This is a genomic window from Flammeovirga sp. EKP202 (genome assembly GCF_014534745.1).
Classification (GTDB): domain Bacteria; phylum Bacteroidota; class Bacteroidia; order Cytophagales; family Flammeovirgaceae; genus Flammeovirga.
This window is the reverse complement of sequence record NZ_JACVVP010000044.1, coordinates 1-57671: the sequence shown is the minus strand read 5'-3', so window position 1 is coordinate 57671 and position 57671 is coordinate 1. Positions and strand designations below refer to the sequence as shown.

The 57671-nt window shown below is 35.1% G+C and carries 31 protein-coding genes (1 of these 31 running past the window's edge); 15 read left to right on the top strand and 16 right to left on the bottom strand.

The annotated features are described in order from the left end of the window. The 3 genes from IC221_RS21915 to IC221_RS21905 all read left to right on the top strand — a co-directional run. A protein-coding gene (locus tag IC221_RS21915) for a hypothetical protein (protein ID WP_188171008.1) crosses the window boundary here: on the top strand, nucleotides 1–32 show its final stretch. The gene continues 358 nt to the left of window position 1, outside the view; 32 of the gene's 390 nt are visible here — the last part of the coding sequence; its start codon lies beyond the left edge, outside the window; the stop codon is at nucleotides 30–32. Between the two features lie 51 nt (nucleotides 33–83). Continuing rightward, nucleotides 84–1178, top strand: a complete 1095-nt coding sequence (locus IC221_RS21910; protein ID WP_188171007.1) for a hypothetical protein — start codon at nucleotides 84–86, stop codon at nucleotides 1176–1178. Between the two features lie 1905 nt (nucleotides 1179–3083). Then, nucleotides 3084–5639 carry a carbohydrate-binding protein gene (locus IC221_RS21905; RefSeq protein WP_188171006.1) on the top strand — a complete coding sequence of 852 codons (2556 nt, stop codon included), beginning with the start codon at nucleotides 3084–3086 and terminating at the stop codon, nucleotides 5637–5639. A 550-nt stretch (nucleotides 5640–6189) separates the two neighbouring features. On the opposite strand, the gene IC221_RS21900 is transcribed toward IC221_RS21905, so the two are convergent. The 5 genes from IC221_RS21900 to IC221_RS21880 all read right to left on the bottom strand — a co-directional run bounded on the left by IC221_RS21900 (nucleotide 6190) and on the right by IC221_RS21880 (nucleotide 22605). Next, nucleotides 6190–6936: a DUF3592 domain-containing protein gene (locus tag IC221_RS21900; protein WP_188171005.1), complete on the bottom strand. Its 747-nt coding sequence runs from the start codon at nucleotides 6934–6936 to the stop codon at nucleotides 6190–6192. Between the two features lie 187 nt (nucleotides 6937–7123). Beyond that, nucleotides 7124–7537, bottom strand: a complete 414-nt coding sequence (locus IC221_RS21895; protein ID WP_188171004.1) for a DUF4382 domain-containing protein — start codon at nucleotides 7535–7537, stop codon at nucleotides 7124–7126. A 12-nt stretch (nucleotides 7538–7549) separates the two neighbouring features. After that, a complete protein-coding gene (locus IC221_RS21890; protein WP_188171003.1) occupies nucleotides 7550–7726 on the bottom strand; it encodes a hypothetical protein in 177 nt (58 codons plus the stop codon). A gap of 167 nt (nucleotides 7727–7893) precedes the next feature. Further along, nucleotides 7894–21534 carry a gliding motility-associated C-terminal domain-containing protein gene (locus IC221_RS21885; RefSeq protein WP_188171002.1) on the bottom strand — a complete coding sequence of 4547 codons (13641 nt, stop codon included), beginning with the start codon at nucleotides 21532–21534 and terminating at the stop codon, nucleotides 7894–7896. 21 nt (nucleotides 21535–21555) lie between these two features. Then, a complete protein-coding gene (locus tag IC221_RS21880) occupies nucleotides 21556–22605 on the bottom strand; it encodes a PorP/SprF family type IX secretion system membrane protein (RefSeq protein ID WP_188171001.1) in 1050 nt (349 codons plus the stop codon). A gap of 835 nt (nucleotides 22606–23440) precedes the next feature. On the opposite strand from IC221_RS21880, the gene IC221_RS21875 reads away from it, so the two are divergent. Both IC221_RS21875 and IC221_RS21870 read left to right on the top strand, forming a co-directional pair. Next, nucleotides 23441–26590: a TonB-dependent receptor gene (locus IC221_RS21875; RefSeq protein ID WP_188171000.1), complete on the top strand. Its 3150-nt coding sequence runs from the start codon at nucleotides 23441–23443 to the stop codon at nucleotides 26588–26590. An 18-nt stretch (nucleotides 26591–26608) separates the two neighbouring features. Next, nucleotides 26609–28288, top strand: a complete 1680-nt coding sequence (locus tag IC221_RS21870) for a RagB/SusD family nutrient uptake outer membrane protein (RefSeq protein WP_188170999.1) — start codon at nucleotides 26609–26611, stop codon at nucleotides 28286–28288. 488 nt (nucleotides 28289–28776) lie between these two features. Here the strand turns inward: IC221_RS21870 and IC221_RS21865 are convergent, their stop codons facing one another. Further along, on the bottom strand, nucleotides 28777–29589 hold the full coding sequence (locus IC221_RS21865) for an alpha/beta fold hydrolase (RefSeq protein ID WP_188170998.1): 813 nt from the start codon (nucleotides 29587–29589) through the stop codon (nucleotides 28777–28779). 413 nt (nucleotides 29590–30002) lie between these two features. Between IC221_RS21865 and IC221_RS21860 the strand changes: the two genes are divergently transcribed. The 4 genes from IC221_RS21860 (at nucleotide 30003) to IC221_RS21845 (ending at nucleotide 37223) form a co-directional block, all read left to right on the top strand. After that, the gene (locus tag IC221_RS21860; RefSeq protein ID WP_188170997.1) at nucleotides 30003–32165 is read left to right on the top strand and encodes a peptidase domain-containing ABC transporter; all 2163 of its coding nucleotides are present in this window, start codon (nucleotides 30003–30005) and stop codon (nucleotides 32163–32165) included. An 11-nt stretch (nucleotides 32166–32176) separates the two neighbouring features. After that, nucleotides 32177–33544: an HlyD family secretion protein gene (locus tag IC221_RS21855; RefSeq protein ID WP_188170996.1), complete on the top strand. Its 1368-nt coding sequence runs from the start codon at nucleotides 32177–32179 to the stop codon at nucleotides 33542–33544. Nucleotide 33545: 1 nt separating this feature from the next. Beyond that, complete coding sequence (locus IC221_RS21850) at nucleotides 33546–34955, top strand: TolC family protein (protein WP_188170995.1); 1410 nt, start codon at nucleotides 33546–33548, stop codon at nucleotides 34953–34955. 414 nt (nucleotides 34956–35369) lie between these two features. Further along, nucleotides 35370–37223, top strand: coding sequence for a transglutaminase domain-containing protein (locus IC221_RS21845; protein WP_188170994.1), 1854 nt, complete (start codon nucleotides 35370–35372; stop codon nucleotides 37221–37223). 227 nt (nucleotides 37224–37450) lie between these two features. Here the strand turns inward: IC221_RS21845 and IC221_RS21840 are convergent, their stop codons facing one another. From IC221_RS21840 to IC221_RS21820, 5 genes are all read right to left on the bottom strand, one after another. After that, nucleotides 37451–38077: a hypothetical protein gene (locus tag IC221_RS21840; protein WP_188170993.1), complete on the bottom strand. Its 627-nt coding sequence runs from the start codon at nucleotides 38075–38077 to the stop codon at nucleotides 37451–37453. A 13-nt stretch (nucleotides 38078–38090) separates the two neighbouring features. Continuing rightward, nucleotides 38091–39398 carry a tetratricopeptide repeat protein gene (locus IC221_RS21835; protein WP_188170992.1) on the bottom strand — a complete coding sequence of 436 codons (1308 nt, stop codon included), beginning with the start codon at nucleotides 39396–39398 and terminating at the stop codon, nucleotides 38091–38093. 303 nt (nucleotides 39399–39701) lie between these two features. Beyond that, on the bottom strand, nucleotides 39702–40820 hold the full coding sequence (locus IC221_RS21830; RefSeq protein ID WP_188170991.1) for an SMP-30/gluconolactonase/LRE family protein: 1119 nt from the start codon (nucleotides 40818–40820) through the stop codon (nucleotides 39702–39704). Between the two features lie 68 nt (nucleotides 40821–40888). Then, complete coding sequence (locus IC221_RS21825; protein WP_188170990.1) at nucleotides 40889–41464, bottom strand: Crp/Fnr family transcriptional regulator; 576 nt, start codon at nucleotides 41462–41464, stop codon at nucleotides 40889–40891. Between the two features lie 120 nt (nucleotides 41465–41584). Then, nucleotides 41585–42103: a hypothetical protein gene (locus tag IC221_RS21820; protein WP_188170989.1), complete on the bottom strand. Its 519-nt coding sequence runs from the start codon at nucleotides 42101–42103 to the stop codon at nucleotides 41585–41587. Between the two features lie 676 nt (nucleotides 42104–42779). Here IC221_RS21820 and IC221_RS21815 point away from each other — a divergent pair. From IC221_RS21815 to IC221_RS21795, 5 genes are read left to right on the top strand one after another with little or no spacing between them, the layout of a single operon-like run. Then, entirely contained in the window at nucleotides 42780–45521 is a 2742-nt protein-coding gene (locus IC221_RS21815; RefSeq protein WP_188170988.1) for a pitrilysin family protein, read from the top strand. Nucleotides 45522–45529: 8 nt separating this feature from the next. Then, nucleotides 45530–48535 carry a SusC/RagA family TonB-linked outer membrane protein gene (locus IC221_RS21810; RefSeq protein ID WP_188170987.1) on the top strand — a complete coding sequence of 1002 codons (3006 nt, stop codon included), beginning with the start codon at nucleotides 45530–45532 and terminating at the stop codon, nucleotides 48533–48535. Nucleotides 48536–48546: 11 nt separating this feature from the next. Next, nucleotides 48547–49899, top strand: a complete 1353-nt coding sequence (locus IC221_RS21805) for a RagB/SusD family nutrient uptake outer membrane protein (RefSeq protein ID WP_188170986.1) — start codon at nucleotides 48547–48549, stop codon at nucleotides 49897–49899. A gap of 4 nt (nucleotides 49900–49903) precedes the next feature. Then, nucleotides 49904–50380, top strand: coding sequence for a hypothetical protein (locus IC221_RS21800; protein WP_188170985.1), 477 nt, complete (start codon nucleotides 49904–49906; stop codon nucleotides 50378–50380). Nucleotides 50381–50404: 24 nt separating this feature from the next. Beyond that, nucleotides 50405–51148, top strand: a complete 744-nt coding sequence (locus IC221_RS21795) for a hypothetical protein (RefSeq protein ID WP_188170984.1) — start codon at nucleotides 50405–50407, stop codon at nucleotides 51146–51148. Between the two features lie 648 nt (nucleotides 51149–51796). On the opposite strand, the gene IC221_RS21790 is transcribed toward IC221_RS21795, so the two are convergent. Next, nucleotides 51797–52819, bottom strand: a complete 1023-nt coding sequence (locus IC221_RS21790; protein WP_188170983.1) for a hypothetical protein — start codon at nucleotides 52817–52819, stop codon at nucleotides 51797–51799. Between the two features lie 312 nt (nucleotides 52820–53131). Here IC221_RS21790 and nfsB point away from each other — a divergent pair, with 312 nt between their 5' ends. Further along, a complete protein-coding gene (gene nfsB / locus IC221_RS21785; protein WP_188170982.1) occupies nucleotides 53132–53785 on the top strand; it encodes an oxygen-insensitive NAD(P)H nitroreductase in 654 nt (217 codons plus the stop codon). A 260-nt stretch (nucleotides 53786–54045) separates the two neighbouring features. On the opposite strand, the gene IC221_RS21780 is transcribed toward nfsB, so the two are convergent. The 4 genes from IC221_RS21780 to IC221_RS21765 all read right to left on the bottom strand — a co-directional run bounded on the left by IC221_RS21780 (nucleotide 54046) and on the right by IC221_RS21765 (nucleotide 57497). Further along, nucleotides 54046–54291, bottom strand: coding sequence for a DUF2798 domain-containing protein (locus IC221_RS21780; protein ID WP_188170981.1), 246 nt, complete (start codon nucleotides 54289–54291; stop codon nucleotides 54046–54048). Between the two features lie 9 nt (nucleotides 54292–54300). Next, complete coding sequence (locus IC221_RS21775) at nucleotides 54301–55680, bottom strand: aldehyde dehydrogenase (protein WP_188170980.1); 1380 nt, start codon at nucleotides 55678–55680, stop codon at nucleotides 54301–54303. A gap of 52 nt (nucleotides 55681–55732) precedes the next feature. Beyond that, complete coding sequence (locus tag IC221_RS21770) at nucleotides 55733–56515, bottom strand: SDR family oxidoreductase (protein ID WP_188170979.1); 783 nt, start codon at nucleotides 56513–56515, stop codon at nucleotides 55733–55735. Between the two features lie 421 nt (nucleotides 56516–56936). Then, nucleotides 56937–57497, bottom strand: coding sequence for a Crp/Fnr family transcriptional regulator (locus tag IC221_RS21765; RefSeq protein ID WP_188170978.1), 561 nt, complete (start codon nucleotides 57495–57497; stop codon nucleotides 56937–56939). Nucleotides 57498–57671: the final 174 nt, after the last annotated feature.

The following is a 57671-nucleotide window of genomic DNA, read 5'->3' as shown; positions in this document are numbered from 1 at the left end:
TGAAGGCACATAAAGAATTGTTTAAAGATTAAAACAAAACTACAACATACCATTAGTAGATATAAACTTCAACTATTAATAAAGTGATTTCAATATTTAATAACTTCAAGAGGTATTATTTACCTTGGTTTATCTTATTTTTTATTTTTTTTGGATGTCTTTTAATTATATCATTTTTCAAAAATACTTTGGATAAAGGGGCAATTATATTTTGTCTTACTCTTATTTTAGTTTTTCCTGTGTTAATTGGCACTATGATTCTTTATATAGATAAAGTCTCAGGTCCCAAAAAAAGAGCAAAATTATATGAGGAACCATTATTCAAGGGTTTGTTGTCATTGGGATTTCATCAAGGGGAAGAATATTATACATTCAAAAACGCTGATTTTGATATTCATATTGGATATCACTGGTTAGATAGAGGCTTTAAACAAAATGTATTTATCCTGTTAGTTATTCATAATTCATCTATAGATGTTGAGAGTATCCTTAATAGATTACACACAAGGAATAAAAATTATTATGGATTTGAACAAACTATAATGCTCGATAATATTTTTAATATTAAATCAATTTCATTTGAAGAACTAGAAAGTGAAATAGAAAATATCCTAAAATGTTTCAATGTCAATCTAATAAGGCATAGAGTAGAAACAGAGGTAATTATTAAAAGTTCTAAGCCAAAATGGAAGAAATATTTTTTTAGAGCTAAAATCATTCTATTTCCTATATTTTTGTTTAACTCACTACGGTTATATTCTAAATGGTTAATGACAATATTCGATTTGGAGAAGCTTTTATTAATTGCCTTTCTTCTTTTCATTTCAGTCACTTTTATTCAATTCAAATATTTTAATAAGAACAAACTAGCATCTAAATTACTGAATATCATATATCTTACTTTTTATCCAATATTCTTTTGTATAACAATAAATCTTCGTTTTATTTCAAATGATTATTCCGTTGAAAAAGTGAAGGTTATCTCGGAATCATATAACGAAACAATTAGAAGGCATTTTTTGGTGGTGAAAAATGAGTCTTTGGAAAAGGAACTATTTTGTAATCAGGGTGAGTATTCAGAAATAAGCAACAAAACTTTATATTTAATTGTTCACGACGGTTTTTTTAAAGTTAAGACTATCCAATCTGTTTTTACTGATGAACCATTTTTAGAATAGATTTACTCAAATCACCTATTTAGAGTATTTGAATCTATTTTCAGGTTGACAATTACAAAAGAGATATAAAAAACAATTCCATTTTGCTTTTATCGTATCACGAATATTTTTTGATGTTAAAAGGCAGGATTTAGATAAAAAAATGAGGTTCCTCATTAAATAAATTAACTTTTATTAAAAACTACCCTTTTGGGTAGTTTCATTCTATGTATTGTTATCTATCTTTACTCCTGTTATAGAAGGATAGAGACTTTGTTTTTATTCATCTCATTGTTGAAATTTATTTAAAGTACACTAAGCATTTAAGCACTTTATTGATCGCTGAGATTCTTTACCTTCCAGCATTGTGATCGATAAAGTGCTCTTTTTTTGTCCAATTCTATTTCCTTTCCTTCGTTGATAGCCTTATTACATTGTAAACTAAATTTTCGAATATTTATGACATTTAGAAATCAGGAGATTTCTAATGATCTGAGAGACACGAATGACGCTATCGCTTAACATTCGCGCCAGTGGTCTTTCTACTCAATTCGTTAGGTAGTACTTCCTTCGGCCTTGAAGGGAAAAGCGTTAAGAATTTCATGTATTGAGCCGTTAAAAATGATTTTTCATGTTTGAGCAAAGCGACTTTAAAATTATTTAGGCGAGAGGAATGAAATTTAGCTTTTGACTTCAAAGCCTAGATTTTTTCTTTTTTATCAATCATAATTTCTCCTCAAAAGAGTTATCTATTATTTGATGCTAAACAGGTTTTTTTATCTCACTTTTAAGCCATTAGATACTCTAAAAAAATCTCCTAAAACCACATAACCAATCTAATTTGAGTGAGAGACTTACATTGAGGAAGGAAAATCTTAATGTTTGATACTTAACAATCATTACATTTTTATTATGTTTAAAGTGAAACAAAAATTAAAAAAAGGTAGTTTATATAATCAGAAGTTAGATGAATGCACTTAGTAAAAAAGTGATAAAAAAAATTGAGAGAGTTAAGTTCATAAACACCCTTGGGATGCTGTCCTTAGGGTGTTTTTTTATGCACAAATAGAAGAACAGCATAGACTTTTAAATTGCATTTTGCACTTCTCAAAGAATTTGAATGGAGAATAAAAACCTATTGGAATAAAAAAGAGGAAGAAAATAGATTTTTTTGAGGTAGTGATTTAAAGTATTTAGACTTTTACTTGTTCAGTTTTTGAATAGGGAGTTTAGTATCAAAATCATATAAAAGTAGCATTTGAGGAGTAAATTCAGTTCAAAATACAGTTTTTGTCTAGTTTTTTATTTGAAAGTCTAGTGATTTTTCCCGTTTTGCGAAATGCCTCTTGTTCAGTAATAAGATGAGGTATACAGTTTTTGTCTAGTCTGAAAAATTGATTCCAAAAACCGAAGTGTCCATATTTGTTGACGTAGATACTACACTTGTGGTGCCCACTTAAAAATCAAGTGAACGCGAAACCAAACACCACAAGTGTTTATTTACAATTCTGATAAGCATTAAAAAAAAAGAGCCTACCAACTTAGACGGCAATCTTAAATTGTGGTAGACTCATGAAATGAAATTATGTTCAACTTCTAACTGCAATATGAATGAAATATTATTAAATCTCTAATCTAGCTTAGATTATTTATAGTAAGGAAAACGATGTTTCGAAATCAGTTAATGATAACATTGAGTAAACTAATTTGATCGATTCATTACTGATTGAGAATTTATACCATTTTTCGTAATACTATAAATAACTATCCATCTTACTTTTAAAGTAATGACCCTTTTATTCAAAGAGGTTTTTTAATATTTCATCCCTATTGCTTTTATTATAAAGAGATAAATAACACACCCACTTTCTATCCTATTGCTTGTTGTTATTAAAATAATTTACGATCTATTTTCAGTTTATTGATATGAGAAAAGTACTCTTAGTGGCAGCGGCCATAATGATGTATCTTAATGTTTCAGCACAAGACTGGAGCGGAATAGCAGTACCTGCCAATGCAGGTGCAGGAAATATTTGGGAATTACAGGATAATGTATCGGATGATTTTAACTATACTTTTAACCCTGTCAACGCTAAAACAAACTTTGGTGATGGAAAGTGGTATAATTTCTATCATAACGCTTGGGATGGTCCGGGTACAACGTATTGGAAATACCAGAATGTATCCGTACGAGATGGTAGTTTGTTTATTAACTCTTCAAGATGGGATCAAAACAATCAAGCGAATCCTTGGAATGGAAATTCTCCCAAAATGGAAAAACCCGATAATGGCGTCAATGCAGGTTGTGTAACTTCCAATGGTAGAGTACAATACCCTGTTTATGTTGAATCAGCGATCAGTGTGGCAAACATCAGTTTAGCTTCTTGCTTCTGGTTATTAAGCCCTGATGATACACAAGAAATTGATATCATTGAAAATTATGGAGGAGTAAATGGGTTCAAACATCTTACGCATATTTCTCATCACTCTTTCATCAGAAATCCGTTTCATGACTATCAGCCAAGAGATTGGAACAGTTGGTGGCCCGACAGTAGAGTAAGTGCTTCTTACGGCTGGGGTGATTGGGCTTGGAATGATGGTGATAGAAGGTATTTGAGGTTAGGTGTATATTGGAAAACACCAAATCATTTTGAATACTACATAGATGGAGAATTAGTAAGGGTAATGTACCATAATGCGATAGCAACGTTGATGAATGGAACTTGGGAATATACTTATTATGATGATCAACATCCTGCAAATACGGAGGATTCATGGGGAAATAATGTTGGTGGAATGCCAAAAAATGGTTCAAATGGCTATTCAAAAGTGACTGTATATGCTACAAGTGCTAATTTCTCGATGAATACTTTACAAGAAGCAAGTGATAATTCAAATGGTATTAATGTGATTGATCCAGGTGAATACCAAAATGGAAATGGTTTTACGAAAGAAATGGACATTATTATTAATGTAGAATCTCAAAGTTGGTTAGTCAGTAGGGGAGAAACACCACCGGATGCAGACTTAGCAGACCCTGCCAAAAATACAATGGAAGTAGATTGGGTTAGGGTTTACAAGCCAATACCTTCTGAAAATGCAGTTGCTGTTGAGAGTGTTTCTATCACTCCTTCGACAATGACATTAGAAATAGGAGCAAAAGGTAACCTTCAAGGACAAGTGATACCTGAAAATGCTACAGATAAATCAATAACATTTACTTCAAGTGATGAAAATGTAGCTAGGGTAGACCAATCTGGACGAGTAACCGCAGTAAGTAAGGGAACGGCTGTCATCACGGTAACTACAACAGATGGTGGTCATACAGCGACATCAACAATCACTGTAAATGCTTTATCAGCACCACCTATTCAAGGAGAAACTTTTGAAATAGAAGCAGAATCATTCGAAGAAACGGGAGGTACTTTCAACGATGGACACGTTCCATTAGGAATGAATAGAGGAACAGGAGGCGTTAATTATGTCAATTCTGGAGACTGGGCAGAGTACACAATCAATGTTTCAGGAACTTATACCGTAGAATATATGATTTCTACGCCATCGACTTCAGATACAGAGGTCAGCTTGGTGTTGGATGGAACGACGGTTTGCACAACGGCAGTTCCAAATAATGGAAGTTGGGATGATTATACCGCACTTTCGGGTAGTGAACCGATCACATTTTCTGGTTTTCATACTTTAAGACTTGTGGCTTCTGGTGGAAATGATTGGCAATGGAATTTAGATAAACTCATATTTATTCCTGTCCATACAGTGACACCTCCACCTACAACAACTCCATTTGACTTTACAATTGAGGCAGAAGATTTTACTTCTACAGGGGGAACTTATGATGATTCATTTGTTCCTTTTGGAGTAGGAAAAATAGAAAGTGTAGGTATTAACTACGTCAATGCAGGAGACTGGGCGGAGTATAATGTCAATGTAGAACGTTCGGGAGAATATTCAGTCGAGTATTTTATTACAACACCAATGTTGACAGGAACTGAGATTCAATTGCTAGTAGATGGAACTGAAGTCACAAAGGATGAAGTTCCTTCGAATGAAAGCTGGACGAATTATCAGTCATTAAAGGCAAGTTCTTCATTTAATCTTACAGCAGGAGATCATACGTTTAGGGTGGTAGCCTCTGGAGATAATGATTGGCAATGGAACTTAGATAAAATGAATTTTGCAGCGAGTAGTAAAGATCGTGAAATCATTTCTTCAGTAGATGACAATTTTCAGAAAATAAAATCATATCCTAATCCATCAACTGGTGGCCTATTTGTGGAAGGGTTAACAGCAGGGAAGTATACTGTTGCGATCTATAACTTGAATGGTGCAAATGTTTACCAATCAGAAATAGATTTTAACTACAAACATCAATTTGATTTAAGTGTACTTCCAAAAGGTATTTACTTCATTACTTTCACGGGAAAAAATCAAACGAATAAGATTAAGGTGGCACTTACGAACTAAGTAGTACCCAGGCAACATAGGGACAGATTCAGTTGGCCAAGGTATATACGTACTTAAATTATATAAAGTAACTTCAAAAACGGAGCTGAATTTTTCAGCTTCGTTTTTTTATAAGCAATGGAAATTATACTGTAAACTAAATTATCGTCAACTTTCAATCAGTCTTTCTGCCAGCATTTATAGGATCAACTTTCAAACCTCCTTCTTCTTCATTTTGTCTTGAAACAAAAACGAAGCAAAAAATTCAAGGCTTTGAAGTCAAAAGCTAAATTCCATTCCTCTCGCCTAAATGATTTTAAACTCGCTAAAGCTCAAACAAGAAAATCATTTTTAACGGCTCAATTCACGAAATTCTTAACGCTTTTCCCTTCAAGGCCGAGGGAAGTACTACTAAATGATTGTCTCGTTACATGTCAAAAGACAAAGGTTTTATAATAATCTTCTAAAATGCAGTTCTGTAGGGGCGTTGCATTGCAACGTCCTCGCGAACCACAATACACTACCATTAATTCTTCATAAAAGGAGTTGTATTAATTAACGAAATTGTAGTTTATAATGCAGTAAACCTATTGTAAATCCCTCTTACCTCTTTTTGAATAAACCAAGGTAAGTGTTCTACTATGATTGTTTTTTTAGGATTACTTTTATGATAAATCAAGGTGTATTCAGTGTTTTGAGGAGGATGAAAAATAAATCTAGAGGTTTCAAGAATACATCCATTTTTAGTGATATAAGACAAGGTCATGCGATTTGTTAGTAGTTTTTGATGGAGTAATGAATAATCATCCTTTTTGAGAATAGCCCTTGTAATTTCGCCATTACTTAGAATATTAATTCTGTTATTCCCAATCCAAAAATTTAAGAATAGGAATATGGCTACTACAAATAACAAGGCGATGGAGAAAAGGTCTCTATCAGAATGACTCATTCCGATGATCCGATTAATATGAGGCTTCGATTTTTGGTACTCTACCACTACTTGATCTCCTTCTGCATAATGGTCACCCCCCTGAAAAGAAGTCCAATTAAAATCTCCCGTTTTAGAGTGAAAAACATAGTTATATTGGTAAACAGGCTCGCCATTTATTTTTATGTTGGTATAAAGTACATTGATAATTTCACCATTGCTTCTTTCTAAATTATGATCCTTCATGTGAGCCAAAGTTTTAATATCAAAGGATTGTAACGTAAAGAAAGAGGTAAAGAAAGCTGCCAGAAATGATACTATTGCTATTACACCATACATACCATTGAGGGATAACACCATCTTGGTACTGATAGGTATTCGAGAGTCCATTATTAGTTTAATTAGTCATTTTGATACGTTTGTAACACACAAATCTATAGACTTTTCTACACTTTCACAAGCTAATATGTACAGGCTCCACTTTCATTTTATAAAGTGTTATTATAACAAAGTCCCTCAGTCATTGATTAAAATGAAAGAGGGACTTCAAAAATATTTTTATTTTAAAAAAGTGAGCTTACTGCACTTTTTCGATATATAAAACACCTTCCTTTGGCTGACCACCAGTACCTTGTTGTAGTACGTAGTCGCCGTTTCCGTTAGACACTAATCTTAAGCTACCATCCATATCCAACTTAAGGATATATTTAGTGTTAGTAGCTAATGCAGAATCATATTCTACATCAAAAGATAACTCTTTGTGTGCTACTTTTAAATTAGCAGGAGTGTCCGAACCTGTTTCGATCACATAGCTGTCCTCGTTTTTATCTAATCCAAGAATAGCACTTTCTACTTCACCAATAGGAAGTGTTTCATCTGACCAGATAAGTGTGTCTTTACTTTCAAAATGAAGCAAGTCTACATAGCCTTTTCCTTCTTCTTTGTTGAAAGTCACCGTTTGACCACCTACTTGTACTGTAAGTGTAGCCACTGATACCACTACTCAGTCAACGCCGGGGATATCCCTTGCAGTAGTTCTTGTGTTAGAATCTGAAATACCTCCAGATCTTAAGCTTACATCAGCTTTTGATGAGGCAGTAGAATTATCATCATCATTGTTACATCCGCCAAAGCAAAGTGCTCCAGCTAGTAGTGAGTAAAGTAAAAATTTTGTTTTCATAATCGTAATTTATCGTTTTTACAGTCCTGCAAATATGACAGTTTTCTAAGCATTTCAGACAAACTGTTGTATTAAATTAAATCAAAAAAATCTAACGGAGGTGTTAATTATGCCGTTTTCCTCACATCATCAGCCCATGAATTAATTCATGAGCTGATGATGAGGGATTAATAAATCACCGAAATACCGCTATCCTTTCTAAACTTCTCACCAGGATACAATTCACTTTCATAAGTTAATGTATACACATAATCACCAATCGATACCTTACGACCTCTATACGTACCATCCCAACCTTTTTTAGGATCTTTGAGTTCATATTCATCCGCATATTCTCTGTAGAAAATAATTTCTCCCCAACGGTTATAAATCGTCAAAGTGATATTGAATAAATCGGAGGCTTCAATGTAGAAAGTGTCGTTCAAGCCATCACCGTTTGGCGTAAAGCCTGTTGGCGCTGAAATTCTTGGAGGACATAATTCTACGACATTGATTTCGTATTCTTCAAAACATGCTGTTTCTCTAGAAGTATCCATGATTTTTACAGCATAAACGCCTTCTTCACCTCTTGTTACTGTTGGCGTTGTTTCTTCTGTATCTTCCCATACCACAACAACATTTGGATCATTAGTGGCTACTAATTCAATTCTTGCATCATCTTCAAAACAGAATGTGGTATCTGATGGAAGAAGCGTACCTGGAATTGGATCTCTATTGACTGTAATACTATGCGTATAGGTACATGGATCAGCATTCGGATCACTTTGTACAAGTAAGGTATAAGAGAATGTACCTGCTTCAGTGACTACAATAGAAGAGGTAGTTTCACCCGTACTCCACTCAATACCTTTTACTACAGCAGGATCATCTATGATGGTTGAAAGGGTCACTTCTGCAAAATCACAAGCTTCTATAATAGAGCTTCCTGATCCGTTTGGAAGAACGACCACTTCAATAGAATCTGTTTTGAAACAGCCTAATTGATTGAAACACTTCACTCCGTATTTCTGTGATTCAGTAGGAGTAACATTGATCGTTGAAGTTGTTTCTCCTGTAGACCATTCCCATGATTCACCCCCTGAGATACTAAGTGTGGCAGTTTCTCCTTCACATATGTAGACTAATGGATCAAATGTAGTTTCAGGAAGACCTATAACATCGATTTCCTTGATCATTACGTCTTGACAACCTGAACTGTTGGTGATTACTAAGGCAATTTGATAATTACCTGTTTGAGGATAACTGTAATTGATCGATGAATTACTTCCTTGAGAGATCGTATTGTTTCCACCATAATCCATATACCATTCCCAAGTGATTTCTCCATCAGGATTTCCTGCTGTTGAACCATTATTGTTCGCTTCAAATTCTTGATCCAAACAGATCAGATCAGGAATGTTGAAATTAGCGACAGGGCTTGGGTAAATAGTGATTGATTCAGAATAAATATTACTTGTACACCCAAGTGCTGATGTGATTCTCAATGCGATGGTATACGTGCCTTCTCCTTCATAAACTTTATCCATTGTTGAAAGGGTAGAAGAAGAATCAGCTGAGAAAGTACCATTGTAATTGAAATCCCATTCGTAAGTATTTTCTCCGTTTGGAATACCAGAAGTTGAAGCATCCAATGTCAATACTTGTTGAGCACAACCCACCGGATTTTGAATAGTAAAATTCGAAGTTGGTGTTCTTTGGAAATGTACTTTTGCGGTATCAATACCCGGACAAACATCTGGAACCAATTTGTTGACTGTCGTTAAAACAACGTCTGCGTAAATATCATATACATCGCTATCAAATACAGGAGAGTGAACGTTAATGCTGTATTGATTCACACCATCATTGGACAGTTGACCACCTACAACATTTAAAAATTCCCAACTGTATTCAATGTTACTTTGCTCGTCATACGATGATTGAATTGAAATCGTTTCTGCTTCACACACTGCCAAAGTATCTGTAGGAAGACCTACTATAGGTGAACGGTGAATGGTAAAACTGAAAGTCTTTGTACTTCCTGCATTGCTACAAGTTTCATTTACTTTATTGGTTACCGTAAGTGTCACATCAAAATTGATCTGCTGAGTATTGACATTATTATAATCCGTATCCTCAAGCGTGATCGATAAATTTTGACCAGTAAAGCTTTGCACTAAACCTTGAATTCTTATCGATCCATCCGCTGAAGTTCCCACCAATGAAGCAACATCCAAATTCCACTCATAATTATAATCTTCTGAGAAATCATCATCTCCGAAAGGCATAAGAACGACAGGAACCGCCGAACAGCCCTCTGCTTCTGCATCAGGAATCGTGATTTCAGGTATACGAGTAAATTGAACTACAACCTCTTGAGTACTTTCACAACTGCTGTAAAGTGAATTACTTGTGATAAGGTTGAAAGTCACCGTGATCAAGCCAGATGAAGCTTCAAAATCATCTTTCGTCATCTGTAGATTGGTCAGTGTATTTGAAGTCGAATTGTTGTAGGCATTGATTTTATTGATACCCGATGCACTTGCCCCATCAATAGAAGCAACTTCCCATCGGATATTAAATACGCCTGCATCAGAAGAAATTCCTTCAATTGTATTGATTTCATCTTGACAGAATACCAACGTATCACTATTGGTAAATACAGGAGCTCTATAAAGATTGATATTGACGGTTTGACTTCTTTCGTCACAAGAACCTGTTTGATTGATAGTCAACGTACCTGTAATAGCATAACTGTTATTATCAAAAGTGATGTCTTGTAAAGTAAGTCCAGCGTTATTATTTCCTGTTGGAACTAATGTAAATGAACCGCCAGTGACAGATGAAGTCCAAGTATGATCGATAGACGCTAGTTCTTCATCGTTGGAAGTATAAAGTTCAAGATCTTCTAAACCATCCACACAATTTTCATAATCCCTGATGTTTGAAAGGTCTATACTTCTTCTAATTGTTATGGTGAAGGTCTGAATGATATTATTACAACTTCCGGTCGTATTTAATGTCACCGAACCTGTAATGACATCACTTCCTTCATCAAAATTAATTGCAGAAACATCCAACCCACTTCCTTGATTTCCTTTTGTTGATAAATCAAAAGAACCTCCTGTTGTTCCATCCAAAAGAATCCAAGTGTAAGTCCAAGATGGAAGGTTTTCACTATTCCCTGCCCATAATTCTAAGGTGCTACCGTCTTCATCAAAAGCACACAACTCATTCAAATCAATAGAAGCTACATCTACAGATCTATTAATTGTCAGAGGAATGGTGTCAGGAGTCGCATCACATGAGTTGTTGACTGTGAGTACAATGTCAGCTGTGATATTAGTTTGATCCATATCAAAAATAACTTGATCTAATACCAACTGAGAATTATTGTTGCCACTTTGTGTAAAGGATGGAATCTGTCCGCCATTGATATTGATGATTTGATAGTTGAAAACCATATTGTCAATCGCAAATTCATTCTCTTCAATTGCTTCAACATTAGTAGCATTGTTGGTCAAACATAAATCTACTCCTGTCAATGTCGTTTGATCGGCTACTCTTTGAATTGTCACTGCGATGATCTTCTCATCCAGTGAACAACCTGATTCATTAAATACCCTTACATTGGCTTGAATCTCATCAGATGTGTCATCAAACTGAATAGCATTCAAGATCAGTCCTGAATCATCAGCACCACTTGTTTCTAAGGTAAAACTACCACCATTTAGTGAACCTGTAACGATTTCATAATCAAAAGTGATATTGTTGATTTGTTCTGTTTGAGGATCGATTACCGTAATGCCAGTGCTATTGTCTACCAAACATTCATCAATTGTATCAGGGAATAATGAGAAATCGATCTGTCTATTGATCGTCACATCAAATGAAGTGTTGCTTCCTTGACAAGCATTGCTTAATGTGACATTGACAGTGAATGTAATTACATCAGATCCCTCATCAAAAGTGACTGTTTGAAGATTTACACCTGAATTATTATTTCCATAAGCTTCCAAAGTTGCTGTACCACCCGTCAAGGTTGATGCATCAATCGTCCAAGAATAATCGATCGTGCCCCAAGTTTCTGTAGAGGCTGTAATCAATGTTTCGTCTGTCGAATTTTGAATTAAACAACGTACTTGATTACTGATCACCGACAAGTCAGGAATTCTATTGATGGTAATCGGAATTACTCTTGAGGCAGTATTACAACTTCCTGTAACGTCCAATGTGATTTCAGCATTGATCACTAAAGAGTTGGCATCAAATGTAATGTTATTCGCCAGCAATCTAGAATTATTGTTGCCATCAGAAGAAACTGTAAAGCTACCTCCGTTGGTGATCGTAAGGTTTGTCCAATTATAAGTATAACCGGTAATAGTCTCCGTTGATTCTGGATTTAAGATTTGTGCAGTGCTTCCTTGGATCACACAAAGTTCATTGAGTGTGATACTTTGGAGGTCTACATTTCTTCTAATCGTAATCGGAAGGGTTTGAGTAGCATCATTACAGCTTCCTGTTAATGTCAAGTTTACTGAAGCCGTGATTTCGTTGCTTCCTTCATCAAAGTTGATTGCCGATGCATCAAGACTGCTATTTTGATTTCCTTTTGGAGCGATAGTAAATGAACCACCTGTCATGGTACTCGGTAGCAAAGTCCAAGTATATGACCATGAAGGAAGGTTTTCTGTGCTTTCCGCGTATAACTCCATTGTGCTTCCATCTTCATCAGTAGCACAAAGTTCATTGAGTGTGATCGACGATAAATCTACCGTTCTTTCAATGTTCAATGGAATAGTATAAGGAGTCGCATCACAAGAGTTGTTGACTGTGAGTACGATGTCAGCAGTGATGTTTGTTTGATCTGCATTAAAAATCACTTGATCTAATACTAACTGAGAATTGTTGTTGCCATTTTGAGTAAATGAAGGAATCTGTCCACCGATTACATTGATAATCTGATAACTGTAAACCATGTTGTCAATCGCAAACTCATTTTCAGCAATAGCTTCAGTATTTGTTGCATTATTTTCTACGCATAAATTCACTTCTGTTAATGTCGTTTGATCAGCCATTCTTCGGATCGTCACCGCAATAGTTTTATCATCCAATGAACAACCTGCTTCATTAAATACTCTTACATTGGCTTGAATCTGATCAGAAGTATTGTCAAACTGAATGTCATTCAAGATCAATCCTGAGTTGTCAGTACCGCTCGTTTCTAAAGTAAAGCTACCGCCATTTAATGATGCAGTGACGATTTCATAATCAAAAGTGATGTTATTGATTTGTTCCGTTTGAGGATCGATTACCGTAATGCCTGTACTATTATCAACTAAACATTCTTCTATGGTATCAGGGAATAGTGAGAAGTCAACTTGTCTGTTGATCGTCACATCAAATGAAGTAGTGCTCCCTTGACAAGCATTGCTTAATGAAACATCAACAGTGAAGGTGATTTCATCAGAATTGGTATCAAAAGTGACTGTTTGAAGTCTTACACCTGAATTATTATTTCCATAGGCTTGTAAAGTCGCCGAACCTCCTGTTAAAGTCGAAGCATCAATCGTCCAAGTATAATCGATTGTTCCTAAGGTCTCTGTTGATGCAGTCACCAAAATCTCGTCAGTGGTATTTTGAACCAAACAAAGGAATTGATTACTGATGCTCGAAAGGTCAGGAATTCTATTAATAGTAATCGGAATTGTTCTTGAAGCAGTATTACAGCTACCTGTAACATCCAATGTGATTTCTGCATTAATGACTAAAGAGTTGGCATCAAATGTAATATCATTAGCCAATAATCTTGAATTATTATTTCCATCAGATGATACTGTAAAACTTCCTCCACTTATGATATTAAGGTTAGTCCAATTGTAAGCATAACCATCAAGTGTTTCAGTAGATTCAGCATTCAAGATCTGCAATGTACTTCCTTGTACCACACAAAGTTCGTTGAGCGTGATCGCATCTAAATCGATTTCTCTGTTGATGGTAAATGGAAGTGTGATCGATTGATCATTACATGATGTCGATGTAATAATTAAAGTAACATTACCTGTGATGGTTTTTTGGTTGGCATCGAAATTAATATTCTCAGCCATTAATGCTTCGTTACTCTGAGTAGTAGTTGCACTTAATGTCAATGAACCACCACTAACTGAACCTTCAATTAAAGCCCATTCAAAAGTCCAATCTGCAAGTGTTTCTGAAAGTCCATTGAATAAAGTTGCTGTACCATTACCTGATGTTGCACAAGCTGTATTTAAAGTGATTGAGGCGGTATTAGGAATACGATGTAAAGTAAATGGAATGTCTTTGTCACCAATCCCACAAGAGTTGGAAATATTGACTGTAACGATTCCTGAAACTGTAGCACTATTGTCATCAAATGTAATCGATGTCAGTTCCAGACCTGAGCCATCCGTATTGGCTCCTGCAAAGTCTGCAGAACCTCCCGTAAATGTCGTGTTATCATACGACCATGAATATACATAACCATCGATCTCTTCAAAAGCTTGGTTGATTAATTCAACGCCTGTTGCATTTTCATCCACACAAGTTTCTATTGAAACCACATCATTGATAGAAGGAAGTCGGTTAATGGTCACCGGAATATCTTTTGAATCAATTGCACAACCGTTAGTATTTTGTACCCTAATGACCGCATTAATTGTCGCTGAACTAGGAGTCGTTGAATCATTAAATTGAATGGCATCCAATTGTAACCCTGAAGCGTCCGTTCCTTGAGGATCTAAGCTGAATGTACCTCCACTGATAGAAACGATACTCCATGTGTAATTAAAGTTATCAACCGTTTCTGTGGCTACAGCGATTACTTCTACATCAGTGGCTTCATCCAATTGACATTCTGTGATAGAGGCAGGGAAAATACTCATGTCCACTGCACGGTCAATCTGAACGGTGAAGGACTGATTCAAGGTTTGACAAAGTCCTGTGACTTCTAAATCTACCGTAAAGGAAATGGAAGAGGAAGAAGGATCAATGCTATCATCAAAGTGAATGTCATCAAGCACCAAACCAGAATTGTTGTTGGTTGTACTTGGTACTAAAGTGACCGTTCCACCTGATAGCGTTCCAGTAGCAATACTCCAGTTGTAAGTGACACCACTTCCAAAATCTTCTGTATTTTCAATAACAATCGTTTCTCCATCGGTGTCTTGCAAGGCACAAATCACAACATCTGTCAAAGTTGTAAGATCAGGAATACGTTGGATTCTAATTTGTTTTGTCACTGTGCTGTTATCACAAGAACTGTTTACACTTAAAGTAATATCGGCTGTGATTTCTATCGAATTATTATCAAATACAACGTTGTTGACCGTCAATAAGGAGTTATTATTACCTGAAATATCCAAATCAAAAGTACCGCCATTTACAGTTGCCGTCACTACATTCCAATCGTAGCTGAATCCTGCAATATTTTCTAAAACCTCATCATGTAAAATATGTCCTGAGGAGTTTTCCGTTACGCAAAGATCATTTAATGTAACATCTGCCAATTCTACTTTTCTAGTGACATTGACAGGGATATCTTGAGTGATCACACCACAATCAGGAGTCGTAACCGTAAGAGTAACCGAACCTGTGATGATTGATTTTCCATCGTCAAACTGAATATTTTGAATTGAAAGTCCAGTGTTATTGGCTGAAGGTACTAATTCGAAATCACCATCTGTAAAGGTTCCATTTTTCGCCCAAGCGTAAGTGATTGTTGGGAAGTTATCACTAATCGGAGCAAAAATCTGAGTGGTGTTTGTATCATTATCCGTCGTACAAAGTTCAATAGAAGTATAGCTTCCTAGGTCGAAGGTTCTATTGATGGTGAAATCAATGGTTTCCGTTTTATCTGTACAGTTTGGTGTCATCTGTACTAATGTCAATTCACCAGTGATTTGTTCAGAATCAGCATCGAAGTTGACTTGATCAAATAACACTCCCGAATTAAGATTACCGTATTGTGTAATGCCTGAAATAGTACCACCCGACACATTTGAAATCGTCCATGTAGAAGTCACACCTGCAAATAGATTAAGATCTTCAGCATAACCCATTACATTAGTTTCACCCTCTTCAGCACAAACTACTTGATCTACTAGATTAGGGTCATCGGCTTCCAAGTCAATGACTACAGGAATCAATTTCTCCGTAATACCACAAGTTGTCGATAGGCCTGTGACCGTCAAACGGATTACGGCATTGATGACAGTACTACTTGCATCAAAATTGATATTGTAAAAATTAAGGTCTGACTGATCTGCTTTGGTATGATCAGTAGCAGTTGGCAATTCGAATGTACCTCCTGAAGGAGCCGTTTGGAAACTCCAATTATAAGTATATCCATTGAGTGCAGTATCATTTCCAGTATCAATCAATTGATTCATATTTACCGCATAAGAACAAAGGGAAATACTGTAGCCAGTTAGTTTTAATACATCAGGAAGAAGGTGAATAGAGAAAGGTACCGTTTGTGAAATAGTACCACATGAAGCATCTACATTATTCACTTCCAACAATAAATCTCCACTAATCAATACCTCACCGGCATCAAAAGTGATATCATCAAACTCCAACTGACTGTTATTATTTCCGCTAGGATCTAAAACAATAGTACCGTTACTGATATTATCAATACTCCAATTGAAATCATAACCGTTGATTGCTTGAGCAATTTCATTTAAAACCAATTGATCTGTATCGCCTTGATAGGCACAAAACTCAATAGGTCCTGTATGTCCTGTCAGATCAAGAACTCTATGTATTTCTACCGTAGTGTAAATCGGAGTAGGAGTACAAGAAGCATCTACATTATTTACGGTCGTTTTTAAAGTACCTTGAATGATATTTGAACTTCCTGAGAAAGTAATATTGTCGAATTCTAAACCTGAATTATTATTACCGTAACCACTTAATGTCACTGTACCTCCTGAGATAGATTCCCACTCCCATACATAAGCAAAAGTACCTACTGCAACAGCATTTGGATTGAAAACATTCACATCAGTGTCTCCATCCAATTGACATAGATTGACGGCTGTAGTACTAAGGTTATCCGGTAAACGGTTGATTGTAATAGTGAAAGAATGAGAATTTGTACCACAATTCGCATCAATACCTGCTACTGTTAAAGTAACTGTACCTATAATCTGAGTCGCTGAAGGATCAAAAGCAACATTGGTAAGGTCTAAGCCTGAATTATTCGTCCCCGTAGTTGACGTAGTAATTGTACCACCTGTAACACTGTGTGTCCAAGTATACGTATAACCTGCAATCACATCGGTTTCTGGAGAAGCTAATGTCTCTGTCACTGCACCATTTTGCAAACAGAACGATTGGTCTGTTAATCTGAAGGCATCTGGAATACGATGAACAGTGACTGTAATATCTTTTGTTGCTCCTGTACAACTATTGTCCATTCCAATTACAGTACCTCTAATTGTTGCAGTAAGCGTTGATGAACCTGTATTGAAATTAATATCATTGAGGTATAAATCAGACCCATCTGATCCTACACCAACTGCAGTAGAAGAAACCGTAGCGGTACCGCCTGTAAAATTACTGATACTCCATTGGTAAGAGTAATTGTCTACAATCTCTGTATTTAAGCCCTGTAACTGAATATTGGTGTCACCATTCAATGCACAAAGTAATTGATCGCTAATCTGCAAACCGTCAGGAAGACGGTGGATGATGTAATTAAAATCTTTGGTAGTAGCACAACCTCCTGCTGGATTATTAACCGTTAGTGTGATTGTTCCTGTGATTTCTGACTCTCCATTACCGAAGTCAACATTAATAAAGCGTAAAGCTTCACCGTCCGTTCCATAAGGATCTAAAGTAATAGTACTTCCGTTACTTGGAGCTACTTTTTCTGTCCAAGTGAAGGTCATATTTGGATAATCTTCCGTTGATGTACCCACGACATCTACACTAGTAGTTCCTTTCAGAATACAAGTTTCAAAGTCCGTAAGGTTGGCAAATATATCAGGGATTCTATAGACGTTGACCGGAATACTCACTGTGTTTCCACAACTTGCGTCCAAACCAACAACCTCCAAATCTAATGTGGCTGTAATGACTTCTGAATTGGCATTAAAAGTAATAGAAGTGAAATCTACTCCGCTATCATTATTGCCGTTAGTCGTCATTCCCATTGTACCACCTGAATTCACGGTAAGTGTCCAATCAAAAGTATAGCCTGCAAAGAAATCCGTATTGGCAGTGACTGCTGTAATTGAAGCTAAACCATTTTCAGCACATAAATCAATGGCTGACAGTGCGAGTTGATCTGGTTTTCTATAGATCACAAATGGAATACTATTCGTTACCCTACCACATTGCGGTAAAGTCACTTCCACATCAATAGTACCACTGATCGTTGTATTATTTCCATTAAAATCGATAGAAGTAAATACTAAACCTGAATTATCACTACCATTTTGAGAAGTAGTAATTACACCGTCAGTGGTATTGACTGTATAGCTGTAAGTTGCTCCTGTGATCACATCAGTTGCAGCATTTGCAGTAATGGCTTGAACATTGGTTTCTAAGTCAAAAGCACAAAGTGCAATATTGCTTTGGTTGATGATATCTGGAATTCTATTGATCGTAACAGGGATAGTATGCGTCACTAATCCACAAGAAGCCGTTTGTACTTCTACATCAACGTCGGCAGTGACAGTTTCTTGATTATCATTGAATGTCACATTCGTCAACTTAAAACCAGTGTCTTGATTACCGAAAGCTGTTCCTGTCAGTGTACCGTTTGTAATGTTGTTAATAGACCACGTATAAGTATATCCAGTCAGTACATCCAGGATTTCAGGTGATACTTCTTGATCAATTGCTCCTTCTACAAAACAATACGTTTGAGCACCTATAGTTGTGACTTGAGGTGTTCTATCTAAGGTTACTGTAAAATCTACCGAAGAGGCATTACAACTTCCGTCTACATTTGTTACAGATGCTCTAATTGTAGCTGTGATCTGAGATTGATTGGTATTGAATGCAATATTGCTTACTGATAAACCTGAATTGTCAGTCGCATTAATTCCACTAAAATCAGCGGTACCGTTGTTGATACTTAAGAGTTGCCAAGTGTAATTGAAATCTGAAACGATTTCCGTATTGGCAGGGATAAGCACCACATTATTTTGACCATTGGTCACACAAGCTTGAGGAGTCGTAAATTGTAAACCATCCGGAATTCTATAGATCGTATAGTTTAAAGTCTGAGTAGTTGCCGTACAACCTGCCCCAGCTCCGGTCACTGTTACTTCTATACTACCATTGATCACTGAAGATCCGTTATCAAAATCAACGTCATCTAAACGTAATCCACTAAAGTCGTTTCCTGTTTTCGTTAGGGTAGTCGTACCACCTGTTTCTGTTTTATTGATCCAATCGTATTCGATAGTTGGGAAATCCTCAGTGTAAGGTGTCACGACAAAAATACCAGGAGTCGCAAGGTCCAATTGACAAGTGGTGAAATCCGTAAGATTCGCTAAAACATCAGGGTTTCTATCAATTGTTACTGGAATCGACATTGTGTTGCCACAATCAGATGCTAGTCCATTAATGACTAAATCGAGGGTCGTAGTGATTTGCTGTGAATTCGGATCAAAAACGACATCTTGGAAACGAACTCCACTATCATTATTTCCATAAATGATTGGCGTAGTATTTCCACCGTTAATTGTACCAATAGTCCAATTGAAATCATATCCACTAAAATTATCATTATGTGCAGTGATGATTTCTATTAAAGATTCATTTTGAGTCGCACACAATTCAACTGAAGTAATATCCAACACACTCGGTCTTCTATAAATCGTAAAAGGAATATCAGTTGTTGTCGCTCCACAAATCGATCCTGTGACTTGAAGGTGGACAAAACCAGTAAGTGATGTATTGGAACCGTTGAAAGTGACATTATTAAAATCAAGCCCTGATTGATCTAAGTTGGTGGTTGGAGATAAAGTAAGTGAACCTAATGAAGGATCATCTAAAGTATAGCTCCAATTATACGTTTGCCCATTGACCACATCTTGAGGATCATTGGCAGGGATCACATTATAACTTCCATTCTGATCCGCACAAAGGACAATTGAAGTCAAACCTTGTGCAGAAGGTAAGCTATTGATTGTAATATTAATTTCTACAAATGAGTCTCCACATGTAGGATCCAAGCCCGTAATATCCAATCGGGCAACACCTGTAATTGTCTCTTCTTTATTATTAAAAGCAACATTGTCAATCGTGAATCCTGTACCATTCGCACTTGGAACAATATCATAATCACCATTTGAAGGAGTACCTACCTTACTCCATGTATAAGTATATCCATTAATAGGAGAAGTGTCTTCTGCTACACCCGCATTTCCAGAACTGCCATCCAATGCACAAAAAGTGATGTCTGCTTGTGATAATTGAGGAGGAGTTCTGTTGATGACTACATTATAGGATTGAGTATTACATGTAGTATTTAAACCACTAACAGTAAGGTCTAAAGTAAGGTTGATGACTGATTCATCACCATTGAAAACGATATTATCTAAACGTAAACCTGAATTATCATTCCCAAAAGCCACAAGATCCACATTGGCACCTGACGTAATCGAATTGATGGACCATTGGTAATCATAACCGTAAGCGGCTGTGTTTTCATTTGCTACTGTAAAGTTTCCACCATTTTGAAGTGAACAAAAAGGAGAAGTAACGGTTTTTAAAGCACTATTGATAAAAGTAACGACTATTTGATCTGTGTCTCCACCACAACCTCCTAATGCCCCGCTGGCTGAAATATCAAAAGTGGCTGACATTTGTAAAACATCAGTATCAAATTGTACATCCGTGACTACTAAACCACTGTTGTTCGTGCCAGAAGTATTGAAAGTAAATGAACCTCCTGTCAAATTCACTGTTCCTGAACTCGCACCACCAATATCCCAAGCGTAGGTAAATGGATCAGTCGTTTCTGCAATTACTTGTCCTAAGTTTTGACCATTGGTGGCGCAGACTTCTGTTAAAGCACCAACAGCAATTTCTGGAGTTCTGTAAAAAGTCAAGACAATAGGATCTGATGTAGCAGAAGTACCACCACAAGCAGAAGTAGCTGTAAGAGTTATCGTTGCAGTATTTGCAGTGGGTTCAAAATCTATATTTTCTACCGTGATAGGTAGATCTGTTTCTTTGTTGGTAGTAGCTTGATTGATTTGGTTGGTAAGGTCAGTAACTTTAGTAGCGGTCAACCCTGTAGTGCTTTCTAAATTCCATTGTGGATCAAAGGAAACATCAATTGGTAGATCATCAAAACCTGCATTAATGGTTTGGGTAGCAGGTGCACATTGGTCAATTGGATCCTCTAATACACTTAACCCAAAGGCTTGTGCAACATAAAATCCAACATAAATTTCTTTTACATTATAACAACCTGTAGGTACTCCAGAGTTACTTCCAGAGTTTTCACTACAGCCATCTTCCCACACTTCAATTTTTAGCTTTCCAATGGCAAAACCTCCTATCTGTTTTTTGAATTGAATCTTAACAGAGGAAGTAGTTTCTCCATTTTTAACTTCTATTTCTCCTTCAACGACCGTCATCGTCCATAAGAAATTGTAAGACTTTCCATCATTATTATAGCCATTGCCATTATACCCTGGAAGTTCATAATCCACGTTGCCGTTATTTGTTTTACCACACAGTAAAATGTCATCTAACTCGATGGGAGGTTGAGCCTTAGCATCATTAATGAACAGTAAGCTAGTAACAAAAATGACAAATATGCTTAGTAAGTATCTTTTCATAATTTTCATTAGTTCAAAAAATTAGTTTACCCATGGGGTAGAACATGGTAGTAGTTCAGCCTTACGTTTTTTCTTTTTACGATAGTCTTTATATATATCTAAATCATAGCCTAAGGATATTTCATGCGACATTGCACCCACTTGGGGAAGGCGGGTTAATGTCCAATCCATACTGTAGCCAAATTTGAATCCTTTGATTTTAGTACCAATCATCAGTATGATAGCATCATGATTGATAGATTGTGCCTCATTGTTTTTAATAAGGGGTAAGCCTCTGTACCAAAAACCAACTAATAAAGGTTCTAAATTGGCATATACTCCAAGACTTAATTGGGAATAGCCTCCCTGTTGCATAAATAAGGCCACTGGAGAAATGGACTTTCCATCATAACCTTTTACTGTTTTTCTTCTGTTGACATATTCTAACGGAATAACGTATCCACCCATCAATGAAAATTTCAGTGGATAATTCTGTTTCCCATTCATAAATGTGACGTTAGGAGAATTAATATGATGAAATGACATACCACCCCAAAAGCCTCTACCATATACAAGAACACCTGCTGAAATATCAGGAACAAAAGCATTTTCATTTAATAGTCTTTCTGCAGTTGGTCCACTAATTCCTCCTCCAGGACCAATTTGATCACTGAAGATAATGTCGTTAAAAGCTAAAGAGGACTGCATCACACCAAGTTGAAGCCCAAAATTGATTTTAAGATTTTTATTGATGCTCAAGAAATAACTGCCAATAGCTTCAACACTAGTATTGGTAAAGCTTCTATTGCCATTAATACTTGATTTATCTTGTCGGATAGTACCACCCAAAGCAATATTCTTGCTTGGAATGAATTGGTCATAGCCAACCATATAAGTTTCAAAATTGGCAGGTAAGCCCACCCATTGATTTCTATAATTTAATGTTGCCCTACCATCGTAAGTGTTCCCAGCCATAGCAGGATTCAGATAGAGGGGTGCAGCATAAAATTGAGAAAATTGAGGGTCTTGAGCTAGTGTTACCAATGGAGAAAGGGAAATTATTAATAGGATTAATAAAGTCCTAAGCTGCATGGGGTATTGCATTATTCTAATTTAAAATTATCGTCAGTACAAAAAGTCTAATGAGGTATACGATAAATTCATGCCAATAAAACATTAGAAAAATACCATTTACAAAAAAGTTCTAACAGATGTAAGTTTTACACTGAAAATGTAATAGTTATATTTTTTATTTAAATAGTAATATTATTAACTAACTATAAAGCGCTAAACATAATAAAGCATACAATGTATTAACTTTTATTAAAATGTGTGTATTGTTTATCGAATACTAAATTTACAGTTCATTACATGAACTGTAAAAATTGAATTTTACGAATAGAAAGGAATTTATAGAACTCAATACTATTTTTCTTAAAAAAACATTCGCATTGATAACTCTTGTTAAAAGAGTATTTTTATTTATTTGATAAAATAGAAAATCAACAAAAAACACATTGAAAATAAACTTCTGAAAATTAATAAACTACTTATTTTATTAAACAGTATAAACAAATATTGAGGAATATTTGAGAAGGTTTCAATTGACACTTAATCCTGTTAGTATTGCACTATGAAATGAAGCTAAAACCTAATTTTTTTCTGCAGAAACTTTTTAATGATTAGCACTGATTACACTGTAAACTAAGATTTCGATTATTTATGGTAGTTAGAAGTCGGGAGATTTCTGATGATCTACAAGACACAAATTATACTATCGCTAATATTCGTGTAAGTGGTCTTTCTATATGACTTATGTGGTCATAATGCCTTGAATGTTTATAGAAATATCAATGGATAGTTGACGGTAAATCAGTTTACAATGAAATGAAAACTTAAATCTAAATTTTTATCTAAACTTACATTTATGCTAACAAAACCAATACAATTATCAAAAGTACTGGGATTGTTTTTCTTGATGGGACTATTCTTCACGTCGAATGTTTATGCCCAAGAAAGAACAATTACAGGTATTGTCACAGATGCAAAAGATGGTAGTGTATTACCCGGAGTAAATGTCGCTATAGAAGGTACCACAATCGGTAGCATTACTGATTTTGATGGTAAATTTTCATTAATGATTGACGAATCAGATGGTCCAAAAGTACTATCATTCTCCTTTATTGGTTATATCACTCAAAGTATCAATGTAGGCTCAAAAAGTAACATTACGGTACAACTAGCAGAAGACATTGAACAGCTGGAAGAAGTTGTGGTGGTAGGTTATGGCGTCCAAAAGAAAAGTGTGGTAACGGGTGCAATTGCTTCAGTAAAATCGGAGGAAATCACTGAAACGCCAGTAGGTAACGCCGCGCAATCCTTACAAGGCCGTACACCGGGTGTCTTAGTTACGAATGTATCAGGTCAACCTGGTGCAGGGGTAGATATCCGTATTCGTGGTACAGGTTCAAATGGTCATAATAGCCCATTATTTGTAGTGGATGGAATGCAAATGGATGACATCAACTTCCTTAACCCTAATGACATTGAGTCAATGGAAGTACTAAAAGATGCTGCTTCGTCTGCGATTTACGGTTCTAGAGGTGCCAACGGTGTGGTAATGATCACCACTAAAAAAGGAAAGGCAGGGAAGTCAACTGTCACGTATGATGGTTATTATGGAGTTCAAAATGCTTGGAGAGAGTCGCCGTTATTGAATGCCCAACAATACATGACATTGCATAACCAAGGTGCGGTAAACGCAGGGCAAAGCCCTATCTTTAGTGATGCACAAATCGCTAACCCTGCACATGATACCAACTGGCAGAATGAATTATTCCAAAGTGCACCTATTCAAAACCATAGTATTTCATCTTCAGGTGGAAATGAAAATTCAAACTACTTAGCAAGTTTTGGGTATTTTGGTCAAGATGGTATTGTAGCACCTGAAAAATCACAATTTGAGCGTTATACTTTCCGTTTAAATACATCTCACAAAGTTTCCGAATCAGTAAAAGTAGGCGTAAATGCTACTTTTGTAAGAGAAGAAAGAAGAGGTATCAACGAGCACGAACAATTTGGTGGAGCTATCCAAAATGCATTATTACACGATCCTTTAACGCCAGTGTATGAGTATGACAAGAACAATGAATATAGTAGTTTCCCTGTTCGTCCTGCATACAACCCCAACCAATTCAATCCTGTAACAGGTGAAAATGGTGCTTATTATGGTATTTCAGAGAGACAATTAAGAGAGATTGTGAACCCAATGGCCAAAATTCATAATACGTATGAAAGTAACTTGTCTAATAAGTTTATTGGTAATGCATTCGTAGAAGTAAAGCCTGTAAGCATTAAAGGTTTGACCATGAAAACGGACTTCGGTGTAGATGTAGGTTCATGGGCCAACAGAGGATATAGTCCTGAGGTATATTATAACTCTGTAAATCAAGTAGCCAATAGTTCTGTCAATCAAAGTATGAACGAATACAGTACTTGGCAATGGGAAAATACTGCAATGTATGAGAAGACGATCAATGCAGATCATAAGATCTCCGTTCTTGGTGGTATGACAATGCGTCAAAGTACAGGAACTGACATGTGGGGAATGAGAAATGGTTTACAGCTTCCTGGATGGGATTATGGTTACATCGGTAATGGTGCTGATGACAATACTCAAAAAACAAATGGAGGTTTTTATGATCACCGCCTGATGTCTTTCTTTGGTAGAGTTGGTTATGATTACAAAGAGAAGTATTTATTCAGTGCTACAATGCGTTATGATGGTTCATCTAATTTTAGCCCAGCACATCAATTTGGTTTCTTCCCTTCATTACAAGCAGGATGGGTGGTATCAAACGAAGACTTCTTGAAGCATAATGAGACTGTCAACTTCTTAAAAGTAAGAGGTTCATGGGGTAAAGTAGGTAACGAAAATATTCCTCCATTTGGTTATATGTCTGCTTTTGTATCTACTCCATCATTCCCATTGGGACCTGCAGGAGTACCTCAACCAGGTTACGGAAATGTAAGAATGGGTAATCCTGATTTACGTTGGGAAGCGGCAGCAGAATTTAACTTGGGTATTGACGTGGGATTATTCAATGACATGTTACAGGCCAATATTGATTTGTATTCAAGAGAAAGACAAGACCTGTTGGGTAACAAGCCAGTGCCGGATTATACAGGTCAGGAAGATCCAATCACCAACTTAGGAACGGTAAGAAACCAAGGTATTGAATTGGCATTGACTTACCAGAATAATGAAGGAGAGTTCAAATACTCTATCACGGGTAATGTCGCTTACAATGACAACAAAGTAACAGCAGTAAACAATACAGACGGTTTTATCTTCGGTGACGGTTTACACAACACGGTTGGTAATATGGCAATGGCTACGGGGCATTCACTTCCTTTCTTTTACGGTTTCAAAACAGATGGTGTAATTCAAAACCAACAAGAAGCGGACCGCTACAATGAGATGTTTGGTACCAATGCAAAACCTGGTGATATTCGTTTTGTAGATACAAACGGTGATGGTGTAATTGATGAAAACGACCGTACTGATATCGGTACTCCAGTACACAACTGGACCTATGGTTTAACCATCCGTGCGGAGTATAAAGGGTTTGATTTCTCAATGTTCTGGCAAGGACAAGCAGGTGGTAAGATGATGAATGCATCTACACGTAGAGACTTATTAGGTGATCAAAACTATGACACGCGTTACTTGAATAGCTGGACGCCTGAAAATGGATCGAACACAATGCCAAGATTCACCCATGATGACACGAACAACAACTACTTGTGGATGAATGATATGGTTCATATTGAAGATGCTTCTTATTTAAGATTGAAAAACGTTCAAGTAGGTTATACTATACCAAGTCATATTGCAAAGAAAATTGGAACACAACGCTTGAGAGTGTATGTGTCAGGTAACAACTTACTAACATTTACTGAATACTCAGGTTTAGATCCGGAAATGGGTCACGGTGGTGCTATGGGTTCTGGATTTGATATGGGATCTTATCCACAAGCACGTTCTTATTTAGTGGGTTTAAACGTCACATTCTAATTTTAAAAAGAGCTGAAAATGAAACAATATAAATTATATATAGGAGCACTATTGATGTTGGTAATAACAGCATCATCATGTTCGAAGTTTTTAGATATTACACCTAAAGATGCACAAGATCAGGATACTATTTTCGGTAACTCTACTGGAGCAAGACAATCTTTGATGGGGATCTATGAATTACTTCGTAATGATAACCTTGATTGGCAGGCAATGCCTCAAGCCCTTACGGCAGATGTAATGTCAGATGATGTTTATACAGGAGGTGCCAATAGTACAGATATGTTAGGTTGGCAACAAATGCAACGATTTGATGCGAGAGCTGTAAGCCAACAAGGTGAAAAAACTTGGAAGAAATGTTATGTAGGTATTCAGAGAGCCAATATCTTACTTTCAAATTATGATAAAATTGAGTTTAAATCTAATGAAGAAGATATTAAATCGTTTTACGAAGGTGAAGCAATTTTTCTAAGAGCACATTACTATTTTGAGGTATTAAGACTTTTTGAAAATATTCCTTTGATCAAAGAAACTTTAGGTATTGATGATTGGGAAGATGTTGTTCAAGCTTCTCCAGAAGAAAGTTATGCTTTTGTGGCCAAAGAGATCCTAGAGGCGATTCCATTAATGTCTAATGAGCTTCCTGAAAACGAATTAGGAAGGTTGACAAAGTATGCAGCAAAAGCGGAATTATTGAAAATCTTTATGTTCTATACAGGTGTTTATAACAAGTCGACTTTACCTGTAGAAGATGGTGCTGATTTCACAATCCAAGATGCAATTAAAATGGCTGATGAGATTATCACAAATTCAGGTGCTTATCTATCTCCTTCCTATGCGGATTTATTTAATGAAAATGGAAACTACAACCCGGAAGTATTGTTCGAAATCCCATTCGCGAATACAGGAACAGGTGATTGGTCACATCACAAATTGGGGAACTACCAATGTACAATGGCTGGGCCAAGAGGCCATAACAGTGATATCCTTGCTCAAGGTTGGGGCTTTGGTGGCCCTTCAAGAGAACTAGAGGCTTTATTTACTGCTGATGATGTCAGAAAAGCATCAACAATCATGTATGCTAAAGATTTAGTAGACGAAGAGTATAGAGTTTTCACAAGCAATCCTGATAATGACCCTGCTGATTTTTCACCATCGTTAGAAGCACATTATACATTTACAGGTATGTTTACTTATAAGTATACAACACATGCTTACAGAAGAACGGATAATGGTACGCCTGAATTGAACTACGATCAAAACTACCACTATATTCGTTTGGCAGATATTTACTTAATCGGAGCAGAGCTTTACCTACAAGCTGGAAATCAAGGTAAAGCAGATGAATATGTGAATATGATTAGAAACAGAGCAGGTTTGGCTTCAAAGTCAGGTGTTACATTAGACGATATCTACCTTGAAAGAAGATTGGAGTTAGCAATGGAAGGCCACCGTTACTTTGATGTGATCCGAAGAGGAAGCGGATATGCTGATCAAGAATTAACAGTCACTAATTATGAATTGGCACCTCCAACGCATGACGATCCTATCTACATCAGAAATAATCAAAACTTAACAGGTGACGTAGGTGTCCCTTCGGATTACGAAGTACCTTTTAATTGGACACGTAAATTTTTACCCATCCCTCAAAGAGAGTTAGATCTCAATGCAGGTTTTAAACAAAACGATGGCTATTAATTTGAAAAATTGACCTTATGAAATAAAAATGAAAAGGTAATTTGATAAAGAATTGTAAAGTAGTGTGTTATACAATTCACTATTAAGACAAACATTAATTTTTAGCGATCAGTTTAGTTTTTCAAGGCTGGCTCTGTGATGGGGTCAGTCTTTTTTTAGATGGATATAAGAGGCGATCAATAAAAAAACAGGGATTGACTTATTTTGTGCTATAAAAATCACGTTAACCAGTGGAAAGTAAAACAGTAACGTGATTTTTGTTAGAAATTATTCCAAATTTTGTGATGAATTGAAAATAATTTTAATTTTTTCTTAATAAAAATCTTGGCTAACGTTCTTGAATCGCAGATTCTGAAAAATTCTGTGCTTTGTCGTCAAAAAAGACAGCATAAATGTCATGAAAATTTCTTAATTTTGAATATAATTTCTATCCAGAATTAAGTGGCCCGAATAGTATTCTTAATATATTATTCGGGTTTTTTTATTTCTTAGTCAAGGAATGTAACTATTTGATCTACAATGCTTTTAGTTCTTAAAATACGGAAGTGACCTGTATTTTCAATACGTCTTAATTCACATGTATTTCCCCAAGCTTTTTGTACACTTTCTGATTGTTCAATGTTGACAACTTTATCATTAATATCATGTAAAATCAAAGCTTCTTTTACATTGGATTTTTTGACGAAATCAGAAACATTTTGATCTTTAACTTTCAAATTAAATTCAGTTTCCAATTTATTCACTAGCCTTGTTTTTACTTTGTTTGTGATTCCTACAAAAGCAGCAACATCATCTAATCGTTGTTCAAAGCGATCAGGAGTTGTAAGCATAACATATTTAGAAATTTGTATATTTCCATGATTGGCTAAACAATGTGTAGTACCAACACTGCCAAATGAATGGGAGATAATTTTATCCATCTGATGCTGATCCAACATGTATTTGACGATATTACTAAAATCAAACATTGTAGTTCTTCCTTGCTCACTAAAGCCATGAGAAGGAGCATCAAAAGCATATACAGTATAATCGTTGTCTACTAAACTTGGGATAATGTCAGAAAAGTTACCTGCTTGACCTTCCCAACCATGTACAAGTAATACTTTTTTAGAACCATTTCCCCATTTATAAGTTTGAATGCCAATGGCGTTGATTTCCACCTTTTTTTGTTCAGCCTTATCTAATATTTCAATCTCATGCGGTCGAAGTTTGAACACTTGAGGCTTTAATATTTTTTTATAGGCTATGTTGACTACTACATTGGGTGCGGTAGTTGAAAGTAATTTGATGAGTGGTTTCATAGTTTATATTCTTTTTTACAAAATTATCTTATTTTAAATTGAATAACAACTCATTCATTTATAAAAAAATAAGGGATCAACTTGATCCCTTATTTACATTCTATTGCTAGAATGCCTGTCTTACAAACAGTTTTTCAAAATAGTTGGTGGATTAAAATGTATATTTTTAAATACCGCTATTAGTAACGGTGTTATAATTTCTTTTTCTTGAAAAATATGATTAATAAACACATAACATAGTTTACCCTTCCTGTTTAAGTTAGGTTACTCAACTTTACATTTATTAGGAGTTTAATATGAAAGTTTTTATAAATCTTAAATTTTGAAATATTTACTTCGACCTCATTAAATCATGAAACATTTAATGTAATTTTGTGTTCAAGACTTAACACTACGAAACAACTTCTGTTTTTATGACAAATAAAGGATATAAGAAACTTAGTCAACTACTATCTAAACATATACAGCATCAAATAGAAGGAGATGTAATCGAGCCATTAATTGACCCCAACCAAGATGAGGATTTTTGGGGAAATTTGGTGAGATATTCAGATGGTATGAACCTGGCTATAATAAAAAATAAAGGGACAATAACGTCATTGGCCCAACACCTAGAGAAAAGTATTACTCCTTTTGTAGCGCTTTGTAAGCTTGAAGGGTCTACTTTACCGGTAATTTTTTATGTAAACGAAAGTGGTAAAACCCTTGCTGCTGTCGTGGATGTGTTAGGGCAAGAAACAGAAGTCAATCTTACGATTGCCTTAGAGAATTTAATCAGATTGGAATCAGGGGAAATTGAATATGCTATTCCAATTTCCAATAACCCAATGATATCTGATGCTACCACTAAAGAAAAAAGTGGTTCTATCTCTCGTCTCTATCGATTACTTTCAGTAGAGAAAAAAGACATTGCTTACATTTATATTTATGCATTACTGATTTCATTGTTCGGTTTGGTATTACCACTTGGTGTTCAAACGGTCATTGAATTGATAGCAGGTGGTGTGGTGATTGATTCGATTACAGTGATGATCGGTTTGGTCATTGTGGTGACGATGTTTACCGGAGGTTTACAAATCATGCAGTTAAAACTGGTGGAGACCTTGCAACGAAGGGTTTTTGTAAAAGCTGCCTTTGAATTTGCATTTCGTCTGCCAAAAATAAAATTAGAGTCGTTGATGGGAAGCTACGCACCAGAGTTGATGAACCGCTTCTTTGACGTGTTGACCATCCAGAAAAGTTTACCAAAATTCTTGATTGATTTATCGGGTGCGATCCTACAGATTTTGTTCGGTATGGTACTACTTTCTTTCTATCACCCACTTTTCATCGTATTTGGTATTGTACTGATCTCATTATTGATCATTCTATTTTACTATACAGGTCCAAAAGCATTGGAGGCCAATATGGTAGAATCAAAATACAAGTATAAAGTAGTACATTGGTTGGAAGAAATGGCAAGAACATTACTTTCATTCAAAATAGCCGGTAGTACAACGCTTCCATTAGAAAGAACTGAAAACCTTACGAACCATTATTTACACTACAGAGAGAAACAATTCAATGTAGTGATTAATCAATTCCTTTACGTTTACATTTTCAAAACATTGGTAACGGGTGGTTTATTGATTATTGGTTCTTGGTTAGTGATCAACAGAGAAATCAACCTTGGTCAATTCGTAGCCTCAGAGATTGTGATTGTATTAGTACTTTCTGCTTCTGAAAAGCTAGTATTATCAATGGAAGTGGCTTACGACATGCTTACAGCGGTAGATAAAATTGCTCATGTAACAGATCTTCCATTAGAGAAAAAGAACGGTGTCACAATGCCTGTCACTGAAAGTAAAGGTTTTGAGGTGAAAGTTGCTGATTTACATTTCTCTTATCCAAATGGTAGAAAGGCGTTGAATGGTGTCAACTTACACATCAAAGAAGGAGAGAGATTATGTTTGCTAGGGTATAACTTCTCAGGAAAAGACGCAATGATGCTGGCTTTGTCGAGTATGCTTAACGACTATACAGGTGCGATCACTTATGACGATTATTCTTTGAAAGATGTCGATTTGAATAGCATAAGGAATCAAATTTCGAAAAACCTTTCTGAAGAAGAGTTGTTTGACGGAACAATCCTTGAAAACATCACAATGGGTAAGGAAATTGTTTCTTACGATGATGTGCTATGGGCATTAAAAAGTGTAGAGTTATTAGACTTTGTCAATAAACAACCTCAAGGATTAAATACATTGATTACTGCTGGTGGAAAAGTATTCCCAGAAAGTGTAACCATGCGTTTCCTATTGGCAAGATGTATTGTGGATCGTCCAAAACTATTGATTTTGAATAAGACTTTCCGTGAGTTGGATAGTCAGATCAGATTGAAGGTGCTTTCATTCTTAATCGATAAAAACAACCCTTGGACTTTAGTTTTTGTGGGTAACGACCCGATACTTTCAAACCTATGTGATCGTGTGGCAATCATGTCACAAGGAAAGGTGGAGACAGTAGGAACGTTAGACGAAGTGAAGCAACATCCAAGTTTCCAACATTGTTTTTTACCACCATCAAATAACGCTTAAATCAGAAAGAAATGTTAAATATCACTCCAAAAAACTCTTCTGATCAGCAGGAATTTGACAGAAGATTTGGTTCTCTAAATACATTAAATACACCTTCTGAAGGAAAGAAAATTGCTCAATGGATCATGGCTATCATTGCCATCTTCTTTGTTGTAATGTTTTTGCCATGGCAACAAAACATCAGAGCAAGAGGAGAAATGACGGCGTTAATGCCACAAGATAGACCTCAAAAAATTCAATGTCCGATCGATGGTACTATTGCAAAATGGAACGTTGCAGAAGGGCAACACGTTGACTCAGGACAAGTGCTATTGACCATTGCCGAGGTAAAAGACAAATACATTGACCCAGACATGATTTTACGTTTGGAAGAAGGTATTATGGCAAAAGGTGAAGCAATTGCAGCCAAAAGAGATAAAGTATTGGCAAAGGAACGTCAGCTTGCAGCTTTGGAAGACGGTTTGAAAATCAAATTGAAACAGTTTGATAATAAAATTGAGCAAACGCTACTAAAAGTTGAAAGCGACAGTATTTCTTGGGAAGCTGCTAAAGTGGACCTAAAGAACGCCGACAGACAGTACAAAGCCAATCAAGAACTTTACAATAAAGGTTTGATTTCTTTGACGAAGTTGGAAGGTGTAAGAAGTAAGTACCAACAATCTGTCTCGAAAGAAGTGGGTGCTAGAACGAAATTTGAAATGGCCATCAACGAATACCAAAATGCAATTCTTGGTAAAAACGTGACAAGAAACGAGATGTTGGATAAGATTGCCAAAACGGATTCGGAATTAAGTACAACACTTTCGGAAATTGCAGATAGCGAAGGTTCATTAGCAAAAGCTAGAAATGAACTTTCAAGTATGGAAGTACGTGCCGGAATGAGAGTAATTCGTGCTCCTCAAAAAGGTATTGTAGTACAAGCATTAAGTAGCGGTATTGGCGAAAACGTGAAGAGTGGTCAAGTATTGATGACACTGATGCCTGAAAACCCTCATCTAGCTGCAGCGATTTACGTGAAAACAATGGATGTACCTTTGATTGAAGAAGGAAGACATGTTCGTTTAAGATTTGATGGATGGCCATCGATTCAGTTCTCAGGTTGGCCAAGTGTATCAGTTGGTACTTTCGGTGGTAAAGTAGAAGTTGTAGACTTTGTGAACCAAGCAGACGGAACATTTAGAATCTTAATCACTCAGGACCTTAAAGAGAAGGATGATGAGTGGCCAATGGAATTAAGAATGGGTACAGGCGTATTTGGATGGGTAATGTTGGAAGAGGTGCCAATATGGTATGAACTTTGGCGTCAGATCAACGGTTTCCCTCCAAGTTTGAATAATTATGATGCGTCTTCTAAATCTTCAAAATCAAAAAAGAAATAATATGAGAGTAGCTGTGATAGCACTACTATTGAGTCTCAGTTTCTGGAATGTGGGATATACACAAGACATTACAGAAAATGATTCAACAGAAAGTATTCTTTCTTTGGATGATTTATATGAGATTGTAATGGTATATCATCCAGTAGCACAACAAATTGCTTTACTCTCTGAACAGGGACAAATGCAGGTGCGATTGGGTAAAGGATATTCAGATCCAAAGTTGTATTCGAAGTATGATCAAAAGGTATTTAAGACCAAGGATTATTATACCAAATGGAATACTTATGCAAAGATTCCAGTTTGGGCCGCTTCGATCAACGTAGGGTATGAAAGAAACGATGGTATTAATCTTAACCCTGAAAATGATACAAACAGTGGTAAAGGACTAATGTACATCGGTCTTGAACTTCCAGTATTAAAAGGTTTGCTCATGGATGAACGTAGAGCCATGCTAAGAAAAGGTTATGCGATGCAACAAATGACAGAGGCAGATCAGATCAAGCAAATCAACAAATTAATCTTACAGGTCGCCAAAGACTATTGGACTTGGTATTTTGCTTATCATCAGTACCGTTTAGCCGAAGAGGGATATGATTTAGCCATCTTCAGAAAAGAAGCGGTTGATGAAAGAGTCCGTCAGGGTGATTTAGCAAATATTGATGGTACGGAAGCTTTAATCACAATTCAGGATAGAGAAATCAATTTGAAATTATCGAAACTTGAATTACAAAAGGCCAAGCTTGTTCTTTCTAATCATTTATGGAATGAGGAAGGGAAGCCATTAGAACTTTTGGATAATATCTTACCAGAAGAATTAGGAGTGGAGGTATTACCTACTCTTGAAACGTTATTGAGTGAGGCCTCTATGAAGCATCCTGATATCGTTAAGGTACAAACGAAGGGAACCATCTTAAGTGTGGATCAAAGATTAGCAAAAGAGGCTGTAAAGCCTGAGTTAAACTTGAAATACAACTACCTTGGTACAACACCAATTGGTGGATGGGAATATGGCTTGGATGAAAATTATAAATTTGGTGCGTCTTTCTCAATGCCTATCTTTTTGAGAAAAGAAAGAGCCAAATTACAAATGACAAAGTTAAAGATCCAAGACAATGATCTTAAACTGATTATGACAAAGAGAAAGGTAGAAAACAACATTAAAAAAGCCTTCTTGGCAGTTCAGAATTACGTTGAACTTACAGATATGCAAAGTGAAATGTCTCAGAATTATGAGATTTTATTGCAGGGTGAAACGGAAAAATTTGATGCCGGCGAAAGTTCAGTTTTTTATATGAATGTTCGTGAAGGGAAGTTGTTGGAAGCTCAAACAAAGCTTTTTAAAATGAAGGCTGAATATGCAAAGTCAGTGGCAGAATTAAATTGGACAACAGGCTTGTCGCCAACACTTTAGGAGTTGATATGCCTTGTTATTAGCAATAAAACAAAAAGGATTGAAGTTTTTTCAATCCTTTTTTTTGTAAAAGTTAACGATAAATAAAATTTTTTACCATATTTACCGTTAAGTAAATGAAATGAATATTACCCTGACTTTGATGAAAGATATTTTAACAGTTTTGATCTGAATTTTATGTAAAAATCAGACGAATCTGCTATTTGCATTACTTCCTGTAAGGAGTGTTTTTCATTGACCTCAGGTTTAAGTTGTACTCTCTATTAATCTATAGTTATTAATTTTTTGATCTATTTTATTAATTAACAAAAAGGTACCTCGTTGTAAGTGCAAACAATGAGATGTCTATTATTAACTTCTATGATGTATTCTCGATCTTTCTATACATTTTTATTGCTCCTAACAATTTTAACATTGAGCTGTGCTTCAGTATACTCACAAAATCAAACTGAAACTAAGATTTTTGTGCCAAAATATGCTGAGCAATCCCTATCACAATTAAGTCGATATTTAACTTCCAACGAGCCATCTGATTACAAAAAGGCCAAGAATATTTACGATTGGATCACGGGAAATTTTATCCTTGAAGAAAGGTATAAAATTAAAAGTTACACAATACAGCAGATCCTCAAACGAAAAAGGGGTACTGCACAAGAATTCTCTAACCTATTCGATTCTTTATGTCATCGGTCGGGTCTAGTGAGTAAACAAATTGTAGGTTATACCTTCACCGAAAATAAGCCGATCATCAAAGTACTGTATCAACCCAATCACTATTGGAACGCAGTCTTGATTGATAGAAATTGGTATCAAGTAGATTGCTTGTGGGGAAGTAATTACGGCAGGCTGAAGAAGTTAACGTTCGATATTGACGGTAATTCCGTGAACTATGAAGTGAAAAATGGAAAAGAAGCTGAAACTTATTTCTGTCCATTGCCTCAAGATTTGATCAAAACCCACTTTCCAGCAGATCCTAATTGGCAGTTACTGGAAACGACAATTACTTCAAAGGAGTTTATCCAAAATGACTTTTCAAGGGTAACCAATTCAAAATTAAGGAATGAGACATTGGATCGTTATATATCGTTGCATTGTTCAGATTACCTTTATGAAAGCTCAAAAAATGCCTTTGCTGATAATTCCAAAAACCATCGTCAATTGGCAGTGTCGAGTTTAGAGAAAGGAAAAAACTTAATCTTTGATCCTAAAGCAACACAAAAAGAAAAAGATTTATTCTTCCAAAAAAAGCAAATTTACTATCATGAGGCAGCTTCATCGGCGTTGTCTTACAGTAGTAACGTTTCTTTGTATTCAAAAATTGAAAAAGAAGCATTGGGACTATGGATCAAGCATAATATTGGTGTGCCTATTGCGAAAAGAGCAAAATATTTAGATCGCTTTTCTTTAGATAAAACAAACATTGTGAAAAAGGAAATGCATCTGAAAAGCATGAATAATAACATTAAGCACTTTGAGGAAAAGGTATCAAAAAAGCATTATAATTCACTGAAAAAACCAAGAAGAAAGGTTTCCTATGATTCTCTTTATTTTAAAGTGACGAAAGAACAAATTGCAGAAGCAGACTCCACAATTCAAGAGATTGAACTTGAAATTGCCAATTTGAAATCCATCAATCAAATTTTAAATGACAAAAAGAGAGAGCAAATTTTAGTGAAGAAATCATTGAACTACTCTCAAACAAGCTACCTTCAGCAGTTCAAATTATTATTACAAGTAGATGTGACATTACAGGTTTTAGGCCACCAATCGCATCAAATCACAAGAGTGGATAACAGTATTGATGTACTTGTGAAATCTCTTAAGTCAATCAATAATGAGTTGACTAAAAATAATATTGAGTTGTCAAGAAATATCTCTGAACTTAAAAAACAGATCAATACCAAACTCAACCTTTATAGAGGTCTTTATATTATGTCGAATGCTGAAGTTGCTTATAAAAAGGAATACGACAAGGTCAATGATCGACTAAGAGAAGTATTTTATGATCAGACATTAGCCAAACGTGAAGAATACAAAGTTGCAGTTTGGACGAATGAGGCAATGCAAGATGAGAACGAAGAATTGCTACGTCAAAAAAAGATCATAAAGGATATTATAAAGATAAAATCAGTTTTTAAAAAGGAAAAAATAGCCTCTATTGCAAAGCGAGAAACAAAAGAGAAGAAGTTTTGTGATGCAATTACCCAGTCAGTTTATGACGATTTAAGCAATATTAAAAGCTTTAAGAAAGAAGTATCTTATAATTAAAAAAAGGGTGATTTCCTTCCCAAACAATAGAGCTTCCATAAGAGGTGAATTACGTTATTGATTCACCTCTTATGGAAGTGAAATGATACTAATTCTCATAAAGCTTGATGTTACTTTAAGTTGAAGTGAATAGTTACTGCTAAGTACTTCTGATAGTAGTTAAATTTTCTTTTTATAATGGTATTCATCTTTAATATTAACATTAGTGAATCTCATGTTTCCCAAAATTACTTTTCATAATTCTCTAATAAATCTTTTTGAAAAGGTTGAGGGCCTAACAGTAATGTGGCAATACTAATCAAGTTCAAAAACGCCAAAGTGGTAAAAAATGTTTCCGTTTGTTCTCCATGAAAGAGTCCTAAAAGAGCAATAAAAGAAAGTGTAAAAGTGATATATCCCAAAGTCTTTAGTCCCTCATCAAGTTCAATATGCAATCTTGAATATAAACTAAAACTTCTTTTTTTACTTTTTAAGAAGCGAATCACATCACCACAATTAGGAACATATTTATCTATCGTCAGGATGCAGTGATTGAGGTATAATATAAATTCAGTTATTTCTTTTCCATCTTTTAATTTCCGTTTCTGTTTAGAATAAAATCTGATGTTATCAAATGGGATTCTCTTACTTTTATTTAAAATAAGGTTTTGTCGAATGATCTCATTTTCCTCAACGTATAGTTTTTCAAGCCGAAAGAAAAAAATATACCCACTGAGAGCAATCAGAAGAATTATCCCCAAGGTCATTAATAGAGTAATACTATAATGATCGAAAACATTCACAATGAAGGTTTGAATGGAAACGACCAACAGGTATGCCAATACTAAGTATTTATAGTGGTAATTTTGATGCATTGAAGATGAGTTTTTATTGAACCTCAACCTTTTGTAGCCATTGTTCAATAGCACTCATTTGGTTTGCTGAACTGCAATGTTCCTTAGCCTTTAGTAAATACTTTTTCGCAGTTTCGTTGTCGTCATTGAGTGCGTAAGTAATGCCAAGGTTTGTGAGTGTGATATCATCCTTAGCGTTTATTTTAAGCACCTTTTCAAAAATTTTGATTGATTCACCATAATTACCCAATTGCAAATTAGCAGTGCCTAAATTAGACAATACCCTTACTTTTGATTCCTTTGATTTGGCTATTGTAGCTGCTTTTTGATAAGAGGATAATGCTAAAGTCATTTCTTGGTTTTGATAGAAAGCGTTACCGATGTTCAAAACCTCTTCAAACGCTTTTAGCTCTACTAATTTATCTACGTTGGTCACATGATTTATGGTATCTCCAGTAGCAATCGCATTCATGCTTTTTAGAGAATACAGTTGATTCTGATTGGATTGATCTGCTTTTACTTGCCTTAAAAATATTTCAGCTTCATTGTAACTATTGTAATCATAAAATTGTTGAGCAAGCCCCAATAGAGCACTATTTTTTCCTTTTAATGCTTGAAGCAAATATTCTCGATCTGCATCATTTGTAAAACCTGGAACTCCACCCATGATATTATTGACCAGCAGGACCACCTCTTCACAAGAAAGTTGAATAAAACTCATATAAGTACTATTGGTATTTTTAGGACACATTTTCATACACTCAATAAGCTGATCGATGGCCATTTTATTTTCTCCTTTTTGATAATAAGCGAATGCAAGATTATTATAAGGTTCTGGATAGTTACTGTTTTGTTTGATGGCCGTTTGAGCAGCTGCAATTCCTTTTTCAATGTCTCCATTTTGAATATAAATCATTGAGAGGTAATTGTGAGCAATGGGGTTATTACTTTCCAACGCAATTGATTTCTCAAAGTAGCTCTGTGCTGATTGAAGATTGATACTTGAGATTGAATTTTTTATAATTCCCAGTAGATTGTTCAATGTATAATCATTTTCAGCATAATTATCTTTTAATAGCTTTTCAAGAGTTTCATAATTTCCATTTTTCATATGATGGAAATAATCAGACTTCTGATAAAATAAAGAATAATCATAATTGAGGTGATTACAGATGGCAGATAAATAAAGATAATCAATATTCGATTTGCCAATCTTTTCTGCTACAACGCTTGCTTTGTCTAATTTTGAACTTTTGAAGAGTTTCCAAAATTTTTTTTCAGAATTGGCAAAGATGTTTGTCGATATCACCAAGAAGCTGATAAGTAGTAGTTGATATTTCATATCTGTTTGCTTTTTTAGTCTGCAGTATTATTAAAAAGTATAAATCTTATTCGATTTATTGATACTCGAAATCTTGAGTATTCTACAGAAATACTGCTTTAAGTTTCAAAAAATGGACTTCAATTTATAAAAGCATCAAGTTACATTATTTTCTAGTATTTTGCTTCGTTTTTGTGTTAATACAAAAGTACAGAAGCTTGAAAGTAAAGGCTATAAAATCTAGTAGAATTATGGATTGAAGGTTGATGATAATCCGGTTTGTAATGTAGTAAGGGCGAATTCAATTCCACCCTTACTGTGTTATTATTGTTCTAAAATGAGTTGATTGTCTAATTTATATTTGCCAATATGATCCGTTAAATCTCCTCCTATATATAAAAAACCATTATGCTCTTTTATGGAGCTTGCCTCAGAGACAACTTTACCGGAGGTATCATAATATGTTTTTAAGATTTCTCCTTTTGCACTGAGATGCATGATCATTCCGAATGCTTCTTGTTTTGGCTGAAGCCAAAGTGGAACCCCAAATATGAACTTCTTCATTCCTGTTTTAGGTTGTATTTTATCCAGTAAATCATTTCTTTTAGTCGAGAATCCGAGCCAAAAACTACCATTTGCTCTTCTAGAAATACCATTAGGAATTCCTGGTAAGTTATCGATAAAGATATCAGTTTTACCCTTTTTATCACCTTTTAGCCAATAACGTAAAATTCTGTATTTTGTCAGTTCTACCATCAATACAAACTCGTCATTAGAAGAGACGGCGACACCATTACCAAAATAGGTGCCGTTGATCAATGACTCCACCTTTTTGGTGTTAGGATTGTATCGGTAGAGGCCTCCATCAGGTTTCACCTCAAATATTATTTTACGTGCATTAAGTCGAGAAAAAGGAACTTTAGAAGAAGTGTTAGAGAAGTAAATCATTCCATCTGTTGCAATATCTACATCATTGGGGATTAAGAATTTTTGTCCAGATTGATCTTCACTGGCAAGGATAGTCATCTCACCTTTAGGATTGATGCTTACAAGACCTTTATTGGGAACACATGCAATGAGGTTTTGATCACTATCAAAGTGTAACCCTGCTACCCATTCTTGTGTATTGCAGAATACGGATACTTGCCCAGTTGTATCAATTTTCAATACTCTTCCATCAGAAAAGTCAGTAGCAGTTTTGTGTGCACCACAGTATAAATTGCCTTCTTTATCTACCGCAATATCTTCAGGTCCATACCAATTATTGAGTCCAATCCATTCGGTGGATTTTAGCAGTTCATTTTCAGCAGTATTGCTTGTTAGTTCCGGTTTTTCAGGAGGTGTCCAGGCTAGAGGTTTTAAAGCACAAGACTGTAAGAAAAGGTTTGTGCTCACTAAAATAAACCATAGAAAAAGAGGGAGTTGCATTACTTTTTTCATCATAATTTTTGTTGGTTGATCATTCACTTTACAAAGCTATTATGAGGAATAATGGTGTGCATTGATAAATGTTAAGAAATGAGAAGCTGCTTTCTTACTCTACTTAAAGATTCAGGGGCAATTCCTAAATAACTGGCAATTTGATGTTGGGGAACTCTCTGAATGATTTTTTCATCATAAGTTTCTAAAAAGTCTAAGTATTTTTCTTTTGCAGTAAGTGTTTGCATTTTTCGTGTTCTATCAATCACGCATAAATAATTCTTTTCAGCCATCAAGCGTCCAAGCTTTTCAAACTTTGCGGCTTTCTGATATAACTCCGTCATTGTCTCAAATGAGATAGCATAGACTCTACTTTTTTCAATAGCTTCAAGAGACTCAAGGGATGGTGATTGGGCAATAAAACTCGAATAACTGGAGATAAACTGACCATCGCAGGCAAAATAGGTATTGATTTCTTTTCCATCTTGAAGATAATAGGAACGTATCAATCCTTCCTCAATAAAATAGACTGAGTTTTCTACTTTACCTTCCGTTGTAATGATCTTTTTTGCTTTGTACTCCTGTTTAATAAGTTTCTCTTTGAGTACATCCCATTCAGCAGAGGTAATTTGAATAAGTTGGAAAAGTTGTTTTTTGAGTTCTTCCATTTTTTTAATTTAAGATAGAAGTTAATTCTATAAGGAAAGGTGTTTTTTCCACTATGTTTGGAGGATATTTTCCAACCAATAGGATGTTTTTATGGACACAAGATAACAATATTCATTGTCTTAGTTATTTAGACTAAAAGAACACAGAATGTATTTGTCTTGATTCGTTTTTTGACACCTTTCTAAAAAATCTTCATAGTCTTCATTTAAATGTTGTTCCAAAGCGAACCCTAGATTAACACCACTTTCTAAGATAAGTTGAACAGTCAATTGTTCCATTTTATTCGTTTTCTTATGAAAGTCAATATGTTTATTGTTTAATGCTGAAATCATATCATTTAATGTCAGCTTCTCTGGGCTTTCGAGAATCCATTTTTTAAGCGTCAAGGATTTTCCACCTTTGAGTATATCTAGATTGTCTGAAAAAATCAAAAACAATTTATTGTTATAGAAATGAAACTCAATATTGCCATATGTCCAAACATCATCTTTAATAATTTTTGGATGTTCTTCATATCCATCAGGATCAGCAAAATTATTTAATATCCATTCTTTCGTTTTTCCTAGTTTGATAAAGTCAAACTTTCCTGTTGTGAGGAACTCTTCAAGGTCAATACTTATTTTTTCTTTAAGTTTCATTTAAAAATAGTTTGCTGGAGATAACTATAAAATGTTATAAGATGAATGATTTAAATGATCCTCAATATAGTTCAATACTCAAAAGAGTGCAAGTTCACTTGCAAACAGCGTGAATATGTAACCCGTATTTATAAAGTGGTTTTCCAAGTCAGGGATTTATACAAAAAGGTTTGAAAGGAAGGGTGGCTGAAAAATACCGTTATTATAGAATATCGTTTTGACTAAAAGTTTCAGTTTAATTTTTTAAACCGTTGTAGTGAATATGCAAAGTAATTTATAGAAGAAAGAAGTCTACGATCGAAACTATAAATTCTAAGTTGATAAACTACCTACCTATAACAAAGTATAAATTATAAGTTAAAGAGAGTTAATGGTTATTTCCTTCGAAAGAGTTATTAACATAAATGTGTTAATGGAATAGATAAGAGTTGTTTTTTTGTAATGTAACTGATAAGTAGGTTGTTAGGTAATGATTGTAAAGTGTTATAATCGTAAGTTTTACAAATGATAACAATTAGTATATAATATTATATAATTGATATTTAAGGTTTTAGCATCCACCTTGCTGACGTATTCTCAGTTCTTTTATCAAGAAAAACTTAATTTTTATCTAAACCTACTATCAATCTTCCTGATGAAATTAATTCAGTCTATTATTGTTATAACAATGTTAACAATGCAATTTGTTAACGCCCAGATTATTCCATTAAACCCTTCTGTAAAGAAAAAGCAGTTAGATAATGGATTCACGTATTACATCCAAAAAAATACAACCCCTTCAAAAGAAGTGCAATTTCGATTGATTCTAAATGTGGGATCAATACTTGAAGATGAAGATCAAAGAGGCTTTGCTCATTTCTTGGAGCATATGGCTTTTAATGGAAGTAAGCACTTTCCAAAGAATGCTCTAATTGAATATTTTCAAAGTATCGGGGTAGAGTTTGGAGGAGATATCAATGCTTACACTGGCTACGATGAGACGGTGTATATGCTTCCAATACCTAATAATGAAAAAGAAACATTGGACAATGCGTTCCTTTTTTTCTCAGATATCCTTGGTGGATTAACATTAGACAAAGAGGATATCGATGCTGAAAGAGGAATTATTCATGAGGAATGGAGAACCACAACCGGTTTATCTGATCGTCTGAAAAAAAATATGTATCCCTTATTATACTATAATTCTAGATATAAAGACCGATTGCCAATTGGTTTAATGGATGAAGTGGTCATGAAACAAGATAATGAGGAAGCTTTACGCCGTTTCTATAGAGATTGGTATCGTCCTGATTTAGCAACACTACTTGTTATTGGAGATATTGATGAAGAGGATATAGAAAAGAGAGTGAAGGCTTCATTTTCAGGTATAACTAATCCAATAAATGAGAGAGAAAGAGTGAACTATAACATTGCAAATCATGATCAAACACTGATTAAAAATATACAAGATGAAGAAATCACTTCTACTTCAGTAAAAATCATTACCAAGATACCAAAGCACAAAGAAAAAACGGTTGAGGACCTCAAAAGGAGTGTTGCTAACATCATTTACACTTACTTAGTCAATGAACGACTTTCTGAGGTATCCAAGCAAAAAGGAGCTGCGTTTATGTACGCTCAATCTTTTGCTCAAGGTGGTTCAGGAGATAAAGGAAGGTATATTTCCACTGCTTCTGTAAAGTCTGGAAGTGTAATCGAGGGTGTTGAAGCATTACAGAAAGAGCTATATAGAATTAAAAAATATGGTTTTTCAAGTGAAGAGTTTGAAAGAAAGAAAAGCATCTTCGAAAAAGATGTGAAAACCAGTATTTTAGAACAAAGTACTTTGACTTCAGCTCAGTATATTAATATGCTGATGAACCATGTGATTTATGGTGAAGAATATACTTCCACTGAGTTTAAAAATAAGTTTTTGCTTGATGTAATCAACCAAATCACGCTTGATGATATTCAACGATTGGCCGATGAATATATCAATGATAGAGAAAAGAATAGAGTGGTTTTTGTAACGGCACCATCTTCTGAAAAAATTCCAACAGAACAAGACGTTCTAAAGGCGATTAATCATATTAATTATGATGAAATAACACCTTATGAAAGCGAAGAAATAGATGCTCCTTTACTGACAACTTTACCTCAAAAAGGAAATGTAAAGAAAGAAGAAAAAGATAATGTGTTAGGTACCACTACACTTTATTATGAAAATGGAGTTAAAGTAATCTTAAAACCTACAACCTACAAGAAAGACGAAATTAGATTTACAGGTAGAAGAAATGGTGGTTATTCACTAGCGTCTGATGAAGATTTTAACAACGCAACTATGGCTAACACTTTAGTAGAGTTGGGTGGTTTAGGAGATTTTAATCAACAACAATTAGAAAAAGTTGTAGGGGATAAACGCGTGGCCTTAAGTTCTTTTATTCATCGTTACACGGAAGGTGTGAGTGGTTTTTCTAATGTTGGAGATGTGGAGACTCTTCTACAGTTGAACTATCTCATGTTTACTGCTCCAAGGAAAGACAGGGATCAGTTTGACCGTTTTATTGAAAATAAGAAAGAGTTTAATAAGAACAGTATGAATGATCCTGAGACTTATTTTACGGATGAAATCAATAAAGTAATGATGGAGAATAGTCCGAGAACTGCCACTTTATTGACCACAAATCAATTGGATGAACTTGATCTGGACAAAGCTTATGATTTTTATAAATCAAGATTTAACTCAGCCAATGGAATGGTCTTTATCATGGTCGGTTCTTTTGAGGTAGATCATTTGAAACCATTGTTAGATCAATATTTAGGAAGTTTACCTTCAGGACCAATCGTCAAAAAATATAAAGATCATGGTATCCGCCCTCCTCATGGAAAGATTGTGGATGTAAAGAAGAATACAGCAGATAAGACAAAAGTGATATTACGTTTTACAGGTAAGTATCCTACAGCACAGGAGGATCGTATTGGTATTCAATTATTGAGTGACATTGCAACTATCCGATTGACGAAAGTAATACGAGAAGAGATGGGAGGTGCTTACGCTCCTTTTGCATCGGTCTATGTGGATAATCTTCCGTACAGCTATTATCAGTTTAATATATTATTTACGACTTCACCAGATCAAGCAGTGGAACTAAGAAGTGTGGCTCTCTCTGTAATCAACGATTTAAAAGATGAAATCAAAGAAGAGGATATTGATAAAGTTAAAAAGTCATTACTCAATCATCGCAGTAAATCTTTAGAAAATAATGGCTATTGGTTTAAACTATTATCAAACTATAATCAAAGAGGAGAAGGGAGAGAACAGTTTGAGAATTACAGTAAGGATGTAGACAAAATAACAGCCAAGAAACTTCAATCAATTGCTAAAAAATATTTAAAAGATAGTGAGGTGTTGACTTTTATGCTTAGTCCTCAGAATTAATAGAGTGTATGGAAATAACAAACAAACAAAAAATCTACAGGTTATTAATGGCTGTAGGGTTGACTTTTATGGCTAATTTTGCTCTAGCACAGCAACAATTGACTGTAAAAGGGGTAGTAACAGATGCTGAAACTGGTGACCCTTTGATCGGTGTGACGATTATGATCGAGGAAACAACTTCAGGTGTGGTGACGGATTATGATGGTCATTATGCGTTTGGAGGTTTAACCCGTTTGACAAATCTTGTATTTAGTTATGTTGGATATGCTGAGCAAATCGTAGAAGTAGGGAATAAGACGATTTTAGATATACAACTAAGGCCCGCTACTGAAAACTTGGAAATGGTGACAGTATTTGGGGAGAATCAAAGAGACCCTCGTTCTATTACAGGTTCAGTCAGTAAAATCAATACTAAAGTATTTTCTACAGGTACGCCAGCAGGTTCCTTTGATCAGTTGCTTCAAGGGCAAGTGGCAGGCTTAGCAGTGCAAGCTAGTGGAGAACCAGGAGAAGCTTCACAAATAAGAATTAGAGGTAATAATTCCTTAGGAATAAGATCGACAGATGAGGCTTTGACGACTTTTAATTCGGCCAACGAACCTTTGTATATTTTAAATGGAACCCCGATTTCATCTGCGGTATTTGCAACAATTAACCCTGATGATATTGTTGAGATTAAAGTCTTAAAAGATGGTTTGGCAACTGTTGAATACGGGGTGCGTGGTGCAAATGGTGTTATTGAAATTAAGACGAAAAGAGGTATTGTAGGAGGAACAACTTACAATGTTCGTTATCAGCATACGATTAGACCTGTTGGAGATTTAGGTGGAATTTCTTTAATGAAATCGCACGAGAAGTTGGCATTGGAAAGAGAATTATCAATCACAAATGGTCTCGGTTATATCTATTCACCAAAACCAGGAGACCTCCAACCTGTACTTGACTATAAGGCTCAAAAGTATGCTGAATTAGAAGGAACCAATACAGATTGGTATAAAGAACTTTCTCAAGTAGGACAAGTAAAGGATTTGCAGGTAAGTATTTCTGGAGGTGTCCATGATACTCGATTTTTTGTTTCTGCTAACTATTATGATGAAGATGGTAGCTACAAAAATTCGTGGGCAAAACGTTTTGCGACTCGTTTTAGTTTGGATCATAATATTAATAACCGTTTGTCAATAGGATTTGATGCCTCAGTGGCTAGGAGTCAACGCTCAAAATCACAGACAAGCCCAGCAAGGTTAATCTATACATTGCAACCTTATGAAACGCCAAGTGATACAACATTTGTATCACGAAATACGAATGATGGAGGTGTGAATTTTGAAAACCCTTTTGATGAACTTTATAATACGTACAGAGAAAATACAACTTGGAGAGTAAACGTCAACCCTAAAATTGCTTACAAGTTCTTTAAAGGTCTTACCGCTCGATTGGAGTATGGAGTAGCCTATTCGGAAGCTGAAAATACGAGTGTAAAATTACCGAACACGGAAGGAGTTACCGTCCAACAAATTAGTGGTGGCGTTACGAAAGGGGAGTCAAAGATGTTGACAAACCGATTGAATTTTAATACAGAATTTATTCAGTCCATCAACAATCATTTTGTATCAATCGTTGCAGGAACAGAATATGTGAATAATAATAATTGGGGTTTTGGGTATAATTCGGTAGGTATATCCCCAAAAGTAGACCCTAGCATAGGAGCAAACCCTCATGCCACCATAAACAATTCAAAGTACACTGATGCGCTTTTAGGTTTTTATGGTCGATTCTCCTACAGTTTCAAATCTAAATATGATTTTACAGGTTCAGTAAGGTATGATGGCTCATCTGTACTGCCCGCAGGAGAACAATTTGTGGCGGCATACGGTGCAGGTATAGCTTGGGATATGAGGGCTGAACGTTTTATGTCTTCATTAAAGAAGATAGATCAATTGAAATGGAGACTTTCTTATGGATTGAATTACAATTCAGGAGGTATTCGCCAAACATTAGGATTACCATTTTATGACTTCACAAACAGCAATACTTACAGGGGAAATAGAATTATTAATCTTGTAGAGTTTTATAATCCTGACTTAAAATTTGAGAAAACCAAACAATGGACTGCAGCTTTGGATTTCGGAATGCTTGATAATAGGTTATATGGTACTGTAGAAGTGTATATCAAAAACACCGATGATTTATTATCAAATATCAGTATTCCTGCAAGTAATGGTTATACAAGTTTGCTTCAAAATATTGGCTCATTGGAAAATAGAGGTATTGAAATATCATTGAGTGGTGTACCAGTGAGAACAAACCATTTCCGTTGGACTTCGAGATTAAACTTGGCCTACAATATGAATAAGATCACAGATTTATATGGTCAAGATGAAATCAGAGTAGGAAGTGAAGGTTATTTTAAAGTAGGAGAACCCATCAATTCTGCTTTTGTGAGGCATTGGGCAGGTGTTAATCCAGTGAACGGACAATCCATTTATTATACACGTTCAGGTGAATTAGTAAATGCTGGAAATGCTCCTCAAATGATTGGTTTTGGTACATACGATCACCCATATACTGGCGGTTTTACCAATACCTTTAATTACAAAAATTTAGAGTTGTCAATGTTGTTGACATTTGCATTTAATGGTGTGAATTACAATAACCTCAAAAGTACAATGATCCAAAATGTGAAGCTTGGAGAAGTACCTTTTGCTGGTTTCTATGATCAAGTCTGGCTAGAAGAAGGAGATGTGAAAATTTATCCGAAACCGAATTCTTTTGGTGGTAACACTGCAAACTCTTTATTCTTGGAAGATGCAAGTTATGTCAGAGTAAAGAACGTTACAATTAGATACAACCTTCAACAGTATCTCCATTTTAAGCATGTGGAAAACTTTATGATTACAGCCCAGGCTAATAATTTATATACTTTCACCAACTATCAAGGCATTGATCCAGAGGTAACAGGTATTGGACAACCGTTATTACAGTCCTACACACTAGGAGTTGATGTTACTTTCTAAACAATATTTTCATGAAAAATTTAATACTAATTATATTTTTATCGATGAGTATATGCTCTTGTTCTTTGATTGATATTCATCCTGACGATGTGGTGTCATCTCAAAGGGCATTTGATGATGTGACCTATTATCAGCAAGCATTAAACAAAGTATACCACGATTTAACATCACCTATCAATAATATATCATCAACGGATTATGCCACGGATGATTTTACGAATGTGATTAGAGGATATAATCAAACGAATTATTTTATCTATCTGTGGGACTATCAGGCTAGACCTCAACCACACATGTGGGTACAGCAGTATAATTTGATTGCAATGACCAATATTATCATTGATAACTATGATGTCGTTCCGGTTAAAAACGCTAAAGAACAAGAGCAAAAAGATGTAATATTTGCTCAAGCAGAAGCAATGCGTGCTTGGTTTTTCTTTAATCTTTTAGAAATCTACGCACCACATTTTGATGGATCAAATGGTAATGAATTAGCCATTCCACTGAAATTAAAATTGGATAGGGAGTATTTACCACAATCTACAATAACTGAAGTATTTACTCAGATTGAGCAAGACCTTACTGATGCAGAAGATAAACTCAAAGATTTTACACCATCAACATCAGACGCTCATTATGTTTTTGGTTTGGATGCTGTAAGGGCCTTAAAAGCAAGAATAGCTTTGTATAAAGGTGACTTGGAAACTGCAAGAGCTTACTCAAGCTATTTTATTGATATAGAATTACTAAGCTCTGATGATTATTGGATGCTTTGGGGAGATCAATATGGATCAAAGAACCAAGAGGTGATCTTCATGACGCATAACCTTTCAGATACAGACCAAGGATCGTTATTGGATTATCACAATCAATATGAAACAAATAATGTGGCTTTAACGATTGATTTTTACAATGAATTTGAAGATTCAGATGTAAGAAAAGGGGAGCAATATATTAGCAATTCCACGAGAAGACCACTAAAGTATTTGTATCTGGCAGATGAGAATAACTCTGATGAAACTAGAATGCTTAATTATAAGTACTTCAGAATTGCTGAGCAATACTTGATTTATGCAGAAGCTGTTAGAGAAGATAATTCAGATAGAGCTTTAGAAGTTATCAATAAGTTGAAAGTAGCAAGAGGTGCTTCACCGTTAACAACACTTTCTCTAAATCAAATTTTAGTAGAAAGACGAAAAGAATTCTTCCAGGAAGGTGTTCGTTTTTATGATCTAAAGAGGCTTTCCAAAGCGTTGGGTATTACAGTTACAAGACCAAATGGAAATCAATTGGCTCCAGGTGATGCTAAATATACTATTGATATACCTATAGAAGAAACAAACTCCAACCCTTACATCAAGTAATAAAATGAAATACCTATATCTCAGCTTATTGACTCTATTCTTATGTGCTTGTAATGAAATCGTTTCTCAAGACAATTTTTATACAGGTAATCCTTTTGTGAGTTTGAGTAGCGATCAATCGATTTTGACCTTATCAAATGATGCAACCAAAGAAATAAGATTAGAATACACTGATAGTATCTCAATTAGTTCACCTATAGATAAACCGTTGTCTGTATTGTTGAAAGTAGATGCTACTAGTGCAGGAACTCTCGGTGAGGATTATGATATACAGACAGATGTGAAAATACCCGCCGGATCAAGTTATGGTTACTATAAAGTGACCGCTAAGGCAATAGATAAAAGTAAAATTACAGGTACTGAACTTGTGATTTACATAGAAAGCTGCGACCAACCCAATGTGATTCCTGGAATGATGGGAACAAAGAAAAATAATGAGGACAGACGGCCACGTCTGAAGACATATTTATTTAAATATTAATTCAATTAAAACTTATCTGACACAATGAAGAAACGTAATTTATTATCGATTTTAGTAGCTGGCTTTTTAGCTCTAACTGTATTTTCATGCTCAAGTAGTGAGGATGAAGTAACACCGCCTCTAACTGCCGAGGAACTCCAAGAACAAACAAGAAAAGCATTAGCAGTAACTTCCGATTCAATTTTCCAAGCAGTGGTAGAGGGCAATTGGAAATTAGTAGAATTTGTACCTTCAGCAGAGATGTTAGAAGCGAAGGATGGAGATCAAGCGGGCTCAAATGCATTCGCTAACACAAAAATTCTTAGAGCGTCAGCTGTTAAACCTTTTGACATGACAATGTCATTTGCTAAAGAAGGTGATCAGTATGCCGTTTCAGTAAGTATTCCTGCTGAAGGTGATGACCTTTATAATTTGGTATTAAACTATCAAAATACATTAAACCCTGATTTTGCGGCATGGGGCATCTTAGTGTTCACTCAAGAAGAATTAATGGCAGAAGCAAAAGGTGTTTTAGCAGGTTCTTTTACAACTGATGATGCTAAACCAGGTGATGCAACAGACACTGAAACAGGTAAAGTAACATTGAATGTGAAACAGTATGATGTTTCAGAGTTAGCGTACGAAAACATGTTATTAAACTACACTAAAGTGGTTGAGGGTAACGATGATAGAATTTTCTTTAACCAAGAAAGTCAATTAATTGTGGAAGATACTGACCAAACTTATGGAACAGGTACTTCTTATTATGTTTTTGAAAAAGCAGAATAATTATAGGGCTTAAATTTTTGACTTCAATATTCTTTTCAAAAAGATACTATTGAGTTAAAAAGCAAGGAAATTAATTATGAAATGACAGTCACCAATTTTTCAGAAATTGACATTTCCTATAAAAAAGTTTGAGATTAGCAGTAATAAGTCGCTGATTTTTTGATACTGGAAATTCTTACGATGTATCCTTAATAGATCATCATAAGATAATGTACATGTAGTAAATCTTTGTCCATTAGATATAATAAATTTTGTAAAGAAAAACACCTTTTGCTAAAAGGTGTTTTTTTATTTTTTTCAATACGCATCATTGATAATACTAATCTTCCTTCAAAGCTTTGATTTTACTTCGTTTTTGTATTAAGGTAAAAATGAAGAAGATGGAAAATTAATTCTAAGTACTAAGTCAAAAATAAATAATAACTAATTCTTATTTATTTTTTGGGAGTACAACGCTAAAAAACGTATGAATAGTGGTTCTATTTAGCGTTTTTTGAAGGAAATAATCGCAAAATAATAAACAGAATTAGTGGTATATAATTTTGTCTTAGTACTTGTCCAACAGAAAGCTTAAAGAACTATCGGTTGATCGTTAACTTAGACGAATTATACTGAAAAATGACTGAAGTTGAATTGTTCTTCCAATAATTATATTGGTTCTTTCAACGATGAATGATCTATTTTTTCCTTGAATTCGGCAGGGTTGTCAATATGAAATGCTATAGTGGTAAATTTTTTCTTTATACCATAAAGGCCCATTAATGTATTCACGTTTTTTAATTGGAGGATCACATTATGGCTTTCAAGTTCTCCTAAAAGGGATAACCTTTTTGTCATTTTATCTTTTGGAAGTGCTTTTTTCGAAAGGATTACCGTTTCAATATCTGAGAATGGAATTTGAGCTTCATTGATCATTCCATATCGTAGAACTAAAGCTTTCTCATTAATGGCTATTGGCCTCTGTGATAATGATTTTGCAAATCCAAAGAATTGAATACCAGTATAGATGCTTAATACGGTTAGTACCCATGCAGCAGTAGTGCTCCATTGGGAGAGTAAAAGATGAAATGCAATTGTTTCTACAGCTATCATCATAATTAAAGCACCAAGAAGGGCCGCTGACCCACTCTTTTTGTGATAAGAAAATTCGTTTTGATGGAGTGTTCTTTTTTTCCAATGTATAAATCCATAATACATCACTGCTATTTCAGTAGAAAAAGGAAGGACGAGTTTTTGAGGTAAAATTTCCGAACAGACCGTTTTTAATGTATCATAAAAATCAGGGGATGTATTTTTTAGTTTTTGATAGGTTTTAGTAGCTTTTCGCACTTTAATGAAAACCAAAGCCATAATAGAAAGTTCAATGATAGGTAAGACCCAATTTTTGAATAATTCTATATACACTTGATCCTCTTTAGGAAGATAATATGATCCAATAAATGCTCCTAGAACCATAATCGGAACCACTGTTGTTTTTGGTATTGTTGATTTTCGAATCAATAAAAAATAGACAAAAGGTACAGTAAGAAGAAGGTCTAATGTTATTGCGAGATTTAAAGTGCTGTTATCTACGAAAAACGGGGATTTCATCAATAGGATTAATACTCCCAGTAATGAAGCTGGAATTGCAAAATTGAAGAAGTTTTGATGGAGTTGTAGCGTTTTGTTCATTTCGTTTATTTTTGGATGTGGTTTAGACAAGAGTTTCAAACAATAAGTTGTTAAAATAGAGCCTACTGCATCAACTTTTGTTTGTCTGTAAATATACAATATTAAGAGGAATGAAGTCGTAAGGAGTGACCATCAATGCATAAAATTATTTTATACCTTATGTAGTGAGATCTGTTTACTTAATTGGCATTCAAAGAATAATAATTTTTCTTTTTAAAAGATGTATCATGAAAACTCTCTGTTTTGTTATGAGTTGAATATTGAAATTTTATATTCGAAACGTTTTAATTTTTAACCCTTAAACAACAACTCATGAATTTAAAGGAGGTAATGAATTGGCGATACTCAACAAAGGAGTTTAACCCTGACAAAAAGATTTCTGATGAGGATTTTGAACAAATCAAAAATCTGTTACAAATGTGCCCCTCAAGTACAAACATTCAACCTTGGCATTTTATTATTGCTAGTTCTGAAGAAGGCAAAAAACGAATAGCAAAAGGAACTCAAGGTTTTTTCATTTTTAATGAAGCAAAAGTATTGAACGCATCGCATGTGGTTTTATTCTGTACAAGAACTACCGCGAATGAAGATTTCATGATGCACTTGTTGGATAAAGAAGATAAAGATGGTAGGTATGGTGCTCCAGAGTTCAAGGAGCAAATGCATGGAGGAAGGAATCTTTTTGCGGATATTCATAAATACGACATGAAGGACCTACAACATTGGATGGATAAACAAGTGTATATCAATATTGGTAATCTGCTACTTGGAGCTCCTCTTTTAGGTATTGATGCCGTTCCTATGGAAGGAATTGATATGAAGGCATTAGATGAGGAGTTTGGTTTAAGAGAGAAAGGTTTTACTTCATTAGTTTGTGTGGCTTTGGGTTACAGAGCGGACAATGACTTCAATGCGGCACTTCCAAAATCAAGGCTTTCTCAAGATGAGATTTTTACGTTGTTATAAAGAATACTGTGACGATATAAACTAAGTTTTCGTTAATTAATGCGATTACTTTTATGCAGGATAAATGGTAGTGTATTGTGGTTCGCGAGGACATTGCAATGCAACGACCCTATAGCACTGCATTTTACGCTAAACATTCGTGCCCATGGACTCTAAACCCTATAACCGTAGGTTTAGCGTAAGAATTTTGAAAATAAAATAGCTGAAGTCATTGACGACTTCAGCTATTGATAAAACACTATTATTGATGGGTTGATTTTTTAATCGAATAAGCGGTCAATTACTTTTTGAACTGGTGGAGCTATAAATAAAATAGTAGGGATGACAATGATATAGCCCATCACCCAAGACCGTATCCAAACTTTGAAAAATAAGTCATTAAAACCGATGTTATAGGAAACAATCGTCAGAGAAATAATGAAGGTAGTGATGAACCCCATCAGAAAAGCAAATGCCACTTTCTTTCTGATTTTACCCAATGGATTTTCTTGTTTTAAAGTTTGCATATCCAAGGTTTAAAGCATTTTAAATACCTTCATTTTCTTTTCAGAGTAGCCATAATATTTCAAGTTTGTTTCTATGGCAGTAGGCTTATCGAGTACAGCTTTGAAGTGAGAAAAGCACTCAAAACTATATTTACCATGGTAGCTTCCCATACCACTTTGGCCAACTCCACCAAATGGAAGATTAGGATTGGTATTTTGCATTACACAATCGTTGATACACCCGCCACCAAATGGAATTTCATGCAGGAAGCGATCTTTATTTTCTGCACTGTCAGAGAACAAATAAGCGGCCAATGGTTTCTCAAAAGTTTTAATGATATCAAAAGCTTCCTCCAGTGTTTCATATTCAATAACGGGAAGAATAGGACCAAAGATCTCGTCTTGCATAACAGGGTCATCTAAATTAACATCAGTCATAATAGTCGGATACACCACACGCATATCTCGGTCTACTTTTCCACCATAGTAGACTTTGTCAGGATCAATTAATTTGGCTAATCGTTCTAAGTTAGCGTGATTGATGATTTTTACGTAATTGGCTCTTTCTTTAGAGAAGTGATGTTTTTTGATTTCCTCTACTGCAATTTTTAAAAATTCATCCTTAATATCTTTATGTACTAAAGCATAATCAGCTGTAATACAGAGTTGACCGGAGTTTACAAACTTCGCCCAGATCATTCTTTTTACACTTGTTTTTAACGCACAATCTTTCGCAAAAATTACAGGATTTTTACCTCCTAGCTCCAACGTAACGTTGGTGAGATGTTCCGCCGCTGCTTTATGTACAATTTTACCAACCTTTGGACTGCCTGTAAAGAAAATCTTATCATAATGTTGTGCTAATATGGCGGTAGTTTCTGGAATATCTCCTTCAACCACACAAATGTAAGCGGGATCAAAATTTTCATTAATGATCTTCGCCATGATTTTACTTGTTTCAACAGGAAGTTCACTTGGTTTTACGATAGTTGTATTACCTGCGGCCATAGAACCTACAAGTGGTGTAAGTGATAAATTGTAAGGGAAATTCCATGCTCCAATTACTAATGTAACACCAAGAGGTTCAGGTACTAGATAACTTTTTGCAGGGAAGTTGATCAAATTAGTGGATACTTTACGGTGTTTAACCCATTTCTTTAGGTTTTTAACGGCAATGTTGATTTCATCAATTAAAGGGAAAAATTCTGTTAACTGATTTTCATATTTAGATTTTCCAAAGTCTTTGAATATGGCTTCATGCATCTCATCCTCATACTCTAGTAATAATTCTTTAAGTTTTAAAAGTTGTGCTATTCTAAATTCTACAGGTCTAGTCGCATTACTTTTAAAATAACTTCTTTGATTGTCAACTAATTCTTTGATTTCGTCTTTAAATGTTGTGATTTCCATGGTGTTTATAAGTTGAGATTGAGGAATATGTATTGATTAAAACGGATGTCGATTAATTAATTTCTTGTTGTTTTCTTACTCTTTCTACAACCATCTTTTTAGGAAGGAGAGGTGTAATTGATAATTGCATTTTTTGTGACCAAGGAAGACCAGAGATTACTTCTAACTCTCCTTTGATCATGGCTTCATATCCATCTTTAGCAACATCACTTGCACTGGCAGGTTTTTTATAAATACTTGTTTTATCCATTCCCGAATTTGCTCCAAATCCGGTTTGTGTTGCACCAGGAAGAAGAGCGGTAGCACTGACACCAGTTCCCATGAGTTCCCCTGAAATAGAGTTGGTGAATGAAGTCACAAAAGCTTTACTGGCAAAATAAACGGCTTGCATTGGTCCTGGTAAAAGACTAACGGTAGAGGAAACATTAAGTATTTTTCCTGTGTTTTTTTCTATAAAATCTGGTAAGAAAAATCGAGTGAGTGAAGTGAGGGCTAAGATATTAACCTGAATCATGGCTAGGTCTTTTTCCCATGCTCTTTCATGAAATTTACCTACACCACCAAATCCAGCATTATTGATAAGGTACTCAACTTGTATACCTTGTGCTTTTACCTCTTCATAAATTTCACGTGTTGCATCGGGGTGGGTAAGGTTTTTAGCGATAGTGTAAATACGAGTATTATTTTCACCTCCTCCCAATTCTTTTTTCAATTGTAAAAGGCCTTCGGTATTGAGATCTACAGCCACTACATCACCTCCTCTTGAGGTGTGTATTTTAACGAATTCTTTTCCGATTCCTCCTGCTGCTCCTGTGATTAATGCTACTTTTTTCATTGTGATATGTGATTGAGTTTAACGATATCACAAAGGTGGGCCAACGGAAGAAGGAAAAATTTAACCTATGGTAAAAAAGTAAAAGACTATGATTTTTTTTAGAGTTGAAAGGAGTTGATTGTTTAAAATCAATTTACCTTCTATAAGCTTTTATAGGGCCTACTTTCAAGCTATCTTCTACTTCATTTTTCCATTGATGAAAAACGAAGCAAAAAATCTAGGCTTAGAAGTCAAAGGAAGTACTACCAAACTAAAATGATAGAAGACTCAATGGCGCGAATGTTAAACGTAAGTGTCATTCGTGTCCTTCAGATCATCAGAAATCTCCTGATTTCTAAATACCATAAATATTCGAAAACTTAGTTTAAAATGTAATCAATAATCTTGAAAATAAACTTACAGTTTAAGTGGTGGAATTATCTTATAGGTTTTTCCGAATTCTACTTAAACTTTGTTGGGTAATTCCAAGGAAGGAAGCAATCTGCGATAATTTAGCTTTTTGAAAAAGTAGGGGGTGTTGTTCCATTAGGTTGAGGTAGCGTTCTTCTGCCGTTTGGGTGTGAATACTCATTATTCTTCGACTCAAGATCATGGCAAATTCGGCATTCATTTGTCTCATACCTTCACCAAGTTCAGGAACATGTTGAATGAGGGTATTTAATTGAGAAGCACTAATTAAGACAAGTTCAGTATCTTCCATTGCTTCAAAATAAAGGATGTTTCTTTCTCCTTTGACATAGCTAAATGGGGAAGTGATAATAGCATCATCCGCACAAAACCAATGTGTGATTTGATTTCCTTCTAGATCAAGGTAATATATCCTTACAAACCCTTTAAGAATATAATACAGATGTTTGCAAGGCTGTCCTTCTTTCAAAAAAACATCTCCTTTTTTTACGGATTTATTGGTGAGACCTAAGTCAAATTCAAGATTCCATTTGACAAGTTTATTGATGTCTAGATAGGGTTTTGAGCTGAACATTTATTTGGAAGTACCTTATTTGAGCAGAATATTTAAAGATCGAAATATAATTTAATCTTTGATAGTGTACCAAAAAAACATCCATTTTTAGATGAAATAACTGAGCTATCGCTCTTTTAAAATTTTGAATTTTCATTTCTTTGACAGAAAGCCGATCTTTCTCCTATGAAAAGA

What these genes read in the sequence shown, in the direction of transcription:
- IC221_RS21905 (WP_188171006.1), top strand. Translation starts at nt 3,084, where the DNA reads ATGAGAAAAGTACTCTTAGTGGCAGCGGCCATAATGATGTATCTTAAT.
- IC221_RS21900 (WP_188171005.1), bottom strand. Translation starts at nt 6,936, where the DNA reads ATGGACTCTCGAATACCTATCAGTACCAAGATGGTGTTATCCCTCAAT.
- IC221_RS21890 (WP_188171003.1), bottom strand. Translation starts at nt 7,726, where the DNA reads ATGAAAACAAAATTTTTACTTTACTCACTACTAGCTGGAGCACTTTGC.
- IC221_RS21885 (WP_188171002.1), bottom strand. Translation starts at nt 21,534, where the DNA reads ATGAAAAGATACTTACTAAGCATATTTGTCATTTTTGTTACTAGCTTA.
- IC221_RS21880 (WP_188171001.1), bottom strand. Translation starts at nt 22,605, where the DNA reads ATGCAGCTTAGGACTTTATTAATCCTATTAATAATTTCCCTTTCTCCA.
- IC221_RS21875 (WP_188171000.1), top strand. Translation starts at nt 23,441, where the DNA reads ATGCTAACAAAACCAATACAATTATCAAAAGTACTGGGATTGTTTTTC.
- IC221_RS21870 (WP_188170999.1), top strand. Translation starts at nt 26,609, where the DNA reads ATGAAACAATATAAATTATATATAGGAGCACTATTGATGTTGGTAATA.
- IC221_RS21865 (WP_188170998.1), bottom strand. Translation starts at nt 29,589, where the DNA reads ATGAAACCACTCATCAAATTACTTTCAACTACCGCACCCAATGTAGTA.
- IC221_RS21860 (WP_188170997.1), top strand. Translation starts at nt 30,003, where the DNA reads ATGACAAATAAAGGATATAAGAAACTTAGTCAACTACTATCTAAACAT.
- IC221_RS21855 (WP_188170996.1), top strand. Translation starts at nt 32,177, where the DNA reads ATGTTAAATATCACTCCAAAAAACTCTTCTGATCAGCAGGAATTTGAC.
- IC221_RS21850 (WP_188170995.1), top strand. Translation starts at nt 33,546, where the DNA reads ATGAGAGTAGCTGTGATAGCACTACTATTGAGTCTCAGTTTCTGGAAT.
- IC221_RS21840 (WP_188170993.1), bottom strand. Translation starts at nt 38,077, where the DNA reads ATGCATCAAAATTACCACTATAAATACTTAGTATTGGCATACCTGTTG.
- IC221_RS21835 (WP_188170992.1), bottom strand. Translation starts at nt 39,398, where the DNA reads ATGAAATATCAACTACTACTTATCAGCTTCTTGGTGATATCGACAAAC.
- IC221_RS21830 (WP_188170991.1), bottom strand. Translation starts at nt 40,820, where the DNA reads ATGATGAAAAAAGTAATGCAACTCCCTCTTTTTCTATGGTTTATTTTA.
- IC221_RS21825 (WP_188170990.1), bottom strand. Translation starts at nt 41,464, where the DNA reads ATGGAAGAACTCAAAAAACAACTTTTCCAACTTATTCAAATTACCTCT.
- IC221_RS21820 (WP_188170989.1), bottom strand. Translation starts at nt 42,103, where the DNA reads ATGAAACTTAAAGAAAAAATAAGTATTGACCTTGAAGAGTTCCTCACA.
- IC221_RS21815 (WP_188170988.1), top strand. Translation starts at nt 42,780, where the DNA reads ATGCAATTTGTTAACGCCCAGATTATTCCATTAAACCCTTCTGTAAAG.
- IC221_RS21810 (WP_188170987.1), top strand. Translation starts at nt 45,530, where the DNA reads ATGGAAATAACAAACAAACAAAAAATCTACAGGTTATTAATGGCTGTA.
- IC221_RS21805 (WP_188170986.1), top strand. Translation starts at nt 48,547, where the DNA reads ATGAAAAATTTAATACTAATTATATTTTTATCGATGAGTATATGCTCT.
- IC221_RS21800 (WP_188170985.1), top strand. Translation starts at nt 49,904, where the DNA reads ATGAAATACCTATATCTCAGCTTATTGACTCTATTCTTATGTGCTTGT.
- IC221_RS21795 (WP_188170984.1), top strand. Translation starts at nt 50,405, where the DNA reads ATGAAGAAACGTAATTTATTATCGATTTTAGTAGCTGGCTTTTTAGCT.
- IC221_RS21790 (WP_188170983.1), bottom strand. Translation starts at nt 52,819, where the DNA reads ATGAACAAAACGCTACAACTCCATCAAAACTTCTTCAATTTTGCAATT.
- nfsB (WP_188170982.1), top strand. Translation starts at nt 53,132, where the DNA reads ATGAATTTAAAGGAGGTAATGAATTGGCGATACTCAACAAAGGAGTTT.
- IC221_RS21780 (WP_188170981.1), bottom strand. Translation starts at nt 54,291, where the DNA reads ATGCAAACTTTAAAACAAGAAAATCCATTGGGTAAAATCAGAAAGAAA.
- IC221_RS21775 (WP_188170980.1), bottom strand. Translation starts at nt 55,680, where the DNA reads ATGGAAATCACAACATTTAAAGACGAAATCAAAGAATTAGTTGACAAT.
- IC221_RS21770 (WP_188170979.1), bottom strand. Translation starts at nt 56,515, where the DNA reads ATGAAAAAAGTAGCATTAATCACAGGAGCAGCAGGAGGAATCGGAAAA.
- IC221_RS21765 (WP_188170978.1), bottom strand. Translation starts at nt 57,497, where the DNA reads ATGTTCAGCTCAAAACCCTATCTAGACATCAATAAACTTGTCAAATGG.